Raw genomic sequence first — 56223 nt, forward strand, 5'->3', positions numbered from 1 at the left:
GCACCTTCGGTGTTCCGGGGCTGAGCTACAACTTCGCCTATGTACGCGGTGACAACATTACAACCTCCACCAGCGATGGCGGCACCGAGCGCGAAATCTTCAACCAGTTCAAATACGTCGTGCAAAGCGGCCCGGCCAAAGACCTGAGCGTGAAACTGCGCAGTTCGATCCTGCGCGTGTCGCAGAAGTCGAGCGAGTACAACGTCAGCGGTAATGAAGTGCGTGTGTTTGTGGATTATCCGATCAACATTTTCTGATGATCGGTTGTGGTGTTGAGGCCTGATTCAAAGGCTGAGAAAGAAGAAGCCCCGACTGGTTCGGGGCTTTTTTTGCGTGTTGCAAGGCTCTGGCCCGCACCGCGGGAGGGACTTGAGTCCGCTGGTTGAACGAGTTTTCCATCCAAAATGATTGAATTGATCATCTGGAATGATTGATTTGCGCAAATAGAAGCGATGACCTAAGATAAATTTGACTGAATCAATCATGATTTGATCGGTTCAGTCAGTTTCGAGGTGATGCACGTCTTGCCAAACAATTATAAAAGGAGACCCTCGTGGCCCAGATCCCAATCAAGCGCACCATTGAACGCATCCCCGGCGGCATGATGATCGTGCCTCTGCTTATCGGTTCGCTGGTGGCAACCTTCCTGCCTGACACCCCCAAGTTTTTCGGTTCATTCACCAACGCGCTGTTCACCGGTGCATTGCCCATTCTGGCGGTGTTCTATGTGTGCATGGGCGCAAGCATCAACATCAAATCCACGCCTTACCTGCTGAAAAAAGGCGGCACGCTGCTGGCGACCAAAGTCGGCATCGCCGTACTCATCGGCATTGTGCTTGGGCACTTTTTGGGTGAGCAGCCGATTTCCTCGGGGCTCTTCGCCGGCGTCTCTACATTGGCAGTGGTCGCGGCGATGAACGACACCAACGGCGGCTTGTACATGGCGTTGATGGGGCAGTACGGTCGTTCGGAAGACGTCGGTGCGTACTCGGTGATGTCGCTGGAGTCAGGGCCTTTTCTGACCATGGTGACTCTCGGCATCGCCGGTCTGTCGGCCTTCCCTTGGCCGACGCTGGTCGGCAGCATTCTGCCGCTGGCTCTTGGCATGTTGCTGGGTAACCTCGACCGTGACATGCGCGACTTCCTGGCCAAAGCCGTGCCAGTGATGATCCCGTTCTTCGCCTTGGCCCTCGGTGCGAGCCTGGATTTGCATAACGTCTGGCAGGCCGGTTTGCTGGGTCTGGGTATGGGTGTGGCGGTTGTCGTGCTGACCGGTATCCCGTTGTTCTTCGCCGATCGGTTGACTGGCGGCACCGGCGTCGCCGGTGTTGCGGCGGCCACCACCGCCGGGAATGCCGCCGCCGTGCCTGCGCTGATCGCGGCGGCCAATCCGGTGTATGCCGAGGCCGCCAAGAGCGCGACCATACTGGTGGCAGCCTGCGTTGTGGTAACCGCAATTCTCGCCCCGGTGCTCACGGCAGCAGTCGCCAAACGCGTGCAACAGCGCAACCCTGTCGTCATACCCGAGCCGAGTATCGAACCGCAAAAGCGGGAAGCCTTGCGATGAGTATTCTGATCATCGCAGACGATCTGTCCGGCGCGGCGGATTGCGCCATCGGCTTTGCCAGTGCCGGACTGCAGACGGTGGTGACGCTCGACGCCTTGAATGATCAGCCCGATGCGCAGGTGATTGCCGCCGACACCGACACGCGACGCCTGTCTCCCGAACAGGCCGCCGAGCGTACCGTCGCGGCGTTCAAGGCCCTGCATAAACCCGGGCAGCGGCTGTACAAAAAAATCGATTCGACCTTGCGCGGTAATTGGGCAGCCGAAGTCGCCGCCCTGCAACCGTTGGCAGGTCTGGCCATCGTCGCCCCGGCGTTTCCTGCTACCGGGCGCACATTGCGCGGTGGCCGGGTATTTGTGAACGGCCAGCCGCTGGAAACCACCGATACCTGGAAGCTGGAAAACGCCGATCGTCCGGCGGATGTCGAGTCCATGCTTATCGCCGCCGGCCTGAGCACAGCCAAGCTCGACCTCGACACATTGCGCGGCAATCCGGATGTGCTCGTGCATCATTTCGCTGAACTCGCCCGCAGTGGTACGCAGGCAGTGATTGTCGATGCGCAAACCGAAAACGATTTGCTGACCCTGGCGCGATTGACCGCGACGCTGGACCAGGCGCTGTTCTGGATCGGCTCGGGCGGCCTGGCCCGGGAAATCGCCCGGCTGTCCGACTTTTTCGACACGCCAGCCCGTCGTGTAGAAACCACCGATGGTGAATACAATCAGGCGCCGATTCTCGTGTTGGTTGGCAGTCTCTCCGGTGTCTGCGAACGTCAATGCACGGTACTGAAAGAGCAGGGTGGGCTGAGCGAATTGATCGTTCCGCCCGCGGTTCTGCGCCAAGGCATCAGCCATCAAGACTGGGCGACCTGGCAGGCACGTATTGGCGAACAGCTCGACGGCTGGAGCGACCTGCTGCTGCGCATTGGCCGCGATGAAACGTTCGATCCGCATGAAGGTGCGCACCTCTCGACCATGTTGGCCGCGCTGGTCGAACCGCACTTCGTCAAGGTCGGTGGCTTGATCGCCACGGGCGGCGAAACGGCGCGAGCCATCTTGACCACGGTCGGCATCGACAGCCTGCAACTGCTGACGGAAGTCGAAGCCGGGGTGGCCTTCGGTCGACCCTCCGCCTCCCGTCATGGCTATCGCCCGGCAATCATTACCAAGGCGGGCGCGTTCGGCACCGACCGCGCCTTGTATGCGGCATGGCAACACCTGAGCGAAACCAACGATCGCTCCCAGCCCAAACGCCCACGAATCCAGGGACTCGAATGAACACTATGAGCAACTACCTCCCCATCATTGGCATCACCATGGGCGACGCTTCGGGTGTCGGTCCGGAAATCATCGTCAAGAGCCTGACCCACGACATCGTCTACCAACAATGCCGGCCACTGGTGATCGGGGATGCGCGACGCCTGGAACAAGCCAACGTGATCGTCGGCGGCAATGCCAAAGTGCGCCGTATCGAAGATGCCTCCCAAGCGCTTTACGAGGCCGGCATCATCGATTGCATCGACCTCGATCTGATCCCCGACGACCTGCCGTTCGGCGAGCTGTCGCCCATTGCCGGTGACGCCGCTTATCAATACATCGCCCGCGCCGTGGAGCTGGCCGAGGCCAAGCAGATCGATGCAATCTGCACCGCGCCGCTGAACAAGGAAGCGCTGCACGCCGGCGGCCACAAGTACCCCGGTCACACCGAAATGCTCGCGCACCTGACCCACGTCGACGAGGTGTCGATGATGCTGGTGGCGCCGCAGCTGCGGGTGATTCACGTCACGACCCACATCGGCATCATCGACGCGATCCGCAAGATCGAGCCGGGCCTGGTCCAGCGCACCATCGAACGCGGCAACGCCACGTTGATCAAGGCAGGCATCGCCCGCCCGCGGATTGGCGTGTGCGGGATCAACCCGCATGCCGGTGAAAACGGCCTGTTCGGTTATGGCGAAGAGGAAGAAAAAATCATCCCGGCGGTGAAGCTGTTGCAGGAGCGCGGCCTCGATGTGACCGGCCCGTTGCCGGCCGACACGCTGTTCTTCCGCGCCGGTCGCGGCGACTTCGATCTGGTGGTGGCGATGTATCACGACCAGGGTCACGGCCCGGTCAAAGTGCTGGGCCTCGAAGCCGGGGTGAACGTGACCGTCGGCCTGGAAGTGATCCGCACCTCGGTCGATCACGGCACCGCTTTCGATATCGCCGGCAAGGGCATCGCCGATGAGCGCAGCTTGCTCGAAGCATTGCGCCAGGGCGCGGAACTGGCCACGCGACGGGGATGAGGTGCAGCGGCGCTGTCGTGTAAGATCGACCACCGTCCAAACAACGAGACCCGCCATGAAAGTGTCCGAACGCCACCGCGCCATCCTCGAACTCGTGCGCATCGGCGATGCCAACGTCGAGCAATTGAGCGCGGCGCTCGGGGTTTCGGAAGCGACCGTGCGGCGCGACCTGACCATGCTCGCCAAGCAGCGGCATCTGGTGCGCACCTATGGCGGCGCCACTGCCGTGGTGGGCGTGCATGAGCCGGAAGCGTCGCTGGAAGAACGCAAGACCAGCCAGTGGGAACAGAAAGATGCCATCGCCCTTGCAGCGGCGGCCCATGTTCACGACGGCGACACCGTCCTGCTCGACGGCGGCACCACCTGCGCGGCGCTGGCTCATCACCTGTGCTCGCGCCAGGACGTGCACGTGGTCACCAATAACCTGCTCGCCGTGATGACCCTGGCCAACGCACCCGGCGTGCGCCTGACCTTGATCGGCGGCGATCTGCGCGGTTCGAGCATGAGCACGTTAGGGCCATTGGCGGAACTGACGCTGAGCCGTTTGAGCGTCGACAAAGCCTTCCTCGGTGCGGACGGCGTCGTCGCGGAGTTCGGCTTGTGTGAGGCGAGTGCACAGCAGGCGTATCTCAAGGAATGCATCATCAAGCGGGCTGCGCAGATCGTTGTGTTGGCCGATACCGACAAATTGGGTCGTGCGCGGCAGCAGCATTGGACGCCGATTGAGCGGGAGTGGCGATTGATCACCGGTGCCACTGCTGATGAAGCTGCGCTCACGCCGTTTCGTGCCATTGCGCAAATCACGGTGGAAACCGTGATCGTCGATAACGACTAATCGAACTGTAGGAGCCCGGCTTGCCGGCGATAGCGTCTTCAAGAACGCTATCGCCGGCAAGCCGGGCTCCTACGAAAAGCGTTTATATGCTTGAGCCGAAACAACAAAAGCCCCGAATGATTCGGGGCTTTTTCGTGCTGTTGAAATTCTCCTGTCACCGAAACTCGATTTTGGTAACACGTGTCGCCTGCGGCGACATGTTCCTCATTGTTTACTTGGTTGCTCATTACACCACGTAACTAATGATGTTCCCGTCACCACCTTTATCCCCTTCAGTGAACACCCTACATTGAGCTCCAACGCCTCTCCCATCATCCCGACGGGAAGGTCACTGGAGATTCCTCAATGCCTTTCGTAAGTGTCCGCATCACCCGCGACGGGGTTACCACTGAGCAGAAAGCTCAGGTGATCGCCGAAATCACTGAAACACTGGAACGCGTCCTCAATAAACGCCCTGACCTGACCCACATCGTGATCGAGGAAGTCGACACCGATAACTGGGGCTACGCCGGGATCACCACCACCCAGTACCGCAAACAACTGGCGGAAGAGGGGCAGTCATGACGACGTCGGTGACCATCGATTTCGTCTCCGATGTGGTGTGCCCATGGTGCGCCCTGGGGGCGACGGCGCTGGAGCAGGCAATCGAGAACGTGGCGGGCGAGGTGTCGGTGGAGCTGACCTATAAGCCTTTCGAACTGAACCCGAACATGCCGCCCGAAGGCGAGAAAGCCGTCGAGCACCTGATGCGCAAGTACGGGCGCACTGCCGAAGACGTCGCTTCCGGCAAAAAGATGCAGATCGAACGCGGCGCGGCCATCGGCTTCAAGTTCGATCTGGAGAAGCGCAGCCACTTCTACAACACCTTTGACGCTCACCGGTTGTTGCTCTGGGCGCTGGAGGAAGGGCGTCAGGTGGCGCTGAAGAAGATTCTGCTTCGCGCTTATTTCAGCGAAGGCCAGAACCCGAGTGATCAGCAGACGCTGGTGCGGTTGGCGGGTGAAGCCGGCTTGGATGAGGCCCAGGCACGCAACGTGTTGGAGTCCGGTGCGTTTGCCGACGAAGTGCGTGAGCTTGAGGAGTTTTACCGCCAGCGCGGCATCAATTCGGTCCCGGCCATGGTGTTGAACGGCCGTCACCTGGTGTCCGGTTCGCAGTCGGTCGAGTACTACGAACAAATGTTGAGACAAATGGCGACGGCCTCCGCCGAAGCCTGATTCATCGAATTTCAAATCCCACTATTGTCAGAGGTATTCATCATGAGCAATTCGAAAAAAGTCATCGTCATCACTGGCGCATCCCAAGGTCTCGGCGACGGCATGGTCAAGGCCTTCCGTGAACTCGGTTACCAGATCGTCGCCACTTCGCGTTCGATCAAGCCGTCCACTGACCCGGACATCCTCACCGTGGCTGGCGACATCGGCGAACCGGCAACCGCCCAGCGTGTGATTCGTGAAGCCATCGCCCGTTTCGGCCGTATCGACACCCTGGTCAACAACGCCGGGATATTCATCGCCAAACCGTTTACCGCCTACACCGCTGAAGACTATGCCAATGTGCTGTCGGTGAACGTCAACGGCTTCTTCTACATCACCCAACTGGCCATCGCCGAGATGGAAAAACAGGGCAGCGGTCACGTCGTCAGCATCACCACCAGCCTGGTTGATCACGCCATCGACGGCGTGCCATCGGTACTGGCCTCGCTGACCAAAGGCGGCCTGAACGCGGCGACCAAATCCCTGGCGATCGAATACGCCAAGCGCGGCATTCGGGTCAACGCGGTTTCGCCTGGCATCATCAAAACCCCGATGCACGGCGAAGAAACCCACGCCGCATTGGGCGCGCTGCACCCGGTCGGGCACATGGGCGAGATCGAAGACATTGCCAACGCAGTCGTGTACCTGGACGGCGCCAAGTTTGTCACTGGCGAAATCCTGCACGTCGATGGTGGTCAGAGCGCGGGTCACTAAGACCTGGGTTTTCAAACGGTAGAAACAACAAAGCCCCTGCATTTCTGCAGGGGCTTTGTTTTGTATGGTGCCGGCACCAGGAATCGAACCCGGGACCTACTGATTACAAGTCAGTTGCTCTACCATCTGAGCTATACCGGCGTGTCAGGGCGACGATTATAGCGATTGGGCAGGTTCTGTAAACCCCTGAATTCTGACTATTTTTGCGCGGGTGAAAGGCCAGTCCCGCGACGTCTTGTACGGGACTGGCCGGGGTGAGTGTTTTACAGGGTTACACGCCGCTTTTGACGGCGTTGATCAGGTCCTGGCTCAGCACCTGTGCAGGCGCGACTTGCACGCTTTGGGTGTAGAACGGCGGCAGGTTCTGGGCCAGTGTCGACAATGCTTGCGCGGTGGTATTGCCCGGCAGCAGCACGTATTGCAGGTTGGACGGATAGCTCTGGGGCACGGGGCCTTCCATGGTCGAACCGTAGGCGCCAAACGTCATCACGGCTTGTGGCGTGGTGGGGTCGGGGGCATAGAGGAAGACGAAGGTGCCGTACTTCGGATGCGTCAGGTATTGCTCGGCCTGTGCGCGAACCGCCGGGTCGGGGTCGTTCATCAGGGTCCAGCGCATGACCGCATAGTTGCGGGTAGTTTCCATGAATGCTGTGCGAATCGGCGACTGATTCTCCGCGCCTCCCAGACACACCAGCAGGTTGCCGAACGGATCGATCAGCGCTACCGAGTTGAATACCGCGCTTTGCTGCGCGGTCTTGAGCAATGGCGGGGCGAGTTCAGCGCCGGGATCACGCGGGTTGGTTGATTTCACGGTCAGCGCGAACGGGCTGAGCGCCGTCAGTGCCTGACGCACTTTGCTGTTGGCTGGCAGGGTGGCCGGGTTTTGCAGTTGATCCGGCGGCAGGCCGCTGTTGTTACTGGCCTCGCGCACCGTGTTGACGCTGGCGGAGAAGATCGAGCTGCAGAGGAAGTACGCCGCCGAATCGATCGTCTGGCCGCCGAACACCGGGCTGGTGGAGCCTTGATAGGCGCGGCTGACCGGCGCTGCAATCGCGTAATAACCCCAGGTAGCCTGAGCTTGCTGGCGGATCTGCGGCGGCAGTGATGGAAAGGTGAACTGGCTGTTGTAGTTGATGCCTGCGTAGTCATCAATCGCACTGACGGCGACGTTGAATCCTGCTGTCAGCAGCGAACCGGCGCACATGGCGCAAGGGTCAAGCGTGGTCACGACGGTCAGTTGGTTGGGCGGTGGCAGGTTCAGTGGCGCGACATTTTCGTAGTACCAGTCCACCAGTTGTCGTTCACCGTGGGCGGTCGGGTCATGGGGCAGGAAGTAAGTGGTGCCGCTGCCGGGAAATGGCATCAGCACGTTGTTGTGCAGCGCAGCGATGACCTCGCCGGTTGCGTTGTTGATGATGGCGCCGCCCACGGCGAAGGTTTGCTGCAGGGCAGCGTAAATGGCTTGGTTGGCGACGGTATCGACAGCTTCCTGCGCACTGTTCAATGTGCTCATGTTTTCCCAGCTCCTTGCTGTACTGGCGTCAGAGAATTCTGACGCTTGGCAAAGATAGTTGAGGTTCTCAGCGGCGATTATGTTCTTTTGGCTTAACGCTTATGCACAACGGGGAAATCAGGCACATACAGTCAAGAGCAAAACTGTGGATCCGTTCCCATTTGTGCGCAAATCACTGTTTTTCGGGTTTTTTATTCAAGTGTACGAAAACTGAACAGTGTCGTTTCACCCCTGAAACAGCTGTAAATATTGGATCCGTTATAATTTAATCAACAGAGTTATCCACAGGCTTTGGGGCTCTGAGGGCGTTCCGCCAGGATCAGGAAATTGCGCGGGGTGAGCGGGGTTTTGCAGAAGGTGCCGAGGTGAACCGTATAACCCTGCTCATGCAGGAAAAGCGCTCGGTCGAGCACCAGCCAAAGCTCCAGTGGGCGTCGGAAAAGTCCGCGCAGTAACTCCAGATTGCGCACTTGCGCCAGGCGCTGCCAACCGGCGGCTTCCCGTGCTGACCAATCCTGCGGCCCTACTGTGGATAACTCCTTGAGTTGGGCCAAATGATGGCAATAGTCAGCGAAGGGTTTGTCCAGCCAGGCGCTGGGCAGGGACGGGGTCGGCAGGTATTCGTCAACGCCCCGCAACTGACGTTGCAGCAGGTCGAAAGCCAGGCGCCGGGCCATTGAGGTGTCACGCTGGCGTCGGACGCGAGCCCCGGCGGTGACGGTTTCGCTCATTGGTAGCGCGAGATCGTCGAGGGACAACTGTAGGTCAGAGGCGTGTGCAGCCGAGGAAAGCGGCGAGTACCGGGGAAGACTGATCCGGTTGTAGCAGCAAGGGGCGATGGCGAGTTGCTTGCAGCCTGCCGCACTGGCGAGCTCAATCAAGCGCACATGCAAGTCACCGCAGGCGTGAAGCGCGACGGGGGTGTGTTCAGCTTTCAATAAGGAAGGCGTGTTGGTTGCCAGAACATCCTGCTCGACATGCAGCGCATGCAGTTGATGGCGCTGGGTGAGGGCGTGACCACTGGCGACCAGCGCCGGATCGTATTCCAGGCAAGTCAGCTGTTGGCCGGTTTGCAGCAGTCTTCGCCCCAAGTGACCTTTACCCGAGCACCAGTCCAACCAATGCGTCGGCGCATCGGCAAACTGCAATCGACTGGCGAAGGCTTCGATCTGCTGCCACTTGCGACCCGGAACATCAACATTCAGTCGATGGCCTGCTGCTTCCAGCGCATGGGCGGGCAATTCATCCACAGCACTCAGCGCGAGAGACATCGCCGCCAAGGTCGCAAACGGTTCTGGCGCATCCATGAGGGCGGGTTCGTTGTGCGATTTTTCCGCGTCTTCCAGCGATCTGCCGCGTAGCCAGGCGGCCAACTCGGGGTAGGAAGTTTCCCAAGGCAGTTGCAGATGGGTGAACGGCCGTGGTTTCCACAGCGCCTGATGCGTTGTCAGATAAGCATCCAGCGCGGTGAAACGGGCGAGCAGGGCCTCGCCCGTCAACACATGGGCATCAACGGCCTTGGCAGGCATCGACGCGCAACCAGCGCTCCAACAGCTTGAAGCCGCGCACCAGCACATAAGCCATCAACAGGTAGAACATGCCCGCAGCGAAGAAGATCTCCACCGGCAGGTAGGTCCGGGCAATGATGGTCCTGGCCATGCCGGTCAGTTCCAGCAGGGTCACGGTGCTGGCCAGGGCGCTGGCCTTGAGCATCAGGATCACTTCGTTGCTGTAGGCCGGCAGGCCGATGCGTGCCGCCCGAGGCAGGATAATGTAGATAAGTGCCTTGGCCTTGGACATGCCCAGCGCCCGTGCCGCTTCGATCTCACCCGGTGGAATCGCCTGGATGGCGCCACGCAGGATCTCGGCGATATAGGCCGCGGTGTGCAGGGTCATGGTGGCCGTGGCGCACCAGAACGGATCACGCAGGTACGGCCACATGGAACTGTTACGGATCACGTCAAACTGCGCCAGGCCGTAGTAGACGAGGAAAAGTTGAACCAGCAGCGGCGTACCACGGAAAAAGAAGATATAGCCGTAGGGAAAAGCCCGCACCCACCACAGGCGCGACGAGCGGGCGATACCCAAGGGGATCGCCAGCAACAGGCCGGCAATCACGGCAATGGCCACCAATTCCAGGGTCAGGGTTGCTCCCTGGGTCAGTTTCGGCAGCCACTTGATAATGACTTCCCAGTTCATTGAGCACTCCTCGCGAAGCCGCGAGCGGCGCGTTTTTCCAGTAGATGCATGCCGGTCATGGCGAGAATCGTCAGACCCAGGTACATGAACGCGGCCACCATATAGAAGGTGAACGGTTGCTTGGACACGGTCACGCCGATTTGTGCATGGCGCATGATTTCTTCAAGGCCGATTACCGATACCAGCGCGGTGTCTTTCATCAGGATCATGAACAGATTGCCCAGGCCGGGCAGGGCAATGCGCCACATCTGCGGCATGATCAACTTGGTGAAGATGCGCCATTTCGACAAGCCCAGGGCCACGCCGGCCTCACGATGGCCTTTGGGAATGGCGAGGATCGCGCCACGAAACACTTCCGTGGCGTAGGCGCCGAAGCACAAGCCCAGTGCAATTACGCCGGCGGCGAAGGCATTGAGTTCCAGGTCGGGGTTGCCGAAGAACTCGCCCAGGGCACGCATCAGGTTGACCGTGCCGAAGTAGATCAGCAGCACCCAGAGCAATTCCGGAATACCGCGAACCAAGGTCGAATAAGTGCCGCCAAGCCATTGCAGTGGCTTGTACGGGGAGGTCTTGGCCAGGGCGCCGAGCAAACCGAGCACCAGCCCCAGGCTCAGGGCCGAGAGTGCCAGTTTCACAGTCATCAGCGCGCCGGCGGCAAGCGCCGGGCCGAATCCGTAGAGGTCGATAATCATGGATTTCTTTTCAAATCGCGGCAGGCAAGGCCGGGACCGGCGCCGTCACAGGGCGCCGCCGGTCCGGCAGGTCAGTATCAATAGATGCTGAACGGGAAGTACTTGTCGTTGATCTTCTTGTAGGTGCCGTCAGCGACGATTTCTTTCAGCGCAGTGTTCAGCTTGTCGCGGATCGGGTCGTTTTTACGCACGGCGATACCGATCTTGTCGCTTTCTTCCACCGGGTCGCCCTTGAATTCGTAGGATTTGCCGGCGTCGCTTTTCAGCCATTCATAGTTGACGTACTTGTCGGCGAGGATGGCGTCCAGGCGACCGGAAGTCAGGTCGAGGTAGGCGTTTTCCTGGGTGTCGTAGAGCTTGACGGTGATGTCGTCACCGAAGTGATCTTCCAGGAAGGTACCGGCCAGGGTCGCACGCTGGGCGCCGATCACCTTGCCTTTGAGCGAGTCCTTGTCGGTTTTGAAGTCGACGTTTTTAGGCGCGATGAATTGCAGTTTGTTGGAGTAGTACGGGTCGGTGAAGTCCACCGCTTGCTTGCGCTCGTCGGTAATCGACATCGACGAGATCAGGAAGTCGAATTTCTTGGCGTTCAGGGCCGGGATGATGCCGTCCCAGTCGGAGGTGACCACGGTGCATTCGACTTTCATCTTGGCGCACAGGGCGTCGCCGATTTCCTTGTCGAAGCCGACGACATTGCCACTGGCATCTTTGTTGTTGAACGGAGGATAGGCTGCTTCGATGCCCATCTTCAGGGTTTCAGCCATGGCGCCGGCGCTGAAGGCCAGGGTGACGGCCGCAGCCAGGAAGACCTTTTTGTAGTTCTGCATGTGGGTAGCTCCGTTAGCGGTTGCTGGACATGAATTGTTTGCAGCGTGCCGAAAGCGGGTTTTCAAACACCTGCTGTGGCGATCCTTGCTCTTCTACCAGGCCCTGGTGGAGAAACACCACTTCGCTGGAGACCTGACGGGCAAAGCCCATTTCATGGGTGACCAGCAGCATGGTGCGGCCTTCTTCGGCCAGTGCGCGGATGACATTAAGTACTTCCTGGACCATTTCCGGGTCAAGCGCGGAGGTGGGCTCGTCGAACAGGATGACCTTGGGTTGCATGGCCAGGGTGCGGGCGATGGCCGCGCGTTGTTGCTGGCCGCCGGACAGTTGCGCAGGGTAGGCGTGGCGCTTGTCGGCGATGCCGACCTTGGCCAGCAAGGCCTCGGCCACTTCGATGGCTTCGGCCTTACTCTGGCCGAGTACGCGGCGCGGCGCCTCGATGATGTTGTCGAGCACGCTCATGTGCGGCCACAGATTAAAGTTTTGAAACACAAAGCCTATTTCGCTACGCAGACGGTTGATCTGCTTGCCATCGGCAGCGACCAGTTCGCCGTTCTTTGCGGCTTTGAGCTTGAGTTCTTCGCCGGCCACCAGAATCTGGCCCTGGTGCGGGTTTTCCAGCAGGTTGATGCAACGCAGGAACGTGGACTTGCCGGAACCGGACGAACCCAGGATCGAGATCACATCGCCGTCGCGGGCGGTCAGCGAGATGCCTTTGAGCACCTCCAGCGAACCGTAGCGTTTGTGCAAGTTGCGGATTTCAAGCGCGGGCGTGGCCTCAGCCATGTCGTTCCTCATATATGTTGCGCTCCTGCTGTTGGTGGCCTTCCTGGCGAGGCGGCCAAGCTAGCATAGCGTTTCAAAGGCAGCCAACAGCGCTACGGGCAGTAAACGGGTGGCATGTGGCAGGTTGTCGCATCGGCACAGCAGACTGTCGCCCCATCAACAACCGAACAGCCGTTTGAACCCTGCAAGCGGGTAAAAGCGCGGTGCTGTCGCGTAAAAAAGGGCGCGATGTTGCCAGCTTTGACGGGGTGTTGGAAGCGCTAACCGGCCGAACGTTCCAGATCTGCACTTTTATTGTGCGTCATGTCGTTTTTAGATGTGTTTCCGGTGCGCAGATTCGTTCCCGAAGTGGGTCGCAGGGTAACGCTTTGGCAAAGTGCCATTACTTTCAATGACTTGCGATGACTGTCCGGTCCGGTCGAAATCGCCGGGGTAGACGCTTTTGAAACATTTTGGCGCAATTATTGCGTGCAGATTCCGGAACGCTCCGTTGGTTTCTTTTTACAGAAGGGAAATTCAGGCGGGACGCACGCATTCGCTTTTCCTTACAAAGGTAGTTTCAATGAGCAGTACCCAAAGCTCTAATGGCCTCGAACAGGGGCTTAAACCGCGTCATGTGACCATGCTGTCGATCGCCGGGGTTATCGGCGCCGGCCTGTTCGTAGGCTCGGGCCACGCTATCGCTGCTGCAGGCCCGGCCGTGCTGTTGGCCTATGCCGCCGCCGGTATGCTGGTGGTGTTGGTGATGCGCATGCTGGGTGAAATGGCAGTTGCTTCGCCAGACACCGGCTCTTTCTCCACCTACGCCGATCGCGCGATCGGTCACTGGGCCGGTTTCACCATCGGCTGGCTGTACTGGTGGTTCTGGGTTCTCGTCATCCCGCTGGAGGCCAACGCCGCCGCAACCATCCTGCATGCCTGGTTCCCTGGCGTGGACATCTGGGCCTTCGCCCTGGTGATCACCATGCTGTTGACCGTGACCAACCTGTTCAGCGTGAAGAACTACGGCGAGTTCGAGTTCTGGTTCGCCCTGATCAAGGTCCTGGCGATCATCGGCTTCATCGTTCTGGGCGTCATGGCTATCTTCGGCTTCCTGCCGGGCAGCCAGGTCAGCGGTGTTTCCCATCTGTTCGACACCCAGGGCTTCCTGCCAAACGGCATGGGCGCGGTGTTGGGTGCCATCCTGACCACCATGTTCTCCTTCATGGGCACCGAGATCGTGACCATCGCGGCCGCGGAATCGAAGAACCCTGGCAAGCAAATCTCCAAGGCCACCAATTCGGTGATCTGGCGTATCGGCTTGTTCTACCTCGTATCGATCTTCATCGTCGTGGCCCTGGTGCCATGGAACGATCCGGTACTGGCCAGCCTGGGTTCCTACCAGACAGTGCTTGAGCGCATGGGTATCCCTAACGCCAAGATGATCGTCGACATCGTAGTATTGGTTGCTGTGACCAGCTGCCTGAACTCGGCGCTCTACACGTCGTCGCGCATGCTGTTCTCCCTGGGCAAGCGTGGTGATGCACCGGCTATGTCCACGCGCACCAACAAAAGCGGCACGCCTTACTGGGCTGTCATGCTGTCCACTGGCGCAGCGTTCCTGGCAACCTTCGCCAACTACGTGGCCCCGGCTGCGGTGTTCGAGTTCCTGCTGGCCAGCTCCGGCGCCATTGCGCTGCTGGTGTACCTGGTGATTGCGATCTCGCAACTGCGCATGCGTAAACAGCGTATGGCGCGCGGCGAGAAAATCGTCTTCAGCATGTGGCTGTTCCCGGGCCTGACCTACGCGGTGATCGTATTCATCGTCGGTGCCCTGACCATCATGCTGTTCCAGGAAGCCCATCGCGTGGAAATCCTCGCGACCGGTCTGCTCAGCGCTCTGGTCGTCGCTGCCGGCTTGCTGGTTGCCCGCCGTCGTCGCGACGAGCAGGTGGTTGCGGCAGTCGCACGCTGAGCCTTCTGGCTCAAGCTGGATTGTTGAAATGAAAAACGGCCGCTGTCAGTGATGACAAGCGGCCGTTTTTGTTTTCGTGGGCATGGCTCGATTTAGCGCGGGCTAACCCAGTCTTCTACCCGCAACCCCGGTACTCGCTCGAACTCCCGAGTGTTGTTCGTTACCACGATGAAGCCGCGAGAGCGCGCGTGACCGGCAATCATTTGGTCAAAGGGGCCGATTGGCGTGCCGATCTTTGCCAATTCAGATCGAATCATTCCCGTATGCGCAGCCGCCTCTTTGTCGAAAGAAAAAACTTCGAGACGAGCAGCAAATCCCTCGATGAGTGCCAGGTTTTTCTCGGGTGCTGCGGATTTCTCCGCACCGTAAATCAACTCCATCAGAGTGACAGTGCTAATGCACAGCTGGTCATGATGGCGATTGAACGCTTCGCGTACGATCTGTGGCTTGTTTTTGATGGTGTAGATGCAGATGTTGGTGTCCAGCATGTATTTGATCATCAGAACGACTCGCGCTCCTGATCGGCGGGTTGCTCGCGGTCGGTCATGAAGTCTGGGCTAACGCTTTCGCCGTCGAACCAGCTATCCCAGGTTTCACCGGCAGGGGTAATGATGCGGGCTCTGCCAACGGCAATGACGCTCACCCGTGTTACCTCACTGGGCATTGCTACAGCCTTGGGTAGACGAACTGCCTGGCTTCGATTGCTCATGAAAATGGTGGTGTGTTCCATTGTGGTCTCCTGCATCTAGCGCTATGGAGCAAAGGATAGATTTCAGGTGGGATATGTCAATGGGATATACGTAGTCCCGGACGGAAGGGTGTTTTGCTCAGGCTAAAAAAACGGCCGCTGTCAGTGATGACAAGCGGCCGTTTTGTTTTGGCGGATCGGCGTGAGTTGTAACCCTTACTCGGCTTTCTCTTCCGGCGTATCCAGCGTCTGGCGGTAGACGTCCAGGGCATCGCCGAAGTCGGCAATGAACTGCGGCTCGCTCAGCCAGGCCTGGGCGGCATCGCGGTCCATGCCGTCAGCCCACATGCGGTAGTCGATCAGCATGTCGGCGGCCAGGTGGGTGGCGGCCATGCCTTCGTCATCGGCGTTTTCCATGTCCAGCAGTTCTGGATGGTCGATGATGATAAAGGCGAGATTCGTCAGCAGTACGGAGAGCATTTCGCTGCGGCTGATAGCTTCCGCGTCGCGCATTTTGCTGAACATCGCCAGGGTGTAGTCCGGGATCGGCTCGCCGATTTCACCCAGATCATCGTCCAGCGCGACGGGTTTTCTGCCGTGGATATTGATTTGCTTGGCTTTGGCTTTTGCGCGTTTGGCGCGTTTCTGTTGCTTGTTCAGGGAGGCCATGGGAGCTCAGTTCGGTTTCTGTTGGGTTTGCGCGGCAATGGCGTCGGACGCCGCCACGTAGTCAGCCTGGAAGGCCGGTGATTCGATCCACGCCAGGGCGCCGGCTTCGTCGGTTTCGGTGGACCATTGGCGATACTCGATCAGCGCGGCGAGGATAAAGTCCATCGCGCCTTCTTCGCCTTCCTGCTCGTACACCAGTTCCAGCAGCGGGTCTTCGAGGAAGGCCGTGCACATGGCTTGCTGGCTGATCTTTTCGGCGTCGATCATTTTCTTGAACAGTTCGGTCAGGTCCACCGATTCGAAATCAATGCGGTCGTCATTCGGGTCCAGTTCGACCGGCGTGGCGGCGCGTTGAGTGCGGTTCTGCTTGGCCTTGGCCTTGGCGCGCGAGGCGCGTTTTTGCTGCTTGTTGGCGGAGGCCATGAGCGTCGTTCCGTAATTCGTGGAAAGGGCAGTGACTCAGTTGCGTGGCACTGTCCGCCCGGGTGTACCGGGGGCCAGCTCGCCGTTTTGCAGCCAGGACAATGCAATGGGCCATAGTGTGGCTTGGTATGCGCTGCGAAAAAAGGCGAAATGTCCGACTTCTGCTTCGCCGATGTCTTCGGGCGCTATGCGCAGGTGAGTATTGAGGCTGCCAGTGAAGTAACCAAGCAGGCGTTCGATGGCCGGGACGGTACCGTAGGGGTCATCGCTGATGCTGATCGCCAGGATTTTCGCATTGACGGTGGCGAAGGGGAGGCGACCGGTGGTTGCGTGGGCTGCACGGCCGCTGGGGCGCGTTTCGTAGCGGGCAGTGGGCGTGCTCCAGTCACGGACCACGCCGGCGGGCGTGTCTTCGAGCCAGCCGAGGCGCTTGCCGGGAAAGAATCCGCAGATCATCGTCACTATCGGCATCACCACATGCCATTTGCCGAACATCCGCCAGCGGTGAGCGGGCGCGTAGTCGCGCCAGTAAGCGAATTGTGCGCCAACGGTCACCAGGTGCCGGATCAGCGCCCCTGACGCCCCCAGCCCCGCTGCACAGCCGCCAAAGCTGTGACCGACGACATCGATCGGCTGCCCGGGAAACTCGCGCTGTGCGCGCTTGAGCATCGCTTCAAAATCCAGCGCGCCCCAATCGGTCCACGAGGCCTGAAGCCCTTTGAGCGAAGCGGGGCGCGATTCGCCGATGCCACGGTAGTCGTAGGTGATCACATCGAAGCCGTTGGCGAACAGGTAATCGGCGAAACGCGAGTAGTGTCGACAGCGGACCGAGGTAGCGGCGTTAATGATCACCGCTGGGCGAGTGAGGTCCGTATCGGCATGCCGCCACATGAAGCCGCCGAGAGTGAAGCCATCGGCGGCGGGTTGCCTGAAGGGCTCGGCAACGGTGTCTGTTGCCAGTGGCAACTCGATTTGAGTGGGGGCCAGTGGAGGCATGTCCTGCAAATTCATCGTCTTCAGACCTTTGCGGGTAGCTGCCAACGATAGTCTTTGTGTTGTGGATGAACAATCCGCCCTTTCTATTCGGGCATCTGATTGAGCAGGCGCTCCTCGATCAGCGCTCGTTCCCGATCCAGTTCCGCCCGCAGTTCATCCTCGCTCGGGAGTACCAACTTATACTTGCTGGCGAAGAGTTGTTCATTGCCCTGCAGTACCGAGTAGCGCACCACAGAGTCGTTTTTTTGCGCGCAAAGAATAATGCCGACGGTGGGCCCGTCCTTCTCTCTGCGTTTGAGGTCGTCGTACATACGCACATACATGTCCATCTGTCCGACATCCTGATGTGTCAATTCACCGCGCTTGAGATCGAAGATGACGAAACAATTGAGCAGATAGTTATAGAACACCAGGTCAATGTAGAAGTCTCGTCCTTCGGTACTGATACGCTGTTGACGGGCGATGAAAGCGAACCCTTTGCCCAACTCAAGCAGGAAACCCTGAAGCTGTTCGATCAGGGCTTGTTCGAGCCTGGTTTCCAAAACAACTCCAGTATTGGGCAGGCCAAGAAACTCCAGCATCACGGGGTCCCGGATGAAATCCCTGGGGTCTTTGTTCATTGCATGGATGTTGGTGGCGGCTTCTTCCATGACAGCAGGCTTGTCACGGCTCATCAGCAGTCGCTCGTAATAGAGCGTGTTGATCTGGCGCTCCAGGCTGCGGCTTGACCAGTTCTGGGTGGCGGCTTCGTCCATGTACCACTTGCGTGCCTTTTCACTGTCCACTCGCAGAAGCCTGCGGTAATGCGTCCAGCTCAATTCGAGACGCAGTGCGTCTCGAATTGGAAACGCTTGATAGAACAGTCGCATTTTTCGCAAATTGGTCTCGTCAAACCCCTTTCCGAACTCCACTGTCAGTACCTTTGCAAGCGATGCCAGCAATTGCTTGCCGTATACCGCACGCCTAGCGCCCCCTTGTTCAAATTCCACTATGTGCCGCCCGATCTGCCAGTAGGTTTGTACCTGGGCGGTATCGACGGCTCGCTGAACTGTCAGCCGCGCCTGGCGGATCAAATTGCCAAGGTCGCCCAGCAGCGACGCGATATTTTGATCTTCTGTGTTTTCGGGCGTTATGGCGCTCATTAGATCTTCCGCGAGTGATTGAACAGGCAGAAAAGGATGCCAAGAGCGCACGTGTCAAAGATGCAGGGCGCAGCCTGAAAACCGGAAGGAAATGGCGGACTTGTTGGCAGGACCAACCTGATGGCAGGTGAGGTATATGGATCAAATCACGTAGTACGTTTCGTACTGGACCCAAGTACAAATCGATCTAAAACACGACCACGGCGCCCGAAATCAAAATTATGTAACGATTGGGTTCTGTGGAGCCCGGGAGTCGTCATCATGAAGCGTTTTAGTTCACTGATGTTGCCCCTCGCCACGGTCGGCGTGTTGATGTTTCCAGCCATGATGCAAGCCGCCAGTCTTGATCCTGTCGACACCGCTGGCGTGCAGGTTCAGAGGCAGGAACAGAACGGGATTGCTTACTTGTCCGGCGGTATCGGTGAGGATGAGTCCAAAGCGATCCAGCAAACCACGGGCTACAACCTGCACATGACCTTCTCTGTCGGGTCTCTGAATGAATACATACCCGATGTGACCCTGGTTATCGAGAAGGCTAAAGGGCAGCCCGTACTGACGCTGAATAACGCCGGTCCGCTGGTTTATGTGCAACTGCCAGCCGGCAAATACACCGTCACCGCGACGCGCAATGGAGAGGTACGGCACGATGTTGCCGATATTGGCAGCGGCGCAGCCCGTAATCTGGTGTTCCACTGGAACAGCTAAGGCCGGAAGAAGTGGTCACCATTAAACTGCGGGCATAAAAAAACCCTGAATCTTTCGATTCAGGGTTTTCGGTATTTGGTGCCCAGAGACGGAATCGAACCGCCGACACGGGGATTTTCAATCCCCTGCTCTACCGACTGAGCTATCTGGGCAACGGGGCGCATTAAACGGGTTTTTCAGGGGGTCGTCAAGCAAGTTTTCAAAAAAAATTTAATTATTACCGTCGCTTACGATCCGACCCCCGAATTCACGGGCTTACTCGGCAGGCGGAACGTAGCCTTCGGCCTTGGCGTATTCTTCGCCGGAGAAGAACTTGTCCATTTCGCCCTGAAGATATTTACGGTCTTCGGCGTTCATCATGTTCAAGCGCTTTTCGTTGATCAGCAGGGTTTGGTGTTTTTGCCAATCGGCCCATGCCTTGGCGGAGACGTGGTCAAAAATGTCCTGGCCTTTGGCGCCCGGGAAAGGCGCGCGCTCCAGGGCAGGCAATTCTTCTTTGTACTTGCGGCACATGATGGTGCGGGTCATGACGACTCTCCTGCGTTCAATACGACGGCCGCGCGTTCGAGCAAGGTTTTGACCGGGGCGGCGAGGCCCAGGCGCGGCGGGGTGGCGAGGTTATACCAGAGCCAGTCGGCCTCGGCCACGTGATGGCCAACCTCCTGGACCTGAACCAGCCAGGGTTCGATGGACAACTGAAAATGGCTGAAGGTGTGCACCAGGCCCGGCAGCGCCTGCTGTGCGCCCAGTTCCAGCGAATGCTGCGAAGCCAGATGTTGCAGGTCGTCGAGGTCGTCGAGTTCCGGCAAGCTCCACAGGCCGCCCCACAGGCCCGTGGAAGGGCGACGGTAGAGCAGGATCGCACCTTCCCCGTTGGCGAGCATCGGCATCAGCGTGCGCTTCTGCGGGATGGCTTTGCGCGGCTTGGGGATCGGGTAACGGGTTTCCAGGCCCAGCATGTGCGCTTCGCAGCCCTTTTCCAGCGGGCAGAGCAGGCAGCTCGGCTTGCTGCGGGTGCAGAGTGTCGCGCCCAGGTCCATCATCGCCTGGGTGTAGGCGTTGACCCGATCATGTGGCGTGAAGCGCTCAGCGTTGGCCCACAGCTGTTTGGCGACCTTCGGCTCGCCGGGGTAGCCCTCTTGCGCGGTAAAGCGCGCCAGCACCCGTTTGACGTTGCCGTCGAGGATCGGCGCGCGCAGGCCCATGCTGATACTGGCAATGGCGCCGGCAGTGGACAGGCCGATGCCCGGCAGGTCGGTGAGCTTTTCCACGTCCCGGGGAAATTCGCCGCCGTACTGCTCGACGACGATCTTCGCGGTCTTCTGCAGATTGCGCGCGCGGGTGTAGTAACCCAGCCCCGTCCACAGGTGCAGCACTTCATCCTCTGGCGCAGCAGCCAGGGCTTCGACCGTCGGCAGCGAGGCCATGAAACGGTCGAAGTAATTCAGCACGGTGCTGACCTGGGTTTGCTGCAACATGATTTCCGAGACCCAGACCCGATAGGGGTTGATGTCCTGCTGCCAGGGCAAATCGTGACGGCCGTGGCGGTCGAACCAGTCCAGCACCGCCGTTGAAAACTGCTCGGATCTCATCGCTTGAAAAGCCCCTTGAGTGCATCTTTGAGTTCCGGGCTGACTTTGTCGCCAAGCTTTTCGTCGATTTTCTCGCTGATCCGCTCGCCAGCCAGTTTGCTCGCGACCTGACCCATGCGTTCGTTATCCAGTCGGCAGGCCTTGGCGCCCAGTTCCAGGGGGCCGCGGCAACGTAGCGGCCACTCGATGCCGACGAATTTCTCGCCCACCTGGCAGGCCGGGTCGGGCATGTCGCTCTTGTCGCCTTCGACGATGATGCCTACGCGGTAGTCCATGCCCAGTATCCGCAGATCGACATCACCGTCGCCATTGACGGTCATGCCCGGGATGCGCACTTTCAGGTCCGGGTTGCTCGCCACACCGTTACGGAAACTCAGGTTGCCCTTGAGTTCCTCAAAGGGTGTGTCTTTGCCCCGGGGCTCACTGCTGAGGGTTTTGCGGTTGAGCGTGGCGATGCCTTTGCACAGTTGTTGCTCGAGGTTGGCATTGAGCAGCACGCCATTATTGATGACGAAACTGGCGGTGCCGTTGAGGGTTTCGATCAGTGCTTTCTGGCTGTTGCCACTGCCGGTCAAGGTGCTGTTGAGTGTGACGAGGCCTTTGACCGGTGGATTTTTGCCCTGGCTTTCGAGGATTTTCTCCGCCGGTACCCGGCTGATCTGCGTCTGCATGTTCAGCACGGGCGCCTGCTGGCGCACATCGAGGGTGCCCTTGGCTTCGAAGTTGCCTTCGTACAGATCGCCGCGCAGGTTCGTCAGCGTCAGCAAGCCCCCTTGGCCGTTGGCTTTGAGCGCGGCGTTGTGGATCGGCAGTTTTTCCAGGGTCAACTGGCCGAAAGTCAGGTCGGCGTCCACATCCAGTTTGCTCAGGCGCTCCACCGGCAACAGGCGTTCGTTGCTCCACGCCTCTTTGGTTGGCGCTGGCGGCAGCGGTGTGCTGCCGGCGCCCGCCAAGGCATTGGCTTCGGTGCTGGCGACTTCGGCCTGGCGCACCTGTTTCGCACTGTTGGCTTCGGCCGACTTTGGCGGCAGGTAACGGTCAACGTTGAAAGTGTCCGCCTTGAGGGTTGCACGCAGCGATTGCTTGGCGAAGTCCTCCACGGCGATTCGGCCGCTGAAGGTGCTGTCGTCGACCTTCAGGTTGATGTCATCCAGCGTGAGGCTGGTGGGGCTAGCTGCGACGCGGCTGACCAGTTCAACCTTGCTCAGGCTGCCTTCGCCCATCGCCGGGAGTTTCTGGCCGATGCTGTCGACGAATTTCGCCAGGTCGAACTGGGCAATCGACAGGCCACCGCTGACTTGCGGGGTCTTGTCGAGGTCATTGACCTTCAGCTCGCCCAATGCACGCAGTTGGTTGGCAGAGATCTTTATACCGGTCCATTCTGCGACATTGGCGGCCTTGTCCAGCAGCAGTTGGCCCTGGGCAGCGAAGGTCATGGTCTTGCCTTGCAGTGGATCGCCGGCGACTTCACCGGATAGCTTCATGTCTTCGAGCTTGTAGCGCTGCAACGCGCGCTCGAAACGCAGCTCGCCGTTGAGTTCGGTGCGCACCCGCAGGACCGGTTGGTTGGTGCCCAGAAATGCAGTGAGCTTGACTGGAATGTTGGTGGAGTCATGCACCGGGCCAGTGCTCAACTGGATGCTTTCGGCGCTGAACTGCCGGCCGGTTTTCTCGTCGCTGTATTCGACGCGGGCGTTGTTGACGGTCAGGCTGTCGATGTCCAGGCGAACCGGCTGAGCCGGCTTCTCTGCTTGAGCGGTGGGTTGCGTTTCAGGCGTGCCGGTGGTGGCGGGAGGTGTGCCGGTAGTGTTCGCAGCGGTGGGCACCTTGCCGATGTCTTCCCAGTTGCCATGACCGTCCTTGTCGCGGTTCAGGCGCAGGTTCAGGCCTTCGACGCGCACGTCGCTCATCTGCACTTCCCGGCGCAGCAGCGGCAGCACGCGCACCGACAGGCCGAGCATCTGCAAATCGGCGAACGGCTCGGCGGGTTTGGCCAGGGTCGCCACAGCGGCGTCGTGCAGCTCAAGGCCCAGCCACGGGAACAGGCTCCAGCCGATATCGCCATTGAGCGTCAGCTCGATGTGGGCTTTGTCGCGGGCAATCTGGCGGATCTCGTCTTTGTAGTCGTTGGGATCGAAGAGGTGGGTCAGGGCAAAGCCCAACGCCACGATGATCAGCAACAACCCGAGAAGTACCAGACCCAGGATTTTGCCGAACGCTTTCATGGGCGAGTCCTTGTAGTTAGTCGAATTCGAAATTTAGCCGAGGAGTATAGCGCTCCAAAACGGACGACCGGTCAGCGATCACTCGGGCAGCGGATCCAGTGGCACCTTCAACTTCGCCGCCAAGGCCTGGGCCTCCAGGTGCCCGGCGGGTGCCAACAGGCGCAGGGTGGCGCCGGATTGTGCAGCCATGGTTTGTGCTTCTCGCACCAGGCGTTCCGCGACGCCACGACGCCGAGTGATTTTTCGCACACACAATTGAGACAAATGCCAAGCGTCCGGGTGCCGTTCCAGGCGGGCCGCACCCAGGAGTCGATCATTGAAACGTCCGGCAATCAACGAACCTTCCAGCAGGCAGGTTTCAATCAATTGTGCGTCTCCTGTAAACGGCTCGAACAGCCACTGGGGTGCGTCCCGGTAGATTTTCTGCAGATCCTGCTGATCTTGAACACTCGCTTCGTTCAACAACTCGACAACGATGGGCATGGAGATTCCTGTGAGTTTGTGTGGGAGCTGCCAAGGGCTGCGATCTTTTGATCGTCTAAAAGATCGCAGCCTTTGGCAGCTCCTACAGGATAAGAGATCAGATAACGTACAAAACGTGATGTCAGTTTGGTTTTTATGTCGCGTGCAAATGCTAATCTTCGCCCGTTCGTCGGTCGATTCTGCGACTTTCTGTCGCACCAAAATGAAGCTTCACCCTGAAAAAAACGGTCATGCCTGCGTGTATCAAGGCTGGGGGGTGAGGAATGGCTGGCGAACCATACTAATAATTGGGGGATAAACAATGACCACGAGTATCGCGGTGGACGGCTATGCCGGCCAGCCCTCGTTCCTGTCCAAGGAGCGGATCATCGCCAGGCCCGGTTTTAACCGTTGGCTGGTGCCGCCAGCCGCGCTGGCCATCCATCTGTGCATCGGCATGGCCTACGGTTTCTCGGTGTTCTGGCTGCCACTGTCCAAAGCGCTGGGCATCACCAAACCGGTAACCTGCGCGCCGGACATGAGTTTCATCGCTCAAGTTTTTTCGTCGCAATGCGACTGGCCGATCTCGATGCTCGGCTGGATCTACACCCTGTTCTTCATTTTTCTGGGTTGCTCGGCAGCCATCTGGGGTGGCTGGCTGGAACATGCGGGGCCGCGCAAGGCTGGCGTCGTGTCGGCACTGTGCTGGTGTGGCGGCCTGCTGATTTCGGCGCTGGGTATCTATACCCACCAGATCTGGCTGATGTGGATCGGCTCCGGGGTCATCGGCGGTATCGGCCTGGGCCTGGGTTATATCTCGCCGGTGTCGACCCTGATCAAGTGGTTTCCGGATAAACGCGGCATGGCGACCGGCATGGCGATCATGGGCTTCGGCGGTGGCGCAATGGTCGGTGCACCTTTGGCAACGGCGTTGATGAGCCACTTTGGCTCGCCGGAAGGCGTTGGCGTGTGGCAAAGCTTCGTTGCAATGGCGGCGATCTACTTCGTGTTCATGATCGGTGGCGCGCTGTCCTATCGGGTTCCGCCAACCGGCTGGAAGCCTGAAGGCTGGACCGCTACGGCGAAAAAAGCCTCGAACGCGATGATGACCAACCGCCACGTGCACGTGAATGTTGCGTGGAAAACGCCGCAGTTCCGCCTGGTATGGCTGGTGCTGTGCCTGAACGTCTCGGCCGGTATCGGCATCCTCGGCATGGCTTCACCGTTATTGCAGGAAGTCTTCGGTGGCAAGTTGCTGGGTAATGACCTGGCGTTCGGCCAACTGGATGCCGCGCAACTGGCTTCGATCGCCGCGATCGCTGCCGGCTTCACCGGTTTGCTGAGTCTGTTCAACATCGGTGGCCGGTTTTTCTGGGCCTCGTTCTCGGATTACCTGGGACGTAAAAACACCTACTTCGCGTTCTTCGCCTTGGGCTTCGCACTGTATGCGCTGATTCCGAACCTTGGTCATTTGGGCCACATCGCGCTGTTCGTGGCGGCGTTCTGCGTCATCCTGTCAATGTACGGCGGCGGTTTTGCCACCGTTCCGGCTTACCTGGCTGACCTGTTCGGTACGCAAATGGTCGGCGCGATCCACGGTCGCCTGCTGACGGCATGGGCGGCGGCGGGTGTGTTGGGCCCGGTGTTGGTCAACTATCTGCGTGAGTATCAGTTGAACATCGGCGTTGAACGTGCCGCGGCTTACGACATCACGTTGTACATCCTGGCAGGTCTGCTGGTGTTGGGCTTCATTTGCAACCTGCTGGTGCGCCCGGTGGCCGACAAGTACTTCATGACCGACGCTGAACTGGCTGCCGAACAGGCGCTGGGGCACGACAAGGGGGCTGACAGCAGCACCGTGCTGGAGTGGAAAGCCGCTGCGGGCACCAAGCCATTGGCGGTGGCCGCCTGGCTGGTGGTGGGTATTCCGTTGGCATGGGGTGTCTGGGTGACCCTGCAGAAAACAGCAGTCCTCTTCCACTAAGCAACGCACGCCCCCTGTGGGAGCGAGCCTGCTCGCGAATGCGGCCTGACAGTCGACAGAGATGTTGAATGTGATGGCCCCTTCGCGAGCAGGCTCGCTCCCACATTCGTTTTGAGCAGGCTCCAAATGGGTTGTATGGACATGTCTATCCCCGACGGCACGGGGTTCTATCCGTCAGTGATATCACCTCCCGTGTTTCTGTTTGGCGTCCGCGCCCCTATAATGGCTGCCTTTTTCGCCCAATGATTTTGCGGAGCTGGTGATGGCCGAACGTAAGGCGTCAGTCGAGCGCGACACTCTGGAAACCCAGATCAAAGCCTCGATCAACCTGGATGGCACCGGAAAGGCCCGATTTGATATCGGCGTTCCTTTTCTTGAGCACATGCTCGACCAGATCGCCCGTCACGGGCTGATCGACCTGGATATCGTCAGCAAAGGCGACTTGCATATCGATGACCACCACACGGTGGAAGATGTCGGTATCACCCTGGGTCAGGCATTCACCCAAGCCATCGGCGACAAGAAAGGCATCCGTCGCTACGGCCATGCCTACGTGCCGCTCGATGAAGCGCTGTCGCGTGTGGTGATCGACTTCTCCGGCCGCCCCGGCCTGCAGATGCATGTTCCGTATACCCGTGCCACGGTCGGCGGCTTCGACGTTGACCTGTTCCAGGAGTTCTTCCAGGGCTTCGTGAACCACGCCAACGTCACCCTGCACATCGACAACCTGCGTGGCCACAACACCCACCACCAGATCGAAACGGTGTTCAAGGCTTTCGGCCGCGCGCTGCGCATGGCTGTGGAGCTGGATGACCGCATGGCCGGTCAGATGCCATCGACCAAGGGCGTCCTGTAATGCAGACAGTTGCGGTTATCGATTACGGCATGGGCAACCTGCACTCGGTGGCCAAGGCCCTCGAGCACGTCGGTGCCGGCAAGGTGCTGATTACCAGCGATGCCAATGTGATTCGCGAAGCCGACCGGGTGGTTTTCCCCGGCGTCGGCGCGATTCGCGATTGCATGGCGGAAATCCGTCGCCTGGGCTTCGACTCGCTGGTGCGTGAGGTCAGCCAGGACCGCCCATTCCTTGGTATCTGCGTCGGCATGCAAGCCTTGCTCGATACCAGCGAAGAGAACGACGGCGTCGACTGCATCGGCCTGTTTCCCGGCGCGGTGAAGTTCTTCGGCAAGGATCTGCGTGAAGACGGCGAGCACCTCAAGGTTCCGCACATGGGCTGGAACGAGGTGAAGCAGACGGTCAATCACCCTCTGTGGCACGACATTCCGGACATGGCCCGATTCTACTTCGTGCACAGCTACTACATCGCCGCCGCCAACGCGCGCCAGGTGGTGGGTGGCGGTCACTACGGTGTTGATTTCGCCGCAGCGCTGGCCGATGGCTCGCGTTTCGCCGTGCAGTTCCACCCGGAGAAGAGCCATACCCATGGCCTGCAACTCTTGCAGAACTTCGCTGCGTGGGACGGTCGCTGGTAAATGGCCGCCAAGAAATCCAAGCCGCCGATCCTGACCCTCACTCCTGAACAAGAGAGCGAGGCCAATCACAAGATCAAACGCTTCATGGAGGAGCGCTTCGAACTGGACCTGGGTTCGTTCGAAGCGGCGGAAATTCTTGAGCTGTTTACCCGCGAAATTGCTCCGCACTATTACAACAGGGCGATTTTCGATGTGCAGACGCACCTCAAAGAGAGGTTCGAAAGCATCGAAAGCGACCTGTGGGCGCTCGAGAAAAACTGATTTCCGAGCCAAGCTGAACATTCAATTTTGAAGGTTTGCCAGATGCTGATTATTCCCGCTATCGATCTTAAAGACGGTGCCTGTGTTCGTCTGCGCCAGGGCCGCATGGAAGATTCCACAGTGTTCTCCGATGACCCGGTGAGCATGGCTGCCAAGTGGGTGGAGGGCGGTTGCCGTCGTCTGCATCTGGTCGATCTGAACGGCGCATTCGAAGGCCAGCCGGTGAACGGCGAAGTGGTCACCGCCATCGCCAAGCGCTACCCGAACCTGCCGATCCAGATCGGCGGCGGCATCCGTTCCCTGGAAACCATCGAGCACTACGTGAAAGCGGGCGTGAGCTACGTGATCATCGGCACCAAGGCCGTGAAAGATCCAGCCTTCGTCGCCGAAGCCTGCCGCGCGTTCCCGGGCAAGGTGATCGTTGGCCTGGATGCCAAGGACGGTTTTGTCGCCACCGACGGCTGGGCTGAAATCAGCACCATTCAGGTGATCGATCTGGCTAAACAGTTCGAAGCCGACGGAGTGTCCGCCATCGTTTATACCGACATCGCCAAAGACGGCATGATGCAGGGCTGCAACGTACCGTTCACTGCCGCGCTGGCTGCTGCCACTTCGATTCCGGTGATCGCTTCCGGCGGCATCCACAACCTGGGTGACATCAAGACCCTGCTCGACGCCAAGGCGCCAGGCATCATCGGCGCCATTACCGGGCGCGCGATCTACGAAGGCACCCTCGACGTCGCCGAAGCGCAAGCTTTCTGCGATTCGTACAAAGGCTGAGGACTGACCATGGCGCTGGCCAAACGCATCATCCCTTGCCTGGACGTGGACAACGGCCGGGTGGTCAAGGGTGTGAAATTCGAAAACATCCGCGACGCCGGAGACCCGGTGGAAATCGCTCGTCGCTATGACGAGCAGGGTGCCGACGAGATTACCTTTCTCGACATCACTGCCAGCGTCGACGGTCGCGACACCACGTTGCATACCGTCGAACGCATGGCCAGCCAGGTGTTCATTCCGCTGACCGTCGGCGGTGGTGTGCGCACGGTGCAGGACATTCGCAACCTGCTCAACGCCGGTGCGGATAAGGTTTCTATCAATACCGCCGCGGTGTTCAACCCGGAGTTCGTCGGCGAAGCGGCGCAGCATTTCGGTTCGCAGTGCATCGTCGTTGCCATCGACGCCAAGAAGGTTTCCGGACCTGGCGAAACCCCGCGCTGGGAAATTTTCACTCACGGCGGTCGCAAACCGACCGGCCTGGACGCTGTCGAGTGGGCGAAAAAAATGGAAGGCCTGGGTGCCGGTGAAATCCTGCTGACCAGCATGGACCAGGACGGCATGAAAAACGGCTTCGACCTTGGCGTCACCCGTGCGATCAGCGATGCACTGGGGATTCCGGTGATCGCTTCCGGCGGTGTCGGCAATCTGCAGCATTTGGCCGATGGCATTCTTGAAGGCCACGCCAGTGCAGTGCTGGCGGCCAGTATTTTCCACTTCGGCGAATACACCGTGCAGGAAGCAAAGGCTTATATGGCGCACCGCGGCATCGTGATGCGTTAAACAAACCGATACAGGCCAGTGGACATCATGGCGGGCTCAAGGCACTCTTGGGTACGCCATGGATTTCGGTAGCCAGACATGCTTAGACGCCTTCTTCTAGCCCTCGCCAGTGCTTCCCTGTTGTTCGTCAGTGGAGTGCAAGCTGCAGACAATCCCGACACCGAGATGGTGTTGCTGACGGAAAACTTCCCGCCGTACAACATGGCGAAGAACGGCAAGAACTTCGCTCAGGACGAGAACATCAATGGCATCGCCACCGATATCGTCCGTGAAATCTTCAAGCGCGCCGACATTAGCTACAGCCTGACACTGCGTTTCCCCTGGGAGCGAATCTACAAACTCACCCTGGAAAAACCCGGTTACGGCGTATTCGTCATGGCGCGGCTTCCGGATCGCGAAAAGCTTTTCAAATGGGTCGGCCCCATCGGCCCGGACGACTGGATCATGCTGGCCAAGGCCGATAGCAAGATCACTCTCGAAACCCTGAATGACGCACGCAAATACAAGATTGGCGCCTACAAGGGCGATGCGATCGCCGAGACGTTGACCAAGCAAGGCTTGAACCCGGTGGTGGTGCTGCGCGATCAGGACAATGCGAAGAAGCTGGTCAACGGCCAGATCGACCTGTGGGCCACCGGTGATCCCGCCGGGCGCTATCTGGCACGCCAGGAAGGGGTTAACGGGTTGAAAACCGTACTGCGCTTCAACAGTGCCGAACTGTACCTGGCACTGAACAAGGACGTGCCGGACGAGACGGTGGCCAAGCTCCAGGCAGCGCTGGATCAGATGCGCAAGGAAGGGCGGGTGGACGAGATCATGGCGCAGTATCTCTAACGCCAATTGCAAAATGTTGTGCCAGGCACAATTCAATGTGGGAGCGAGCCTGCTCGCGAAAGCGGCCTGACCGTCAGCGAAGATGTTGAATTAAGACGCCTTCGCGAGCAGGCTCGCTCCCCCAGTGGTTTAGTAGCACAGCGGATTAGCGATATACCCCATCCTTGCCATGTGCGGCTGTCGCCCGATTGCCGCGTACGCTGATCATCTGCTTGATGTCGATCCAGTCGATCCCCTGAGACTTGAGCTTGGGTAATTCGCGTTCCAGCACCGCTAGCGTCTGTGGATACGGGTGCCCGATCATCACTGCCGAACCTTGCTTGTGCGCAAGGCTGATCGCTGTCTGCAACTGGTTGAAGATCGCTGCTTCAGTTCGCTCATCGTCGAGAAAAACATCTCGAGAAACACTTGCCAGATCTATCTTCTGCGCCTGTTGTGCGGCCACGGTCTGCGCACTGGTTCGGCTGTCGACAAAAAACTTGTGGCGCCGCTGCAACTCGGCCATCAGCCACGCCATGGCGACCGGCTGGGCGGTCATGCGGCTGCCCATGTGGTTATTGATGCCGGCGATGTAGGGCACCATTTTGAACGCAGCGTTGAGGCGTTTCTCAAGCTCTTCGATGGAAAGCTCCGGATGCCAGGCGAACGGGCCGGTGGCCGGGTCCATGGGCATGTGCAGGATGACGATTTTGCCGGCGCGATGAGCTTCGCGGGCGAATTCGGTGGCGTGGGGTGTGTCGGGCATGATCGCCGTGGTCACCGGGCCAGGCAGGGCCAGCACGCGGCGATCCCGGGGCAGGTTCTGTCCCAGGTCATCGATGATCAGGCTCAGGTAGGCCTTGCGAGGCGTCGACACGGCGGATTCGGCGTGAACCGAACCCGCCAGGCAGCACAACAGGACGAGGATGAAGCGCAGACCCATCCTCAACGGCCGGAGGTAATGCTCAGCCCTTTCAGCAGGCTCAGGGCCTGGGCCAGTTGGTAATCGTCATCCTGCGGCATTGCCTTGGCTTTGCCGCCAGAACCTGTCGGTTTGTCGGCGCCGCCGTTGCCATTGCCCAGGTGGCCTTGCAGATCGGCTTCCTTGAAGTAGTCGCCGTCCTGCTCGCTGGTGATCTTGGCCTTGCGTACTTCGATGTCCGGGACGATGCCCTGGGCCTGGATCGAGCGGCCGTTCGGCGTGTAATACAGCGCCGTGGTGATTTTCAATGCGCGCTCGTTGTTCAGCGGCAGCACGGTTTGCACCGAGCCCTTGCCGAAACTGGTGGTGCCCATGACGACTGCGCGTTTGTGGTCCTGCAGGGCACCGGCGACAATTTCCGAGGCCGAGGCGCTGCCGCCGTTGATCAATGCAACCATCGGCACGGCTTCGCTTTCGTCCTTGCCGGTGGCCGAGAAGCGCAGTTCGGAGTTGGCGATCCGGCCCTTGGTGTAAACGATCAGGCCTTTGGTGATGAAATGGTCGACCACTTCCACCGCCGCTTGCAGCACACCGCCCGGGTTGTTGCGCAGGTCGAGGATGATGCCGTTGAGCTTCTTGCCGTTGTCCTTGCGCAGTTTCGCCAGGGCCTTCGAAACCTCTTCACCGGTCTTGACCTGGAACTGGGTGATGCGGATGTAGCCGTAGCCGGACTCCAGCAACTGGCTCTTCACGCTTTTCACTTGAATGATCGCGCGGGCCAGGGTCACGTCGAACGGCGTGCCGCCGTCGCGTACCAGGGTCAGGGTGATTTTCTGGCCGATCTTGCCGCGCATCTTGTCTACGGCTTCGGTCATGCTCTGGCCGCGGGTTGGCTGGCCGTTGATCTTGACGATAAAGTCGCCCGCCTGGATGCCCGCCTTGGAGGCAGGGGTGTCATCGATTGGCGATACCACCTTGATGAACCCGTCCTCGGCGCCGACTTCGATGCCCAGGCCACCGAATTCGCCACTGGTGCTTTCCTGCAATTCGGCGAAATCTTCCGGTCCCAGGTAGGCTGAGTGCGGATCAAGGTTGCTGAGCATGCCCTTGATGGCGTTTTCCAGCAGGGTCTTGTCGTCCACCGGCTCGACATAGGCCGCTTTGATCCGATCCATGACCTCGGCAAAGGTGCGCAACTCTTCCAGAGGCAATGGTGCCTTGGTGGTCGCAGCAGTGCCCGCAGGCGCGACAGTCGGGGCCGGTTGAGCGGCAAACGCCAGAGGCGCGCCGATCACCAGGGCGATCGTCAGGGCCAGCGAGGTAAGGCGGGACAAATGCAGCATGTCGAACGAACTCCTGAATTAGGCGGCACGCTTATCCTTGCGCGCGACACCATTGCGCCGGATCACTCGGGTGACCCTGCTGACGAATCGCAAAATACAGCGCTGGTGTGTCCTGCCCGCCACTGTTACCGACAGTGGAGATGGACTCACCGGCTTTTACCACGTCACCCGCAGACTTGAGCAGCGTCTGGTTGTGACCGTAAAGACTCAAAAAACCGTTGCCGTGGTCGAGAATCACCAGCAGCCCCGCACCACGCAACCAGTCGGCGAAGACCACGCGACCGCCGTGCACCGCATGCACCGCACTGCCGGCCGATGCGCCGATCATCACACCGTCCCACTTGGTCCGGGCATCGTCGCCACGGCTTTCACCGAAGCGTGCCAACAGTCGACCGTCGACAGGCCATGGAAGTTTGCCGCGGGTTGACGCAAAAGGTCCGCCAAAGGTCTCGCCGGAGCTTGAAACCAATGCGCCAGGTGTCGATTTAACCGGTTTGCGTGGGGCATCGTCGCTGGCATCTGCCTGCGCCTGGGCCTCACGTAAACGCTTTTTTTCGGCTTCCTGCTGGGCTATCAGCGCTTTTTGCCGCGCTTCTTCTGCCTCACGAGCCTGTCGGGCCAGGGTTTCTTCAATGGTTTTAAGGACTTTAGACAGGTCTGCCTGATCCTGCTCGCGGGCTGCCAGTTTCTGGTCGCGGGCCTTCACGTCGTCATTGAGCTTGGCCAGGACTTGCTGGCGTTCCTGGCGGACTTTGTCGAGCTCGTCACGCTGGCTGTCGAGGCTGCTTTTCTGCACCAGCAACTGCGCCTGTTGCCTGGCGATGTCCTGCTCGACGTTGGCCAGTTGGCGCAGGGTTTCGTTGAAGTTCTTCAGCTGTTCCAGGCGGGCCTGGCTCAGGTAGTCGTAATAGGTGAGGGTACGGGCGAATTTCTCGGGATTCTGCTGGTTGAGCAGCAGCTTCAGGTATTCCTGGCGACCGTTCTGGTAGGCGGCCCGGGCCTGGATGGCGATCAGTCTTTGCTGTTCAGTGCGCGCGCTCTGGAGTTTTTTTTTCTCGGCATCGAGTCGCTGCAACTCGGATTCGCTCTTCTTCAGCTCTTTCTGCAGGGCTTCGACCTGTTTCTCGAGCTTGCCCATCTCGGTCTCGGTGCCCTTGAGGTCCTTCTGCACGCCGGACTTCTCTTCCTGCAACTTGCCCAGCAGTTTCTTCAGCTCGGCAATGTCCTGACGCGTGGCGTCCAACTGTTGTTGGGTTTGCGCGCGCTCGTCAGCGAAGGCCGGTTGGAGCAGGCAAGTCAGAGCAAGGGCTATCAGGACGCGAAGCATAGAGGCGGGCGACACCAGGGAAAGGGACAGCCTAGTATGCCCGCCCCACGCAGCAAAAAAAATGCCCAATTGGGGCTGTGTGATAACTGGCCAAAAAAACCACGCAAAACCAATGTGGGAGCGGGCTTGCCCGCGATGGCGTCTGATCATTCAACATAGAAGTTGGATGTTAGATTGCTATCGCTGGCAAGCCAGCTCCCACAGGGTTTTGCAGTGTTTTGACGGGCGATTACACCAAGATCGAAGTCCCGGTCATTTCCGCCGGTTTTTCCAGGCCCAGCAGTTTCAACATGGTCGGCGCCACGTCAGCCAGTACGCCGCCTTCGCGAACCTTGAGGTCACGTTTGCCGACATAAATGAATGGTACGGGTTCGGTGGTGTGCGCGGTGTGTGCCTGGCCAGTGGTTTCGTCGGACATTTGCTCGACGTTGCCGTGGTCGGCGGTGATCAGCGCTTCGCCACCGACTTTTTCCAGGGCGTCGACGATGCGGCCGACGCACTGGTCCAGGCACTCGACGGCCTTCACCGCCGCTTCGAACACGCCGCTATGGCCAACCATGTCGCCATTGGCGTAGTTGACGACAATCACGTCGTAACGCTGGTTTTCGATGGCATCGACGATGCGGTCGGTCACTTCCGGCGCACTCATCTCCGGCTGCAAGTCGTAGGTGGCGACTTTGGGCGACGGGATCAGGATGCGCTCTTCGCCCGGGAACGGTTCTTCGCGGCCGCCGGAGAAGAAGAAAGTCACGTGAGCGTATTTTTCGGTTTCAGCGATGCGCAGCTGGGTCTTGCCGTTCTTCGCCAGGTAATCGCCCAGCACGTTTTCCAGGCTGCCGGCGGCGAAGGCCGACGGCGCGGGAATGCTGGCGGCGTATTGGGTCAGCATCACGAAGCCGGCCAGTTTTGGCTGACGGCTGCGCTCGAACTCCTTGAAATCGTCTTCGACGAAGACGCGGGTCAGCTCGCGGGCGCGGTCGGCGCGGAAGTTCATGAACACCACGGCGTCGCCGTCTTCGACTTTCACCGGTTCGCCGATGGAAGTGGCTTTGACGAACTCGTCGCTTTCGCCACGCTCGTACGCGGCTTGCAGGCCTTCCTGGGCGGTGGCGGCGTTGAATTCGCCGTTGCCGTCGACGATCAGGCTGAATGCCTGGGACACACGGTCCCAACGGTTGTCACGGTCCATTGCGTAGTAACGGCCAATGAGGCTGGCGATGCGGCCTTTCCCCAGCGCCTGGAAGGTGGCATCGAGCAGTTCGATCGACGATTGCGCGCTTTTCGGCGGCGTATCGCGGCCGTCGAGGAAGGCGTGCAGGTAGATGTTTTCCGCGCCGCGCTTGGCCGCCAGTTCGGCCATGGCGACCAGGTGATCCTGATGGCTGTGTACGCCGCCATCGGACAACAGGCCCATGAAGTGCACGGCTTTGCCGGCAGCGACGGCTTTATCCACCGCGGCGCAGATGGTCGGGTTCTCGAAAAACTCGCCGTCACGGATCGATTTGGTCACGCGAGTGAAGTCTTGATACACCACGCGGCCGGCGCCGAGGTTCATGTGGCCGACTTCGGAGTTGCCCATCTGGCCATCCGGCAGGCCGACGTCCATGCCGCTGCCCGAGATCAGGCCGTTCGGCACGGTGGCCCACAGGCGGTCCAGTACGGGCTTCTTGGCCGCGTAGATGGCGTTGGCTTCCTGGCTTTCACTGTGACCGAAGCCGTCGAGAATCATCAGGACCAAAGGTTTAGGCGTGGTAGTCATGGAATCCACTCGTGGCTGAATTAAAAAGGGGCGATGGAAAAAGGGAGTCGCAGTTTAAAGCGAAGTTCCGGCCACGTCACCGCCAGACGGGGTTTGGCCCACCATGGGGGCTGTGTATACTGGCCGACATTTTAACGCCCTGGAACCTCCTTCGATGGTTGCTCACCTGATTGAATTTGCCACTAACCACTACATTCTCGTCGGTATCTTCGTCGTACTGCTGGCCCTGCTGATTGCCTATCAGATGCAGGGCGGCGGCCGCAGCCTGAGCACCGCCGAGCTGACCGCTCTGGTCAACAAAGACGCCGGTGTGGTGGTGGACATCCGTCCGAGCAAGGATTACGCCGCCGGTCACATCGTCGGTGCGGTGAACATTCCCCAGGACAAACTGGCCGCTCGCATCGGCGAACTGGAAAAACACAAGGCCAAGACCATCATTCTGGTCGACGCCCTGGGCCAGACCGCCGGCACCCACGCTCGCGAACTGATGAAGTCCGGCTTCACCGCCGCCAAACTGTCCGGTGGCGTTTCCAGCTGGAAAGCCGACAATCTGCCGCTGGTGAAGTGATATGAGCAGCGTCGTCGTCTATTCCAGCGATTACTGCGGTTATTGCTCGCGAGCCAAACACCTGCTTGCAAGCAAAGGCGTGGCCTTCGAAGAGATCAAGGTCGATGGCAAGCCACAGGTGCGCGCCGCAATGGCTCAGAAAGCCGGACGTACGTCCGTGCCGCAGATCTGGATCGGCAGCACCCATGTAGGTGGTTGTGATGATTTGTTCGCCCTTGAGCGCGCCGGCAAGCTCGATGCGTTGCTCAAGGCCTGACTGCCTTACCCAAAATAAGCAAACCTAAAAGACCCCTGGATCAAGAAGGATCTGCGATGACTGACCAACAGAACACTGCTGCGAACGAAGAAGAAACTGCACCGCAATTCTCCTTGCAGCGCATTTATGTGCGTGACCTGTCCTTCGAAGCCCCGAAAAGCCCGGCGATCTTCCGCCAGCAGTGGGAGCCGAGCGTCGGTCTGGATCTGAACACCCGTCAAAAGGCGTTGGAAAACGACTTCCACGAAGTCGTCCTGACCCTGTCGGTCACCGTGAAGAACGGTGAAGAAGTGGCATTCATCGCTGAAGTGCAACAGGCCGGGATCTTCCTGATCAAGAACCTGGACGACGCTTCGATGAGCCACACCCTGGGCGCGTTCTGCCCGAACATCCTGTTCCCATACGCGCGCGAAGCGCTGGACAGCCTGGTGACCCGTGGTTCGTTCCCGGCACTGATGCTGGCTCCGGTGAACTTCGACGCGCTGTACGCGCAAGAGCTGCAGCGCATGCAGGCGGCAGGCGAGACGCCGACCGTTCAATAATCTGCGCTGCTGAAAATCGCGGGCAAGCCCGCTCCCACAGGATTGTGCAAAATCTGTGGGAGCGGGCTTGCCCGCGATTGTTTCTGTCAGGCGAAAATGATTTCGGACTATTTGAAGCCGTTCTGCCGCCAGGCTTCGTAAACGGCGACCGCCACGGTGTTGGACAGGTTCAGGCTGCGACAGCCTTCACGCATGGGCAGGCGCAGGCGTTGGTCGGCGGGCAGGGCGTCCAGGACTTCGGCAGGTAAGCCGCGGCTTTCCGGGCCGAACAGGAACGCATCGCCCTCCACAAAACTGGCGTCGTGGAACGGCCGCGAACCCTTGGTGGTGAAGGCGAACACCCGCGGGTTGCCCAGGCTTTCCAGGCAGCTGGCCAGGTCCGCGTGGCGCTGCAGGGTGGCATACTCGTGATAGTCGAGGCCGGCCCGGCGCAGGCGCTTGTCGTCCATCTCGAAGCCCAGCGGTTCGATCAAATGCAGGTGGCAGCCACTGTTGGCGCACAGCCTGATAACGTTGCCGGTATTCGGTGGAATTTCCGGTTGGAAAAGGATGACGTGAAACATGCACGGCTCCGAAGGTAAAGATGTGCGGCATTCTACGCCGCAACCCGACAATCGTTCGAAACTATTCCCGCGAGTGATGGCTTCGCTGGCGATTGTCGGGGTGATGGTGGGGATGATGATCGGTCGCCTGACCACGCCCGACCCCAGCGAATTGCAGCAGGTCGAGGTGACGAAGGACGGGCTGGTGGTGTGGTTCAACAACGAACCCAAGACCCATGGCGAGATCGTCGACGGCAGCGTCGCGTTGCTGTTCGAGGCGCAAGGCAAGGCGCAGCAGGGTCAACTCAAGCTCAACGACAAGAGCGTGAACTGGCGAGTGCGGTTGAGTGATGGGGGCTTGTTGCTGACGGTGGTGGCGGCCCGGCCCCTGCAGGGCGACTGGGCCGGCAGCGAGGTCGATGACCGCTGGCGGCTGGAGATCCATCTCCGGGAGTAATAAAAGAGGGTATCCCCGGCCTGCCTGTACCAAGGACCCCAAAACGGCAGGGCTCGTCGCTTGTGCGGTGTGAGCCCGATGTAAAGAGGGGAATCCCCGGCCTGCCTGTACCAAGGTCCCCGAAACCGGGTAGTGAACTGAATCACTGATGAGACTATTGCAGGGGGCGTGCCAGGTTTTAACAAGCTGAAACAAAAAGTCGCGTATATACGTTGAAGGCCCCGTTATTCGGGGCTTTCGTGTTTTTTCGATAGGGGTTCGATTGCGAATCCGGATGGCATTTCGGATCAGTTGCCGTGCGCGATTGCGGTTCACGGTGCCTTGCGGCGGTGCACTGGATGCTTAAAAGCATCGCGGGCAAGCCTTGCTCCCACAGGTGAGGCGCCATTTCAAAATTGGCGTATCACCTGTGTGAGCAAGGCTTGCCCGCGATTGGATCTGAAGTACGACGATAACTCTAAGGCTGTTTAGCCCTCATCCCCCTCTTCATCATCCCCACCATCCACCTTCATTCCCAATTCCTTGATCTTGCGCGTTAGGGTATTACGCCCCCAGCCCAGCAAGACCGCGGCGTCTCGGCGTCGGCCCGCTGTGTGCTTGAGAGCGGTTTCAATCATGATCCGCTCAAACGCCGGCACCGCGCTGTCCAGCAGGCTCGACTGACCACGGGCCAGCGCCTGGTCGGCCCACTGGCGCAATGCCTGTTCCCAGTTGGTGACCGGCGCCGAATCCTGCGGCAGGTTCAGCAACTCAGGTGGCAGGTCGCCGATGTGCACTTCGCGACCCGAAGCCATCACCGTGATCCAGCGGCAAGTGTTCTCCAGCTGGCGTACGTTCCCCGGCCAAGGCAGGTTCTTCAGGTACTCCTCGGTTTCGTTTTTCAACAGTTTTGGCTCGACGGCCAGTTCCTGCGCGGCACGGCTGAGGAAGTGCTTGGCCAGTGTCGGAATGTCTTCGCGGCGGTCCGACAGGCGCGGGATGTGAATACGGATGACGTTGAGGCGGTGGAACAAGTCCTCGCGGAATTTTCCGGCGTGCACCAGGGTTTCCAGATTCTGGTGGGTCGCGGCGATGATCCGTACATCCACCTTCACCGGCACGTGCCCGCCAACCCGATAGAACTCGCCATCGGCCAGCACCCGCAACAGACGGGTCTGGGTATCGGCGGGCATGTCGCCGATTTCATCGAGGAACAGCGTGCCTCCATCGGCTTGCTCAAAGCGCCCGCGACGCAAGTTGGCGGCACCGGTGAACGCGCCTTTCTCATGGCCGAACAGCTCGGACTCCATCAGATCTTTGGGGATCGCTGCCATATTCAGCGCAATGAATGGAGAAGCCGCGCGCGGGCTGTGGCGGTGCAGGGCATGGGCCACCAATTCTTTACCGGTGCCCGATTCACCGTTGATCAGCACGGTGATGTTGGAGTGGCTCAAGCGCCCGATGGCGCGAAACACTTCCTGCATTGCCGGTGCTTCGCCGATGATTTCCGGCGTGCGGGTCAGGGTCGGGACGACTTCCAGGCCTTGTTGTTCCTGGGCGTGCTGGTTGGCGCGCTTGACCAGCGAGACCGCTTCGTCGACGTCGAACGGCTTGGGCAGGTATTCAAACGCACCGCCCTGATAGGACGCGACAGCGCTGTCCAGATCGGAATGCGCCGTCATGATGATCACTGGCAGCCGTGGGTGTTGTTCGCGAATCCGCGCCAGAAGGTCCAGGCCGCTGGCGCCGGGCATGCGGATGTCAGAGATGATCACGTCCGGCTGCTGGCGCGCCAGGCGGCTCATCACGCCATCGGCGCTGTCGAAGCTTTGCGTGGTCATGCCTTCCTGTTGCAAGGCTTTTTCCAGGACCCAACGGATAGAACGGTCGTCATCGACGATCCACACGGTTTCACTACGGCTCATGTCGATGTGGCTCCTTGTTCCAGTGGCAGAAAGATCGAGAAGGTGGTGTGGCCGGGGTGGCTGTCACATTCGATCAGGCCCTGGTGCTGGCTGATGATGTTCTGGGTAATGGCCAGGCCCAGCCCGGTACCGTCCGGACGACCGCTGACCATGGGAAAGAAGATGGTTTCCTGGAGTTCCGCAGGAATGCCAGGACCGTTGTCGATGATTTCGATCTTGGTCACCAGGCGATGACGCACATGACCGATGGTGAACTGGCGCATGGCGCGGGTGCGCAGGCTGATGCGGCCCAGGCGCAGCTCGTTCTGGCTGCTGATGGCTTGCATCGCGTTGCGCACGATGTTCAGCACGGCCTGGATCATCTGTTCACGATCGATCAAAACGTCGGGAATGCTCGGGTCATAGTCGCGCACCAAGGTGATGCAGCCCTGGCTTTCGGCCTCGACCAGATGGCAAACGCGCTCCAGCACTTCGTGGACGTTGCACATGGCCAGCGACGGCAGCTTGTTGGAGCCGAGCATGCGATCCACCAGATTACGCAGGCGGTCGGCTTCTTCAATGATCACGTTGGTGTAGTCGCGCAGGCTTGCTTCCGGCAGCTCGCGGGCCAGCAATTGCGCCGCGCCGCGAATGCCGCCCAGCGGGTTCTTGATTTCGTGGGCAAGACCGCGCACCAGCATCTTGCTGGTTTCCTGTTTCGACAGCTGCGCTTCTTCCTTGGTGATCCGCAGCAAGCGGTCGCGGGGGTGGACTTCGAGCAGCAGTAGCGTGTCGCCATTGCTCAGGATCGGCGTGACCGCGTAATCCACCGTCAGGGTCTGACCGGTGAGGGCGGTCAGCATCGCTTCGCGCTTGGTGAACGGATGGGCCTGCTGAACCGCCTGGCGCAAGGAATTGAGGGCCTCGGCGGATTCGGTGAACAACTCGCTGATGAATTGGCCATGGCTACGCTGGCCGCTGATGGCCAGCAGCATCTCCGCCGCCGGGTTCATGTACTCCAGGCGCAATTCGGCGTCGAGCAGAATGGTGGCGGTCGTCAGGTTGTCGAGTAGCAAACGATGCAGTGCGTCGCTGATGGTCATTCAGGACCTCTTTTGGCGCATGAATAAAGAGCTGATGCGAGGAAACTGCAAAAACCAAACCAAGGCTCCGAAAAGAAGCGCTCAACGCCTGAAACGGGCGTTTGACGCTCGATTGCGTGGCGTACGGTCAGCGTTGGCGGGTACTTTCGAACCAAAATGGGTTGGAATTCGAGCACGGTGCAACTATTCGCACCAATATAGTGCGCAAAGCTGAACAAGGTTAGAAGAACGGCAGGAAATGGTTTTTTTCTTCGGCGGGCTTGTCGATGAGCGGGCATTCCGGCCGTTGGCCGTAGTCGCTGAGGGCGCATGGATTGGCCTTGCGTTTCTGGGCCAGGGATATGCGCTGCATGTGGAAGGGCTGATTAGCGGTGCGCTCGACGGTTCGTCCCTGGTCATCGAGGATCTCCACGGACAGCTGATGGCTGCCACGGTCGATGTTGTTCAGCGCAAAGACCGGGCTTCGGCCGGGTTCGGCAGTGGGTTGGCCATCAAGCAGCAATCGATAGCGATGACCCCGTTGCAGGCCTGGCTCGCTGGTGACGCTGACGATGATCTCGCCGGCCGTGCTGCGCACGGTGGCGTCTGGTTCGGGCACCAGGATGCGCAGCAGGTCGTAGCGGGGCAGCGGTTTCTTCTCGGGTTTCCTTGCTGTCGAGGGGGCGGGGGCAATATCGGTTGCGGGCATTCGATTGCCTGTCGACAGCGGTACGCGTTTGGCGTTGCCGGGTTTTGGCTGGTCGGTGAACACCCGATTGCCTTGAGCGTCGACATAAGTGAAGACCTCCGCTGACACGGGAAATGCGAACAGACAGGCAATCAGCAGCCAGGCCTTCAAGGCTTGTGCACCCGTTGCACGGTGAAGGCCACGGTGGGGCTTTGCTGGATCACGGTTTCGCCATCGATCACTTGCACGGCGAGACTGTGCAGGCCGCGGTCAATGTTCACCAATTGCAGGATCGGTACGTTGCCGGGTTGGCCATAGGGCTGTTCGTCCAGGAGCAGCCTGAATAGATGCGGGCCTTGCAGGCGTGGCTTGATCAACACATTGACTGTGAACGTGCCGTTGTTGGCGCGCAGGGCTTCGGTGGTGGGCAGGCCAGTGAGTTCCAGCACCTCGTAGGCGCTGCGGGGCTGTTCGCGTGCTTCGGCTGGCGCAGGTTTGCCGGTTGGCTGCGTTTCGACACTGTTGAGTGGCGGCAATTCGACCGGCTGAGCCTTTACGCCATCCGGCGGCTGGTTGCTGTAGGCGGTGTTGCCGTCGGCGTCGGTGTACTTGTAGATCTGCGCTGCGGCGGGCAGGGCGATCAGCAGCAGGATGAAGAGAAAGCCACGACCCATAAAATCGACCGGAAATGAAAAAGCATTGGGGGGCAGCATAGGTCAGGGAGGGTGGTTGTCCCAGCTTGTTAACAATTGGGCATGGATTTCCGGGCTCACCTCATTACCCCTGTGGGAGCGAGCCTGCTCGCGAAGGTGTACTCACAGGCGACACCCGTTTTGAATGTGCTGGCCTCTTCGCGAGCAGGCTCGCTCCCACAGGGGGCTTCGGTGGTTGTTGAATCACGGGCACAAAAAAGGCCTCCCGAAGGAGGCCTCTTTTTGTCACGCCGCTTGCGCAGGCGCTACCGGATCAGCAGCTGTAGTACAGCTCGTATTCCAGTGGGTGTACGAAGGTACGTACCTTGATTTCTTCTTCGCTTTTCAGAGCGATGTAAGCGTCGATGAAGTCGTCGGAGAACACGCCGCCTTTGGTCAGGAACGCACGACCTTTGTCCAGCTCTTCCAGGGCTTCTTTCAGGCTGCCGCAAACTTGTGGGATCTCTTTCGCCTCTTCAGGCGGCAGGTCGTACAGGTTTTTGTCAGCAGCGTCGCCAGGGTGGATCTTGTTCTGGATGCCGTCCAGGCCAGCCATCAGCAGTGCTGCGAAGCACAGGTACGGGTTGGCAGCCGGATCCGGGAAGCGTGCTTCGATACGGCGGGCTTTCGGGCTCGACACGTAAGGAATACGGATCGAAGCGGAGCGGTTACGGGCCGAGTAGGCCAGCATTACTGGTGCTTCGAAGCCTGGAACCAGACGCTTGTAGGAGTTGGTCGCCGGGTTGGTGAAGCCGTTCAGGGCCTTACCGTGCTTGATGATGCCGCCGATGAAGTACAGGGCGGTATCGGACAGGCCGGCATAGCCTTCGCCTGCGAAGGTGTTCTTGCCTTCTTTCCAGATCGACATGTGTACGTGCATGCCCGAGCCGTTATCGCCGTACAGAGGCTTAGGCATGAAGGTAGCGGTACGGCCGTAGGCGTCGGCAACGTTGTGCACGACGTACTTCAGGGTCTGGGTTTCGTCGGCTTTCTTCACCAGGGTGTTGAACTTGACGCCGATTTCGTTCTGGCCGGCAGTTGCCACTTCGTGGTGGTGAACTTCAACGGTCAGGCCCATTTCTTCCAGTGCGTTGCACATGGAGGTACGGATTTCGTGGTCGTGGTCGAACGGCGGAACCGGGAAGTAGCCACCTTTGACGCCTGGACGGTGGCCTTTGTTGCCGCCTTCCACGTCCTGGTCGGACATCCACGAACCTTGTTCAGAGTAGATCTTGAACATGGAGCCGGAGATGTCGGACTTGAACTTCACCTGGTCGAAGATGAAGAACTCTGGCTCTGGACCGGCGAATACGGTGTCACCGATACCGGTGGCTTTCAGGTGCTCTTCGGCACGCTTGGCGATCGCACGTGGGTCGCGGTCGTAGCCTTGCATGCTCGAAGGTTCGATGATGTCGCAGACCAGGATCAGGGTCGGCTCTTCAGTGAACGGGTCCAGGACGGCAGTGGAGTCGTCCGGCATCAGGATCATGTCGGAGGCTTCGATGCCTTTCCAGCCAGCGATGGAGGAACCGTCGAACATTTTGCCGATTTCGAAGAAATCGTCATCCAGCGCGTCGCGAGCCGGCATGGTCACGTGGTGCTGAGTGCCTTTGGTGTCCGTGAAGCGCAGATCAATCCACTTGACGTCATGATCTTTGATGAGTTGAACCGACTTCGACATAGTGTCCTCCGGGTGGATTAGGGCTGGTAGTGGATGCCCTTAAATGTTTGTGATGCCGGCGCGAATACTCTGCCAAGGCAACCTGCCTCACAAGGGAGCAAATTGCATGCCAGTGCCCCAGCATGGGTTTTTTGCCCCAATTTCACGCTTATAGAGGTGCAAAGCGTCTTAAAGCCGAAAAACTCGCCCCTTAATGTAGCGTCGAAATCGAAAAATGACCTGTTTTGGTGCGTGCAAAACCTTCTGTACATTAACTGGTTAAACCTTGAGCAATTTCCGCTATAATCCGCGCCCCCCTTTTTCGGCAGGCCTCGCGCGCGCTGTTTCCATGAAATTAATCGTAAAAGTCTTCCCAGAGATCACCATCAAGAGCCGCCCGGTACGGATGCGTTTCATCCGCCAGTTGGCCAAGAACATCCGTGCCGTGCTCCGCGATCTGGACCCGGCTGTGGTGGTGAATGGTGTATGGGACAACCTCGAGCTGGAAACCCGCGTCAGCGATCCCAAGGCCCTGAAGGAGATGGGCGAGCGCCTGAGCTGCATGCCGGGCATCGCGCATTTTTTGCAAATCGACGAATACCCGCTGGGCGATTTCGACGACATCGTCGAGAAGTGCAAGCAGCACTACGGTGATGCACTGGCCGGGAAGATCTTCTCGGTGCGTTGCAAGCGCGCCGGCAAGCACCCATTCAGCTCGATCGATATCGAGAAATATGTCGGCAGCCAGTTGCGCCGTCAGTGCGGTGCCGCCGGGATTGACCTGAAAAAGCCTGAAATCGAAGTCCGCATCGAAGTTCGCGACCAACGGTTGTTCGTGATCCACAGCCAGCACAATGGCATCGGCGGTTATCCGCTGGGCGCGCTGGAGCAGACGCTGGTGCTGATGTCCGGCGGCTTTGACTCCACCGTTGCGGCCTACCAGATCATGCGTCGCGGCCTGATGGCGCACTTCTGCTTCTTCAACCTGGGCGGGCGTGCCCACGAACTGGGCGTCATGGAAGTCGCGCATTTCATCTGGAAGAAGTACGGCAGCTCGCAACGCGTGTTATTTGTCAGTGTGCCTTTCGAAGAAGTGCTGGGAGAAATTCTCGGCAAAGTCGATAACAGTCATATGGGCGTAGTATTGAAGCGTATGATGTTGCGCGCTTCCTCCCAGATTGCCGATCGACTGCACATCGAAGCGCTGGTGACCGGTGAGGCGATCTCCCAGGTGTCGAGCCAGACGTTGCCGAACCTGTCCGTGATCGACTGCGTGACCGACAAGCTGGTCTTGCGCCCGCTGATCGCCAGCCACAAGCAGGACATCATCGACACGGCCAACGAAATCGGCACTGCTGATTTCGCCCGGCACATGCCGGAGTACTGCGGGGTCATTTCGGTCAATCCGAAAACCGCTGCCAAGCGCTACCGCGTGGAGCACGAAGAGAAAGAATTCGACATGGCCGTCCTTGAGCGTGCGCTCGAGAACGCCAAGCTGGTGCCGATCGATCGCGTGATCGATGAATTGGGCCAGGACTTGCAGATTGAAGAAGTCAGCGACGCGCTGGCCGGTCAGATCGTCATCGACATCCGCCACCCGGATGCCGCCGAGGATGACCCGCTGGAGCTCGCTGGTATCGAGGTACAAACGATGCCGTTTTATGCACTGAACGCTCGTTTCAAGGAACTGGACCCTACTCGCCAGTACCTGCTGTATTGCGACAAAGGCGTGATGAGTCGCCTGCATGCCCACCATTTGCTCAGTGAGGGGCATGCCAATGTGCGCGTTTATCGACCGAGCTAAGTGCCCGGGGCTGTTTGCCTGTGGCCTGCGTCACCGGCCCCCCGATGCCACCGTCAAGCTGTAACGGCTTTCACGGACGCTACTGTTAATCGCTGCCAAGACTTGTCAGCACACCGAATCCTCTGATCGAGATACACAAGTGATCGAAAATCTACGCAACATCGCCATCATTGCCCACGTTGACCATGGTAAAACCACCCTGGTAGACAAACTCCTGCGTCAATCCGGCACCCTGGAGCGCAACGAGCTCAACGACGAGCGCGTGATGGACTCCAACGACCAGGAAAAAGAGCGCGGTATTACCATTCTGGCGAAAAACACCGCCATCAACTGGAACGGCTACCACATCAACATCGTGGACACCCCGGGCCACGCCGACTTCGGCGGCGAAGTTGAACGCGTAATGTCGATGGTCGACTCCGTTCTGCTGCTGGTTGACGCTCAAGACGGCCCTATGCCGCAAACCCGTTTCGTGACCAAGAAGGCGTTCGAAGCCGGCCTGCGTCCGATCGTGTGCATCAACAAGGTTGACCGTCCAGGCGCGCGTCCGGACTGGGTTCTGGACCAGATCTTCGACCTGTTCGACAACCTGGGTGCCACCGAAGAACAGCTGGACTTCAAAGTCGTCTACGCCTCGGCCCTGAACGGTATTGCCGGTCTGGACCACAACGAAATGGCTGACGACATGACCCCGCTGTACCAGTCGATCGTCGACAACGTACCGGCGCCGGCTGTTGACCGTGACGGTCCGTTCCAGATGCAGATTTCCGCACTGGACTACAACAGCTTCCTGGGTGTTATCGGCGTTGGCCGTATCGCTCGTGGTCGCGTCAAACCGAACACTCCGGTTGTTGCTATCAGCGCCGACGGCAAGAAGCGCAACGGTCGTATCCTGAAGCTGATGGGTCACCACGGTCTGCACCGTGTAGACGTTGAAGAAGCTGCAGCAGGCGACATCGTGTGCATCAGCGGTATGGACGAGCTGTTCATCTCCGACACCCTGTGCCAGCAGGACACCCCGGAGGCAATGAAGCCTCTGACCGTTGACGAGCCAACCGTTTCCATGACCTTCCAGGTAAACGACTCGCCTTTCTGCGGTAAAGAAGGCAAGTTCGTGACCTCCCGTAACATCAAGGAGCGTCTGGACAAAGAGCTGCTGTACAACGTTGCACTGCGCGTTGAAGAAGGCGACTCGGCTGACAAGTTCAAGGTTTCCGGCCGTGGTGAGCTGCACCTCTCGGTACTGATCGAAACCATGCGTCGCGAAGGCTTCGAAATGGCTGTAGGCCGTCCGGAAGTGATCATCCGTCTGGTTGACGGCGTGAAGCACGAACCGTACGAAAACGTCACCATCGACCTGCCGGAAGAATCCCAGGGCAAGGTGATGGAAGAGATGGGCCTGCGTAAGGGCGACCTGACCAACATGGTGCCGGATGGCAAGGGCCGTGTACGTCTGGAATACAACATCCCTGCTCGTGGTCTGATCGGTTTCCGTAACCAGTTCCTGACCCTGACCAACGGTGCTGGCATCCTGACCTCGATCTTCGACCGTTACGACGTGATGAAGTCCGGCGACATGTCCGGCCGTCAGAACGGCGTTCTGGTTTCGGTTGAAACCGGCAAGGCACTGACCTACTCCCTGGAAACCCTGCAGGCGCGTGGCAAGCTGTTCGTTGAACACGGTCAGGAAATCTACAACGGTCAGATCGTTGGTCTGAACAGCCGTGACAACGACCTGGGCGTTAACCCTACCAAGGGCAAGAAGCTCGACAACATGCGTGCTTCGGGTAAAGACGAAACCATCGCTCTGGTTCCACCTGTTCGCTTCACCCTGGAACAGGCTCTGGAATTCATCCAGGACGACGAGCTGTGTGAAGTGACGCCTAAGTCCATCCGTCTTCGCAAGAAGATCCTGGACGAAAGCGAGCGTACCCGCGCTGCCAAGAAAGCCAAGGCATAAGATTTAGCCAGGCTTAAAAAAACGCCCCCGGTCGAGAGACCGGGGGCGTTTTTGTTTGTCTGCGATTTGTGTGGTGTTTGTGCCGGCCCCTTCGCGAGCAGGCTCGCTCCCACATTGGATCTTCAGTGAACACCTGATTTGTGTACACCAGAGATCCCCTGTGGGAGCGAGCCTGCTCGCGAAGGCGGCCGATCAGTCGGCGCAGAAGTCAGGAGATATCAGAACCGCTCGATGGAGCGTGAATTGCGCTCACGCTCCACTTCCTTCGGCTTGTACGCACAATACCCCGGCCGCGGGCCGATTTTCGGGTGATTGCGGCAGGTGTCCGGGCGCTTTTCATAAATAGTGCACAGACGGCTCTTACGATCCAGGTAGTAGCAATCGTTGTTGCTCATGCGCTGGAGGGTGAAGATGCCCGATTTCTGGTTGAAGCGCTCGACCAACCCTTCTTTCTGCAGGCGCTTGGCGATGTTCTTCGGTGGATCGCCCAGCTCGAATTCGTCGACCACGCCGATACGGACCAGATCCTTGATCTTTACTTCCACCGGCAGCGTGCAGCAGCTGGAGATGCACGAGCCGCACATAGGGGCCGAATACTTGGCCCAGGTATCGAGACGGTCGATCTCGGCTGCGGCAATCAGGTTGGGCTTCATCATCGAGGGTTTTACCAAGCGTATGCATCAGGGCGCGCGATCATACCGGGACTGGTGGATTTTTGAACAACCTTTCGCCAGATTTTTTCTGCATCGCCCAACGAACCGCTAATCCGGCACGGCCCCTGCATTGATTGATGTAACCGACAATGAATTGCCGACCCGATTCGCATAACTGGAAAAACTGCCGAACCAGAGCCTCTACCGCCTGTCAGACCGTCTAGGCTCAGACAACTCCAAGCTCGCTCGAGGTCCTATCGATGACTCAAGAACCACTTGTTCGCGAAGCAGAGGTGGCCGCATTCCGCGACGCCGTCCTGACCAAACTCACCTATGCGGTGGGCAAAGACCCGGATCACGCTTTCGACCATGACTGGTTCGAAGCCATTGCGCTGGCCGCGCGTGATCACATGGTCGAGCACTGGATGGACCACACGCGGCAGATCTACCGCAAAGGTCAGAAGCGGGTTTATTACCTCTCCCTGGAATTCCTCATCGGCCGGCTGCTCTACGACAGCCTGAGTAACCTCGGCCTGCTTGATGTGGCGCGCGAGGCCATGACGGAGCTCGGTGTCGACATCGAGCGTATTCGCCTGCTGGAGCCCGACGCGGCGCTGGGTAATGGTGGTCTCGGTCGTCTGGCGGCCTGCTTTTTGGAAAGTATGTCGACCCTGGGTATCGCCGGTCACGGTTACGGGATTCGCTACGAACACGGGTTGTTCCGCCAGGCCATCGTCGACGGCTGGCAACAGGAACAGACCGAGCACTGGCTGGATTTCGGCAATCCCTGGGAGTTCGAGCGACCGGAGGTGGCTTACCGGATCTGCTTTGGCGGCAGTGTCGAGACCGTGACCGATGACGCCGGCAAGTCCAAGCAAGTCTGGCACCCGGCGGAAACCGTCAGGGCCATCGCCTATGACACGCCGGTGGTCGGTTGGCGCGGGGCGAGCGTGAATACGTTGCGTCTGTGGCGTGCGCGGGCCATGGAAGACTTGCATCTGGAACGTTTCAACGCGGGTGACCACCTGGGGGCGGTCGCCGAAGTGGCCCGGGCCGAAAGTATCTCGCGGGTTCTGTACCCGGCAGACAGCACAGAGGCCGGCCAGGAACTGCGCCTGCGCCAGGAATATTTCTTCGTCGCCGCATCCCTGCAGGACTTGCTGCGCCGCCATCGCAACATGCACACCTCGGTGCTGACCCTCGGCGACCACGCAGCGATCCAGCTCAACGACACCCACCCTTCGATTGCCGTGGCCGAGCTGATGCGTCAATTGGTCGACGTCTATGACGTGGCCTGGGACGCGGCGTGGCAGATCACAGTCGATACGCTGTCCTACACCAACCACACGCTGCTGCCCGAAGCGCTGGAAACCTGGCCGGTCGGCTTGATGGAGCGCATGTTGCCCCGGCACATGCAGATCATTTACCTGATCAACGCACAGCACATCGATTCGCTGCGGGCCAAAGGCATCCATGACTTCGACGTGCTGCGCGCGGTGTCGCTGATCGAGGAGGACAATGGCCGTCGTGTGCGCATGGGGAACCTGGCGTTCCTCGGTTCCCACAGCGTCAACGGCGTGTCCGGATTGCATACGCAACTGATGCGCAAAACGGTGTTCTCCGAACTCCACAAGCTCTACCCGGAACGTATCAACAACAAGACCAACGGCATCACCTTCCGCCGCTGGCTGTACCAGGCCAACTCCGAGCTGACTTCAATGTTGGTCGATGCCCTCGGCCCGGAAGTGCTGGATAACCCGGAGGAACGCTTGCTCGCCCTGGAGCCCTTCGCCGAGAAGACTGCGTTCCGCAAGGCGTTCTCGGAACAGCGGCTGCACAGCAAAAAAGCCTTGGCACACATTATTCACGAACGACTGGGAGTGGCAGTTAACCCAGCGGCCATGTTCGACGTGCAGGTCAAACGGATCCACGAATACAAACGCCAGTTGCTCAACCTGATGCACACCGTGGCGTTGTACCAGGCGATCCGCGCCGAGCCGGAAATCGACTGGGTGCCGCGGGTGAAAATCTTTGCCGGCAAGGCAGCGGCCAGTTATCACCAGGCCAAATTGATCATCAAACTGACCAACGACATCGCCCGGGTGGTGAATAACGACCCGACCGTGCGCGGCCTGCTCAAAGTGGTGTTCCTGCCCAATTACAACGTCAGCCTGGCGGAGAGCATCATTCCGGCGGCGGATTTGTCCGAACAGATTTCAACCGCCGGCTTCGAAGCGTCAGGGACCAGTAACATGAAGTTCGGTCTCAACGGTGCGTTGACCATCGGTACGCTGGACGGTGCCAACGTGGAAATGTGCGAGCGCATCGGCGCCGAGCACATGTTCATCTTTGGTCTCAGCGCCCAGCAGGTTGAAGCACGCAAGCAGAACCACGAGTTCAACGCGGTGCCGGACATCGCTGCATCCCATCGGCTCAATGACGTGCTGCAGGCGATTCGCAGCGGGGTGTTCTCGCCGGATGATCCGTCACGTTACACCGGGCTGATCGATTCACTGGTGGACTACGACCGCTTCCTGGTTTGTGCCGACTTCGATTCCTACTGGAACGCGCAGATGCGGGTCGAGGCCCATTGGCATGATTCCAAGGAATGGTGGCGTTCAGCGGTGTTGAACACGGCGCGGATGGGGTGGTTCTCGTCAGACAGGACGATTCGCGAGTACGCCACGGATATCTGGAAGGCGTTGGGCTGACGATTAGCAACAATTGCGAACAAGGCCCAGCGTTTGTTGGGCCTGGTCGATATACTAAGCGGCAACTTGATCCTTGTGGGAGCGGGCTTGCTCGCGAAGGCAGTGTGTCAGACAGCATCCATGTCGACTGACACTCCCTCTTCGCGAGCAAGCCCGCTCCCACATTGGATTTGTGAAGCAGGAACTATCTGTTTTCACACTGGATTCCGGGCGTCTGGTCACTAGACTCAAGTCAGACGCTATAAGGACTCGCCCCGCCATGGGGCGCTTAGGGATATCGACCATGCAATGGATGTTCATGCTGATTGGCCTGGTGCTGGGCTGGATACTCGATGAGTCGTTCAGCGATGCGCTGCTGGGTGCGCTGCTCGGTCTGGCGATTGGCCAGGCCATTCGCATCGGCCGGTTGGCATCGCAGGCCGGTGAGCAACACCGTCTGCTGGAGCAGGCGCAGGTGGCGCTGCAGGGGGTCGAGCAACGGTTGGCGCTTCTGGAAACGTCGGGCGTCACCGTTCCTGAAGCCAGTGAACCTGTTGTCAGCGAAACCGTGGTAGTTCCGGACGCTGTTGTCGCGCAACCCTCTGTCGAACCCGCAGAGTTGATCTGGGAACTCCCGCCCGAACTCGACTCCGCCGCCGAAACCCGCCGTCCGCTCCCCATCGATCCCTGGAAACCGCAGCCGGTTGCTCGCGAACCCGCCATCCCACTTGGTCCGAATGTCTTCGAGCGTGCCATCAGCGCTGCCCGCGCGTGGCTGTTTGGCGGTAACACTGTATTGCGGGTCGGCGTGGTGTTGTTGTTTCTTGGCCTGGCCTTCCTGCTGCGCTACGCCACCGAAGGCATGGTGGTGCCGATTGAGTTGCGATACGCCGGTGTCGCGGCGGCGGCGCTGGGGCTACTCGGGCTGGGTTGGTGGTTGCGGGCACGAAACAACAACTACGCCTTGATACTGCAAGGCGCCGGGGTCGCCGTGTTGTACCTGACGGTGTTTGCAGCGATGCGCCTGCATCCGTTGCTCGACCCTTCGGCAGCGTTTGGCATTCTGGTGGCGATCACAGTGTTCTCGGCGATTCTCGCCGTGACCCAGGATGCCATCGGGTTGGCGGCCGCTGCCGCATTGGGTGGATTCGCCGCACCGATACTCGCCTCCACTGGCAGCGGCAGTCACGTCGCACTGTTCAGTTACTTCGCCCTGCTCAACGCCGGCATCCTGGCCATTGCCTGGTTCAAGGCGTGGCGCTTGCTGAATGTCATCGGCTTTGTCGGCACCTTCGGCATCGGCTTCGCCTGGGGCTTGCGTTCCTATGCACCGGAGCTGCTGTGGAGCACCGAACCGTTCCTGATCCTGTTCTTCCTGATGTACCTGGCCATCGGCCTGCTGTTCTCCCGGCGCAAGCTGCTGGAGACGAGCAATGCGCCCGAGGGTGACAGCCGCGAAGCGCTGTTGCGCTGGTCGGCGCGCCAAGGTGATTACGTCGACGGCACGCTGCTGTTCGGTCCGCCGTTGGCGGGTTTCGGGTTGCAGTTCGCCCTGGTGCAGCATCTGGAGTTCGCTGCTGCGTTCAGTGCCTTGGCGCTGGGCATGATCTACATGGGGCTGGCCCGTTTGCTGATGGGTGGCCGCGCAATGCTGCTGGGGGAAACCTGCCTGGCCTTGGGGGTGATTTTCACCAGCCTGGCGATCCCGCTGGGACTGGATGCGCGCTGGACGACCGCCGCATGGGCAGTGGAAGGCGCAGGGATTTTCTGGCTCGGCCTGCGGCAGCAACGGCCATTGGCCCGGGCCTTTGCGCTGTTGCTGCAACTGGGTTCGGCGCTGGCGTTTCTCAGCGAGCTGCGCAGCGGCGAGGGCAGCCTGCTGAACGGGACTTCGTTGGGCGCGCTGATGCTGGGTGTCGCACTGTTGTTCAGTTTCTACCAATTGCACAAAGCGTTGCCTGAGCAAACCAAACCGTGGGAGCGCCGAGGCATCCCGGTTTTGGCCTGTCTGGGCCTGGCGTTCCTCTATTTGCTGGCACCCCTGTTTTTCTTTAGCCACGGCACGGTGATCAGTTGGGCCTTGGCCGGGATGGTGACGTTGTTAGTCAGCCTGCGTCTCGAGTCGCGGGCCGTGTTGTTCTGCGCCCTTGCCGTGCAATTGTTGGGTGGCGCGTTGTTCCTCGCATCGTGGCCGCTGTCCAGTGAAGCGCTGCGACCATTGGCCCATGGCGCGTTCTGGGCACCGCTGATGCTGGGGCTGACTGCGTTGGTGGGCGCCTGGCGTTTGCAAATCGGCAATCCTGCCTCGGGGTTTGGCCGTTTGAGTGTGCAGCATTTGTCCTGGATGTCGCTGGTGTGGGGTGCGGTCTGGTGGGCGCTGGCGTGGGCCAGTGAAGTGCTGCGCTTTGCGCCGTTGCCGCTGCAAGCGACGCTGCTGCTGGTTGTCGCGGCCGTGAGTGTTGCGCTGTGGACAGTATTGGCGCTGCGTTTGAAATGGTCGTCGCTGGGGTTGCTGTGCACGGTGCTGATACCCGCTGGCGCACTGGTGTTGCTGGGGGCCTGGCATTCGCGTTATCACCCGGCCGCCCAATTTGGCTGGCTGGTCTGGCCGGCGCTGTTCGGGGTGCATTTCGTCTCCCTGCGGCGCCTGGCGTCGATGTTGCCGACGCTGGCATTGAGTGTTGCTCATGTACTTGGCTGCTGGCTGTTGATCGGGGTGCTGGCCCTGGAGTTGCGTTACGGCTTGTTGCAGTTGTCCGAGCAATACAACGCCTGGCGTTGGTTGGGCTGGGCCATTCTGCCAAGCCTGTATCTGGTGCTGATGGCCGCACCCCGCGCCTGGCCGTGGCCGGTGTCGTCTTGTGCCCGCGAATACCGCGTGTACGCCGCTGCGCCTCTGGCGTTGTTGATGCTCGTCTGGTTCTGGTTGGCGAATGCCTTCAGTAACGGCGCCGCCGAACCGTTGCCTTACGTGCCGCTGGTCAACCCCCTGGAATTGGGGCTGATGTTTGCGTTGTTCGGTGTCTATGTCTGGTCTCGCAGTGCCGTGACCCAGCTTGGGGTGGGCAGGGAATTTGCAGCTAAAGCCATACCAGCGATCACGGGTGTTTCGCTGTTCGCGTTCTTCACGGCATTGGTCATGCGCACGGCGCACCAGTGGAGTGGTGTGCCGTTTGAGCTCGATCCGCTACTTGAATCCATGCGGGTGCAGGCTGGCCTGTCTATCGTCTGGACCTTGATGGCCCTGAGTCTGATGATCGGTGGTCATCTGCGTGGCCGTCGCGAGGTCTGGTTGATAGGTGCCGCGCTGATCGGCGTGGTCGTGGCCAAACTGTTCTTTGTCGAATTAAGCAACCGTGGTGGGCTGGCGCGGATCGTGTCGTTTATTGGCGTTGGCGTGTTGTTGCTGGTGGTGGGTTATTTTGCCCCGTTGCCGCCCAAACGCATCGAGGTTGTGCCGGACCCTGAGACACCGGCCCCGAAAACCGAAGGAGTGTCGTCTTGAATCAGAAGCTGAACCTGGGCTGGTTGGGCGCTGTTGCGATGGGCATGGCGCTGGCAGTCGGCGCTCAGGAAAAACCGGCGGATTTCACCACGCAGGTACCGTTGTCGGTGAGCGGCGAAGGCCCCTGGTATCGCCTTGAGTTGCCCCTGGCGGTGCAACTGAATGCGCGGCAGACCGACCTCAGCGATGTTCGCGTGTTCAACGCTGTCGGCGATGTGCAGGCCTACGCGCTGGCCCGGGAGAGCGCCCGGATCGACGAAAATCGCACGCTGACCGACGTCAAATGGTTTCCGCTGTACAACTCGGTGGACGACACCGAGCGCGCTCCGAGCATACGGGTGCAATCGAGCGCCAATGGCACGTTGGTTGAAGTTCAGCCATCCACTCAGCTGGAAGTGGGCGAAGAAGAGTTGCGTGGCTGGCTGCTCGACGCCAGCGGTATCAAGGCGCCATTGCAGCAGCTGGTTCTCGACTGGACCAGTGAACGTGACGGGTTCCAGCGGTTCAGCATCGAGGCCAGCGACGATTTGCAGCATTGGCAGCCCTGGGGCGAAGGGCAAGTGGCGCGGTTGACCTTGGCTGACGAACGGGTCGAGCAACATGAAGTCGGCCTGCCGGGGCAGACGGCGCGTTATCTGCGACTGCTGTGGAACACACCGCAGGCGGCGCCGATCCTGACATCGGCGCAACTGCAAAGCGCCAGCCCCCGCAGCCTGCCGCTGCCGTTAGTCTGGTCGCAAGCGTTGGCGGGTAGCACCGTGAAGGCTGGTGAGTACATCTGGCAATTGCCGATGGGGCTGAATGTCGAGCGCGTTCAAGTCACGTTGGACCAGCCCAACAGCCTGGCACCCGTAGACTTGTCCGGGCGCCGGGAAAGCAGCCTGCCGTGGCAACCGTTGAGCAGTGGATTGCTGTATCGCCTGACCCAGAACGGCCAGGACGTGGTGCAGAACGAGTTACAGCTCTCGGGACAAACCGTGCAGCAGCTTAAGTTAACCGTGGACGAACGTGGCGGTGGCCTGGGGGCGCAGGCACCCACGCTGAAATTTGCCGTGCGCGCCACGCAACTGGTGTTTCTGGCGCGGGGGCCAGGGCCATATACGCTGGTGCTGGGCAATGCGACGGTCAAGGCGGCAAGCCTGCCATTGTCGACGCTGATCCCGGATTACAGCCCGGCGAAACTGGCGACGTTGGGCAAGGCTTCGGTCGGTGGCGGGGCGATGGTGACCCCGGTTGTTGCGCCGGTACCGGCGCAGGTTGGCACTGACTGGAAGAAGTTTGGCCTGTGGGCGGTGTTGCTGCTCGGTGTGCTGTTCCTGGCGGCGATGGCGTTCAATTTGCTGCGCAAGCCACCGGTCAAACCCTGAAAACAGGGCGCTTCGCGCCCAATCGCGAGCAGGCTCGCTCCCACATTGGAATGCATAATCCTGTGGGAGCGAGCCTGCTCGCGAAAGCGGACTATCAGTCGGTAAAAAAACCCATTTCGAACTACGCTCATCCCCGCGCATGAACTCTCTTCGACCGATCACGTCTGATAGGAGGAAATGCGCACCGACTCGCGCTAAACTGCGCGGGTTTTTAGCCCCCCCATTTCTCCGGAGCCTTCCATGTCCCGCGTTACCTTGAGTCGCTATTTGATTGAGCAGACCCGCAGCAACAACACTCCTGCCGATCTGCGCTTCCTGATCGAAGTGGTGGCGCGTGCTTGCAAGGAGATCAGCCACGCCGTTTCCAAAGGCGCCCTGGGCGGTGTTCTGGGCAGCATGGGTACTGAAAACGTTCAGGGCGAAGTGCAGAAGAAGCTCGACGTACTCTCTAACGAAATCCTGCTTGAAGCCAACGAATGGGGCGGTCACCTGGCCGGCATGGCGTCCGAAGAAATGGACAATGCCTACCAGATCCCGGGCAAATACCCGAAAGGCGCCTACCTGCTGGTATTCGACCCGCTGGACGGTTCGTCGAACATCGATATCAACGCCCCGGTCGGCACTATCTTCTCGGTGCTGCGCTGCCCGAACGAACACCTGAGCCAGAACGAAGCGCTGAATGAAAAAGCCTTCCTGCAGCCAGGCACCCAGCAGGTTGCCGCCGGTTATGCCATCTATGGCCCTCAGACCATGCTGGTGCTGACCCTGGGCGACGGTGTCAAAGGCTTCACCCTGGACCGTGAAATGGGCAGCTTCGTACTGACCCACGAAGACATCACCATTCCTGAATCCACCCAGGAATTCGCGATCAACGCCTCCAA

The 56223-nt window shown here is 59.6% G+C and carries 54 protein-coding genes and 2 tRNA genes (2 of these 56 only partly in view); 27 read left to right on the forward strand and 29 right to left on the reverse strand.

The window, feature by feature from the left end:
- From LAB08_RS01300 to LAB08_RS01335, 8 genes are all read left to right on the forward strand, one after another.
- On the forward strand, positions 1 to 257 hold the 3' portion of the coding sequence (locus tag LAB08_RS01300; protein WP_096513890.1) for an OprD family porin. It extends 1030 nt beyond the left edge of the window; the window shows 257 of its 1287 coding nt (coding positions 1031-1287); the start codon falls outside the window, past its left edge; the stop codon is at positions 255 to 257.
- 296 nt (positions 258 to 553) lie between these two features.
- Positions 554 to 1567, forward strand: coding sequence for a 2-keto-3-deoxygluconate permease (locus LAB08_RS01305; RefSeq protein ID WP_096513889.1), 1014 nt, complete (start codon positions 554 to 556; stop codon positions 1565 to 1567).
- The gene (locus LAB08_RS01310; RefSeq protein WP_096513888.1) at positions 1564 to 2844 is read left to right on the forward strand and encodes a four-carbon acid sugar kinase family protein; all 1281 of its coding nucleotides are present in this window, start codon (positions 1564 to 1566) and stop codon (positions 2842 to 2844) included. Before LAB08_RS01305 ends, LAB08_RS01310 begins: the two co-directional genes overlap by 4 nt.
- A 5-nt stretch (positions 2845 to 2849) precedes the next feature.
- Positions 2850 to 3851: a 4-hydroxythreonine-4-phosphate dehydrogenase PdxA gene (gene pdxA / locus LAB08_RS01315; RefSeq protein WP_096513887.1), complete on the forward strand. Its 1002-nt coding sequence runs from the start codon at positions 2850 to 2852 to the stop codon at positions 3849 to 3851.
- Positions 3852 to 3906: 55 nt separating this feature from the next.
- The gene (locus LAB08_RS01320) at positions 3907 to 4686 is read left to right on the forward strand and encodes a DeoR/GlpR family DNA-binding transcription regulator (protein ID WP_096513886.1); all 780 of its coding nucleotides are present in this window, start codon (positions 3907 to 3909) and stop codon (positions 4684 to 4686) included.
- Between the two features lie 345 nt (positions 4687 to 5031).
- Positions 5032 to 5250, forward strand: a complete 219-nt coding sequence (locus LAB08_RS01325) for a tautomerase family protein (RefSeq protein WP_056852134.1) — start codon at positions 5032 to 5034, stop codon at positions 5248 to 5250.
- The gene (locus tag LAB08_RS01330) at positions 5247 to 5903 is read left to right on the forward strand and encodes a DsbA family oxidoreductase (protein WP_096513885.1); all 657 of its coding nucleotides are present in this window, start codon (positions 5247 to 5249) and stop codon (positions 5901 to 5903) included. The genes LAB08_RS01325 and LAB08_RS01330 overlap by 4 nt, the downstream gene beginning before the upstream one ends.
- Before the next feature lie 42 nt (positions 5904 to 5945).
- The gene (locus LAB08_RS01335) at positions 5946 to 6656 is read left to right on the forward strand and encodes an SDR family NAD(P)-dependent oxidoreductase (RefSeq protein ID WP_096513884.1); all 711 of its coding nucleotides are present in this window, start codon (positions 5946 to 5948) and stop codon (positions 6654 to 6656) included.
- Positions 6657 to 6721: 65 nt separating this feature from the next.
- Here LAB08_RS01335 and LAB08_RS01340 read toward each other — a convergent pair.
- The 7 genes from LAB08_RS01340 to LAB08_RS01370 all read right to left on the reverse strand — a co-directional run bounded on the left by LAB08_RS01340 (position 6722) and on the right by LAB08_RS01370 (position 12674).
- Positions 6722 to 6797 (reverse strand) — tRNA-Thr (locus LAB08_RS01340).
- Between the two features lie 130 nt (positions 6798 to 6927).
- The gene (locus LAB08_RS01345) at positions 6928 to 8169 is read right to left on the reverse strand and encodes a nucleoside deaminase (protein WP_096513883.1); all 1242 of its coding nucleotides are present in this window, start codon (positions 8167 to 8169) and stop codon (positions 6928 to 6930) included.
- A gap of 278 nt (positions 8170 to 8447) precedes the next feature.
- A complete protein-coding gene (locus tag LAB08_RS01350; RefSeq protein ID WP_096513882.1) occupies positions 8448 to 9698 on the reverse strand; it encodes a methyltransferase in 1251 nt (416 codons plus the stop codon).
- On the reverse strand, positions 9679 to 10368 hold the full coding sequence (locus LAB08_RS01355) for an ABC transporter permease (protein ID WP_096513881.1): 690 nt from the start codon (positions 10366 to 10368) through the stop codon (positions 9679 to 9681). Before LAB08_RS01355 ends, LAB08_RS01350 begins: the two co-directional genes overlap by 20 nt.
- On the reverse strand, positions 10365 to 11060 hold the full coding sequence (locus tag LAB08_RS01360; RefSeq protein WP_096513880.1) for an ABC transporter permease: 696 nt from the start codon (positions 11058 to 11060) through the stop codon (positions 10365 to 10367). The genes LAB08_RS01355 and LAB08_RS01360 overlap by 4 nt, the downstream gene beginning before the upstream one ends.
- 77 nt (positions 11061 to 11137) lie before the next feature.
- Entirely contained in the window at positions 11138 to 11887 is a 750-nt protein-coding gene (locus LAB08_RS01365; protein ID WP_096513879.1) for an ABC transporter substrate-binding protein, read from the reverse strand.
- Positions 11888 to 11900: 13 nt separating this feature from the next.
- The gene (locus tag LAB08_RS01370) at positions 11901 to 12674 is read right to left on the reverse strand and encodes an ABC transporter ATP-binding protein (RefSeq protein ID WP_007972784.1); all 774 of its coding nucleotides are present in this window, start codon (positions 12672 to 12674) and stop codon (positions 11901 to 11903) included.
- 562 nt (positions 12675 to 13236) lie between these two features.
- Here LAB08_RS01370 and gabP point away from each other — a divergent pair.
- Positions 13237 to 14628 carry a GABA permease gene (gene gabP / locus LAB08_RS01375; RefSeq protein WP_096513878.1) on the forward strand — a complete coding sequence of 464 codons (1392 nt, stop codon included), beginning with the start codon at positions 13237 to 13239 and terminating at the stop codon, positions 14626 to 14628.
- A gap of 92 nt (positions 14629 to 14720) precedes the next feature.
- On the opposite strand, the gene vapC is transcribed toward gabP, so the two are convergent.
- The 6 genes from vapC to LAB08_RS01405 form a co-directional block, all read right to left on the reverse strand.
- Positions 14721 to 15128: a type II toxin-antitoxin system tRNA(fMet)-specific endonuclease VapC gene (gene vapC / locus LAB08_RS01380; protein ID WP_096513877.1), complete on the reverse strand. Its 408-nt coding sequence runs from the start codon at positions 15126 to 15128 to the stop codon at positions 14721 to 14723.
- Positions 15128 to 15358, reverse strand: a complete 231-nt coding sequence (gene vapB / locus LAB08_RS01385; RefSeq protein ID WP_096513876.1) for a type II toxin-antitoxin system VapB family antitoxin — start codon at positions 15356 to 15358, stop codon at positions 15128 to 15130. Before vapB ends, vapC begins: the two co-directional genes overlap by 1 nt.
- A gap of 174 nt (positions 15359 to 15532) precedes the next feature.
- Entirely contained in the window at positions 15533 to 15985 is a 453-nt protein-coding gene (locus tag LAB08_RS01390) for a hypothetical protein (RefSeq protein WP_096513875.1), read from the reverse strand.
- Positions 15986 to 15991: 6 nt separating this feature from the next.
- Complete coding sequence (locus LAB08_RS01395) at positions 15992 to 16408, reverse strand: hypothetical protein (protein ID WP_096513874.1); 417 nt, start codon at positions 16406 to 16408, stop codon at positions 15992 to 15994.
- Positions 16409 to 16444: 36 nt separating this feature from the next.
- Complete coding sequence (locus LAB08_RS01400; RefSeq protein WP_096513873.1) at positions 16445 to 17419, reverse strand: alpha/beta hydrolase family protein; 975 nt, start codon at positions 17417 to 17419, stop codon at positions 16445 to 16447.
- 68 nt (positions 17420 to 17487) lie between these two features.
- Positions 17488 to 18546: a PDDEXK nuclease domain-containing protein gene (locus LAB08_RS01405; RefSeq protein ID WP_096513872.1), complete on the reverse strand. Its 1059-nt coding sequence runs from the start codon at positions 18544 to 18546 to the stop codon at positions 17488 to 17490.
- Between the two features lie 261 nt (positions 18547 to 18807).
- On the opposite strand from LAB08_RS01405, the gene LAB08_RS01410 reads away from it, so the two are divergent.
- On the forward strand, positions 18808 to 19251 hold the full coding sequence (locus tag LAB08_RS01410) for a hypothetical protein (protein WP_096513871.1): 444 nt from the start codon (positions 18808 to 18810) through the stop codon (positions 19249 to 19251).
- 76 nt (positions 19252 to 19327) lie between these two features.
- On the opposite strand, the gene LAB08_RS01415 is transcribed toward LAB08_RS01410, so the two are convergent.
- The 5 genes from LAB08_RS01415 to LAB08_RS01435 all read right to left on the reverse strand — a co-directional run bounded on the left by LAB08_RS01415 (position 19328) and on the right by LAB08_RS01435 (position 23551).
- Positions 19328 to 19403, reverse strand: a tRNA-Phe gene (locus LAB08_RS01415).
- A 103-nt stretch (positions 19404 to 19506) separates the two neighbouring features.
- A complete protein-coding gene (locus LAB08_RS01420) occupies positions 19507 to 19779 on the reverse strand; it encodes an oxidative damage protection protein (protein ID WP_007897448.1) in 273 nt (90 codons plus the stop codon).
- A complete protein-coding gene (gene mutY / locus LAB08_RS01425) occupies positions 19776 to 20843 on the reverse strand; it encodes an A/G-specific adenine glycosylase (protein WP_096513870.1) in 1068 nt (355 codons plus the stop codon). Before mutY ends, LAB08_RS01420 begins: the two co-directional genes overlap by 4 nt.
- Positions 20840 to 23068 carry an AsmA family protein gene (locus tag LAB08_RS01430; RefSeq protein WP_096513869.1) on the reverse strand — a complete coding sequence of 743 codons (2229 nt, stop codon included), beginning with the start codon at positions 23066 to 23068 and terminating at the stop codon, positions 20840 to 20842. Before LAB08_RS01430 ends, mutY begins: the two co-directional genes overlap by 4 nt.
- A gap of 78 nt (positions 23069 to 23146) precedes the next feature.
- Complete coding sequence (locus LAB08_RS01435) at positions 23147 to 23551, reverse strand: acetyl-CoA sensor PanZ family protein (protein ID WP_096513868.1); 405 nt, start codon at positions 23549 to 23551, stop codon at positions 23147 to 23149.
- Positions 23552 to 23852: 301 nt separating this feature from the next.
- On the opposite strand from LAB08_RS01435, the gene LAB08_RS01440 reads away from it, so the two are divergent.
- From LAB08_RS01440 to LAB08_RS01470, 7 genes are all read left to right on the forward strand, one after another.
- On the forward strand, positions 23853 to 25514 hold the full coding sequence (locus LAB08_RS01440) for an OFA family MFS transporter (RefSeq protein ID WP_096513867.1): 1662 nt from the start codon (positions 23853 to 23855) through the stop codon (positions 25512 to 25514).
- A 262-nt stretch (positions 25515 to 25776) separates the two neighbouring features.
- Positions 25777 to 26370, forward strand: a complete 594-nt coding sequence (gene hisB, locus LAB08_RS01445; protein WP_024778052.1) for an imidazoleglycerol-phosphate dehydratase HisB — start codon at positions 25777 to 25779, stop codon at positions 26368 to 26370.
- A complete protein-coding gene (gene hisH, locus LAB08_RS01450; RefSeq protein WP_096513866.1) occupies positions 26370 to 27008 on the forward strand; it encodes an imidazole glycerol phosphate synthase subunit HisH in 639 nt (212 codons plus the stop codon). The genes hisB and hisH overlap by 1 nt, the downstream gene beginning before the upstream one ends.
- Positions 27009 to 27269, forward strand: a complete 261-nt coding sequence (locus LAB08_RS01455; protein WP_096513865.1) for a DUF2164 domain-containing protein — start codon at positions 27009 to 27011, stop codon at positions 27267 to 27269.
- A 42-nt stretch (positions 27270 to 27311) separates the two neighbouring features.
- A complete protein-coding gene (gene hisA, locus LAB08_RS01460; RefSeq protein ID WP_015093076.1) occupies positions 27312 to 28049 on the forward strand; it encodes a 1-(5-phosphoribosyl)-5-[(5-phosphoribosylamino)methylideneamino]imidazole-4-carboxamide isomerase in 738 nt (245 codons plus the stop codon).
- 9 nt (positions 28050 to 28058) lie between these two features.
- Entirely contained in the window at positions 28059 to 28829 is a 771-nt protein-coding gene (gene hisF / locus LAB08_RS01465; protein WP_007897430.1) for an imidazole glycerol phosphate synthase subunit HisF, read from the forward strand.
- A gap of 78 nt (positions 28830 to 28907) precedes the next feature.
- Positions 28908 to 29663, forward strand: coding sequence for a substrate-binding periplasmic protein (locus tag LAB08_RS01470; RefSeq protein ID WP_096513864.1), 756 nt, complete (start codon positions 28908 to 28910; stop codon positions 29661 to 29663).
- Between the two features lie 145 nt (positions 29664 to 29808).
- On the opposite strand, the gene LAB08_RS01475 is transcribed toward LAB08_RS01470, so the two are convergent.
- From LAB08_RS01475 to gpmI, 4 genes are all read right to left on the reverse strand, one after another.
- Positions 29809 to 30585: a divergent polysaccharide deacetylase family protein gene (locus LAB08_RS01475; RefSeq protein WP_096513863.1), complete on the reverse strand. Its 777-nt coding sequence runs from the start codon at positions 30583 to 30585 to the stop codon at positions 29809 to 29811.
- Positions 30586 to 30587: 2 nt separating this feature from the next.
- On the reverse strand, positions 30588 to 31907 hold the full coding sequence (locus LAB08_RS01480; RefSeq protein WP_096513862.1) for a S41 family peptidase: 1320 nt from the start codon (positions 31905 to 31907) through the stop codon (positions 30588 to 30590).
- Between the two features lie 31 nt (positions 31908 to 31938).
- Entirely contained in the window at positions 31939 to 33234 is a 1296-nt protein-coding gene (locus tag LAB08_RS01485; RefSeq protein ID WP_096513861.1) for a murein hydrolase activator EnvC family protein, read from the reverse strand.
- 229 nt (positions 33235 to 33463) lie between these two features.
- Positions 33464 to 34993, reverse strand: a complete 1530-nt coding sequence (gene gpmI, locus LAB08_RS01490) for a 2,3-bisphosphoglycerate-independent phosphoglycerate mutase (RefSeq protein WP_096513860.1) — start codon at positions 34991 to 34993, stop codon at positions 33464 to 33466.
- A 154-nt stretch (positions 34994 to 35147) separates the two neighbouring features.
- Here gpmI and LAB08_RS01495 point away from each other — a divergent pair, with 154 nt between their 5' ends.
- From LAB08_RS01495 to secB, 3 genes are read left to right on the forward strand one after another with little or no spacing between them, the layout of a single operon-like run.
- On the forward strand, positions 35148 to 35561 hold the full coding sequence (locus LAB08_RS01495; protein WP_096513859.1) for a rhodanese-like domain-containing protein: 414 nt from the start codon (positions 35148 to 35150) through the stop codon (positions 35559 to 35561).
- Between the two features lies 1 nt (position 35562).
- Positions 35563 to 35817 (forward strand): glutaredoxin 3, encoded by a 255-nt coding sequence (gene grxC / locus LAB08_RS01500; RefSeq protein ID WP_085725502.1) that lies wholly within the window; start codon positions 35563 to 35565, stop codon positions 35815 to 35817.
- A 56-nt stretch (positions 35818 to 35873) separates the two neighbouring features.
- Positions 35874 to 36359 (forward strand): protein-export chaperone SecB, encoded by a 486-nt coding sequence (secB, locus tag LAB08_RS01505; protein WP_096513858.1) that lies wholly within the window; start codon positions 35874 to 35876, stop codon positions 36357 to 36359.
- Positions 36360 to 36466: 107 nt separating this feature from the next.
- Here secB and trmL read toward each other — a convergent pair whose 3' ends face one another.
- Entirely contained in the window at positions 36467 to 36922 is a 456-nt protein-coding gene (gene trmL / locus LAB08_RS01510) for a tRNA (uridine(34)/cytosine(34)/5-carboxymethylaminomethyluridine(34)-2'-O)-methyltransferase TrmL (protein WP_096513857.1), read from the reverse strand.
- Here trmL and LAB08_RS01515 point away from each other — a divergent pair.
- Positions 36921 to 37358: a hypothetical protein gene (locus LAB08_RS01515; RefSeq protein ID WP_096513856.1), complete on the forward strand. Its 438-nt coding sequence runs from the start codon at positions 36921 to 36923 to the stop codon at positions 37356 to 37358. The genes trmL and LAB08_RS01515 overlap by 2 nt on opposite strands.
- 467 nt (positions 37359 to 37825) lie before the next feature.
- On the opposite strand, the gene ntrC is transcribed toward LAB08_RS01515, so the two are convergent.
- The 5 genes from ntrC to glnA all read right to left on the reverse strand — a co-directional run bounded on the left by ntrC (position 37826) and on the right by glnA (position 43384).
- A complete protein-coding gene (gene ntrC / locus LAB08_RS01520) occupies positions 37826 to 39262 on the reverse strand; it encodes a nitrogen regulation protein NR(I) (protein WP_096513855.1) in 1437 nt (478 codons plus the stop codon).
- A complete protein-coding gene (glnL, locus tag LAB08_RS01525; RefSeq protein WP_096513854.1) occupies positions 39259 to 40344 on the reverse strand; it encodes a nitrogen regulation protein NR(II) in 1086 nt (361 codons plus the stop codon). The genes ntrC and glnL overlap by 4 nt, the downstream gene beginning before the upstream one ends.
- A gap of 220 nt (positions 40345 to 40564) precedes the next feature.
- A complete protein-coding gene (locus LAB08_RS01530) occupies positions 40565 to 41182 on the reverse strand; it encodes a DUF4124 domain-containing protein (RefSeq protein WP_172901636.1) in 618 nt (205 codons plus the stop codon).
- Positions 41179 to 41685: a DUF4124 domain-containing protein gene (locus tag LAB08_RS01535; protein WP_096513853.1), complete on the reverse strand. Its 507-nt coding sequence runs from the start codon at positions 41683 to 41685 to the stop codon at positions 41179 to 41181. Before LAB08_RS01535 ends, LAB08_RS01530 begins: the two co-directional genes overlap by 4 nt.
- A gap of 292 nt (positions 41686 to 41977) precedes the next feature.
- A complete protein-coding gene (gene glnA / locus LAB08_RS01540; protein ID WP_096513852.1) occupies positions 41978 to 43384 on the reverse strand; it encodes a glutamate--ammonia ligase in 1407 nt (468 codons plus the stop codon).
- Between the two features lie 328 nt (positions 43385 to 43712).
- Between glnA and thiI the strand changes: the two genes are divergently transcribed.
- The gene (thiI, locus tag LAB08_RS01545) at positions 43713 to 45167 is read left to right on the forward strand and encodes a tRNA uracil 4-sulfurtransferase ThiI (protein WP_096513850.1); all 1455 of its coding nucleotides are present in this window, start codon (positions 43713 to 43715) and stop codon (positions 45165 to 45167) included.
- Between the two features lie 139 nt (positions 45168 to 45306).
- Complete coding sequence (gene typA / locus LAB08_RS01550; protein ID WP_096513849.1) at positions 45307 to 47127, forward strand: translational GTPase TypA; 1821 nt, start codon at positions 45307 to 45309, stop codon at positions 47125 to 47127.
- A 218-nt stretch (positions 47128 to 47345) separates the two neighbouring features.
- Here the strand turns inward: typA and LAB08_RS01555 are convergent, their stop codons facing one another.
- Entirely contained in the window at positions 47346 to 47783 is a 438-nt protein-coding gene (locus tag LAB08_RS01555) for a YkgJ family cysteine cluster protein (protein ID WP_096513848.1), read from the reverse strand.
- A 257-nt stretch (positions 47784 to 48040) separates the two neighbouring features.
- Between LAB08_RS01555 and LAB08_RS01560 the strand changes: the two genes are divergently transcribed.
- From LAB08_RS01560 to LAB08_RS01575, 4 genes are all read left to right on the forward strand, one after another.
- Positions 48041 to 50491, forward strand: coding sequence for a glycogen/starch/alpha-glucan phosphorylase (locus LAB08_RS01560; protein WP_096513847.1), 2451 nt, complete (start codon positions 48041 to 48043; stop codon positions 50489 to 50491).
- 283 nt (positions 50492 to 50774) lie between these two features.
- Positions 50775 to 53975, forward strand: a complete 3201-nt coding sequence (locus LAB08_RS01565) for a DUF2339 domain-containing protein (protein ID WP_096513846.1) — start codon at positions 50775 to 50777, stop codon at positions 53973 to 53975.
- Positions 53972 to 55342, forward strand: a complete 1371-nt coding sequence (locus LAB08_RS01570; RefSeq protein WP_096513845.1) for a DUF3999 domain-containing protein — start codon at positions 53972 to 53974, stop codon at positions 55340 to 55342. Before LAB08_RS01565 ends, LAB08_RS01570 begins: the two co-directional genes overlap by 4 nt.
- 240 nt (positions 55343 to 55582) lie before the next feature.
- A protein-coding gene (locus LAB08_RS01575; protein ID WP_096513844.1) for a class 1 fructose-bisphosphatase crosses the window boundary here: on the forward strand, positions 55583 to 56223 show its 5' portion. Its footprint extends 370 nt past the window's final position; the window shows 641 of its 1011 coding nt (coding positions 1-641); it begins with the start codon at positions 55583 to 55585; the stop codon falls past the right edge of the window.

The organism is Pseudomonas izuensis, from assembly GCF_002356535.2.
GTDB lineage: Bacteria > Pseudomonadota > Gammaproteobacteria > Pseudomonadales > Pseudomonadaceae > Aquipseudomonas > Aquipseudomonas izuensis.

Bases quoted from the DNA above. Each gene is read 5' to 3' on its own strand.
- LAB08_RS01350 (WP_096513882.1), bottom strand. From the start codon at position 9,698: ATGCCTGCCAAGGCCGTTGATGCCCATGTGTTGACGGGCGAGGCCCTG.
- LAB08_RS01325 (WP_056852134.1), top strand. From the start codon at position 5,032: ATGCCTTTCGTAAGTGTCCGCATCACCCGCGACGGGGTTACCACTGAG.
- thiI (WP_096513850.1), top strand. From the start codon at position 43,713: ATGAAATTAATCGTAAAAGTCTTCCCAGAGATCACCATCAAGAGCCGC.
- LAB08_RS01515 (WP_096513856.1), top strand. From the start codon at position 36,921: ATGCACGGCTCCGAAGGTAAAGATGTGCGGCATTCTACGCCGCAACCC.
- LAB08_RS01560 (WP_096513847.1), top strand. From the start codon at position 48,041: ATGACTCAAGAACCACTTGTTCGCGAAGCAGAGGTGGCCGCATTCCGC.
- hisH (WP_096513866.1), top strand. From the start codon at position 26,370: ATGCAGACAGTTGCGGTTATCGATTACGGCATGGGCAACCTGCACTCG.
- LAB08_RS01495 (WP_096513859.1), top strand. From the start codon at position 35,148: ATGGTTGCTCACCTGATTGAATTTGCCACTAACCACTACATTCTCGTC.
- grxC (WP_085725502.1), top strand. From the start codon at position 35,563: ATGAGCAGCGTCGTCGTCTATTCCAGCGATTACTGCGGTTATTGCTCG.
- LAB08_RS01565 (WP_096513846.1), top strand. From the start codon at position 50,775: ATGCAATGGATGTTCATGCTGATTGGCCTGGTGCTGGGCTGGATACTC.
- LAB08_RS01435 (WP_096513868.1), bottom strand. From the start codon at position 23,551: ATGCCCATCGTTGTCGAGTTGTTGAACGAAGCGAGTGTTCAAGATCAG.
- pdxA (WP_096513887.1), top strand. From the start codon at position 2,850: ATGAGCAACTACCTCCCCATCATTGGCATCACCATGGGCGACGCTTCG.
- LAB08_RS01440 (WP_096513867.1), top strand. From the start codon at position 23,853: ATGACCACGAGTATCGCGGTGGACGGCTATGCCGGCCAGCCCTCGTTC.
- LAB08_RS01470 (WP_096513864.1), top strand. From the start codon at position 28,908: ATGCTTAGACGCCTTCTTCTAGCCCTCGCCAGTGCTTCCCTGTTGTTC.
- LAB08_RS01480 (WP_096513862.1), bottom strand. From the start codon at position 31,907: ATGCTGCATTTGTCCCGCCTTACCTCGCTGGCCCTGACGATCGCCCTG.
- hisF (WP_007897430.1), top strand. From the start codon at position 28,059: ATGGCGCTGGCCAAACGCATCATCCCTTGCCTGGACGTGGACAACGGC.
- LAB08_RS01485 (WP_096513861.1), bottom strand. From the start codon at position 33,234: ATGCTTCGCGTCCTGATAGCCCTTGCTCTGACTTGCCTGCTCCAACCG.
- vapC (WP_096513877.1), bottom strand. From the start codon at position 15,128: ATGATCAAATACATGCTGGACACCAACATCTGCATCTACACCATCAAA.
- LAB08_RS01400 (WP_096513873.1), bottom strand. From the start codon at position 17,419: ATGAATTTGCAGGACATGCCTCCACTGGCCCCCACTCAAATCGAGTTG.
- gpmI (WP_096513860.1), bottom strand. From the start codon at position 34,993: ATGACTACCACGCCTAAACCTTTGGTCCTGATGATTCTCGACGGCTTC.
- LAB08_RS01410 (WP_096513871.1), top strand. From the start codon at position 18,808: ATGAAGCGTTTTAGTTCACTGATGTTGCCCCTCGCCACGGTCGGCGTG.
- glnA (WP_096513852.1), bottom strand. From the start codon at position 43,384: ATGTCGAAGTCGGTTCAACTCATCAAAGATCATGACGTCAAGTGGATT.
- LAB08_RS01430 (WP_096513869.1), bottom strand. From the start codon at position 23,068: ATGAAAGCGTTCGGCAAAATCCTGGGTCTGGTACTTCTCGGGTTGTTG.
- secB (WP_096513858.1), top strand. From the start codon at position 35,874: ATGACTGACCAACAGAACACTGCTGCGAACGAAGAAGAAACTGCACCG.
- mutY (WP_096513870.1), bottom strand. From the start codon at position 20,843: ATGAGATCCGAGCAGTTTTCAACGGCGGTGCTGGACTGGTTCGACCGC.
- LAB08_RS01320 (WP_096513886.1), top strand. From the start codon at position 3,907: ATGAAAGTGTCCGAACGCCACCGCGCCATCCTCGAACTCGTGCGCATC.
- LAB08_RS01310 (WP_096513888.1), top strand. From the start codon at position 1,564: ATGAGTATTCTGATCATCGCAGACGATCTGTCCGGCGCGGCGGATTGC.
- glnL (WP_096513854.1), bottom strand. From the start codon at position 40,344: ATGACCATCAGCGACGCACTGCATCGTTTGCTACTCGACAACCTGACG.
- hisB (WP_024778052.1), top strand. From the start codon at position 25,777: ATGGCCGAACGTAAGGCGTCAGTCGAGCGCGACACTCTGGAAACCCAG.
- LAB08_RS01455 (WP_096513865.1), top strand. From the start codon at position 27,009: ATGGCCGCCAAGAAATCCAAGCCGCCGATCCTGACCCTCACTCCTGAA.
- LAB08_RS01360 (WP_096513880.1), bottom strand. From the start codon at position 11,060: ATGATTATCGACCTCTACGGATTCGGCCCGGCGCTTGCCGCCGGCGCG.
- LAB08_RS01390 (WP_096513875.1), bottom strand. From the start codon at position 15,985: ATGGCCTCCCTGAACAAGCAACAGAAACGCGCCAAACGCGCAAAAGCC.
- LAB08_RS01420 (WP_007897448.1), bottom strand. From the start codon at position 19,779: ATGACCCGCACCATCATGTGCCGCAAGTACAAAGAAGAATTGCCTGCC.
- LAB08_RS01365 (WP_096513879.1), bottom strand. From the start codon at position 11,887: ATGCAGAACTACAAAAAGGTCTTCCTGGCTGCGGCCGTCACCCTGGCC.
- LAB08_RS01405 (WP_096513872.1), bottom strand. From the start codon at position 18,546: ATGAGCGCCATAACGCCCGAAAACACAGAAGATCAAAATATCGCGTCG.
- hisA (WP_015093076.1), top strand. From the start codon at position 27,312: ATGCTGATTATTCCCGCTATCGATCTTAAAGACGGTGCCTGTGTTCGT.
- LAB08_RS01355 (WP_096513881.1), bottom strand. From the start codon at position 10,368: ATGAACTGGGAAGTCATTATCAAGTGGCTGCCGAAACTGACCCAGGGA.
- LAB08_RS01345 (WP_096513883.1), bottom strand. From the start codon at position 8,169: ATGAGCACATTGAACAGTGCGCAGGAAGCTGTCGATACCGTCGCCAAC.
- LAB08_RS01535 (WP_096513853.1), bottom strand. From the start codon at position 41,685: ATGGGTCGTGGCTTTCTCTTCATCCTGCTGCTGATCGCCCTGCCCGCC.
- ntrC (WP_096513855.1), bottom strand. From the start codon at position 39,262: ATGAGCCGTAGTGAAACCGTGTGGATCGTCGATGACGACCGTTCTATC.
- LAB08_RS01395 (WP_096513874.1), bottom strand. From the start codon at position 16,408: ATGGCCTCCGCCAACAAGCAGCAAAAACGCGCCTCGCGCGCCAAGGCC.
- LAB08_RS01555 (WP_096513848.1), bottom strand. From the start codon at position 47,783: ATGATGAAGCCCAACCTGATTGCCGCAGCCGAGATCGACCGTCTCGAT.
- vapB (WP_096513876.1), bottom strand. From the start codon at position 15,358: ATGGAACACACCACCATTTTCATGAGCAATCGAAGCCAGGCAGTTCGT.
- trmL (WP_096513857.1), bottom strand. From the start codon at position 36,922: ATGTTTCACGTCATCCTTTTCCAACCGGAAATTCCACCGAATACCGGC.
- LAB08_RS01330 (WP_096513885.1), top strand. From the start codon at position 5,247: ATGACGACGTCGGTGACCATCGATTTCGTCTCCGATGTGGTGTGCCCA.
- LAB08_RS01475 (WP_096513863.1), bottom strand. From the start codon at position 30,585: ATGGGTCTGCGCTTCATCCTCGTCCTGTTGTGCTGCCTGGCGGGTTCG.
- LAB08_RS01335 (WP_096513884.1), top strand. From the start codon at position 5,946: ATGAGCAATTCGAAAAAAGTCATCGTCATCACTGGCGCATCCCAAGGT.
- gabP (WP_096513878.1), top strand. From the start codon at position 13,237: ATGAGCAGTACCCAAAGCTCTAATGGCCTCGAACAGGGGCTTAAACCG.
- LAB08_RS01370 (WP_007972784.1), bottom strand. From the start codon at position 12,674: ATGGCTGAGGCCACGCCCGCGCTTGAAATCCGCAACTTGCACAAACGC.